43 protein-coding genes and 1 tRNA gene (1 of these 44 running past the window's edge) are annotated in these 49,745 nt (G+C 67.1%); 26 read left to right on the top strand and 18 right to left on the bottom strand.

All coding sequences use genetic code 11. The annotated features are described in order from the left end of the window. Positions 1–273 precede the first annotated feature (273 nt). The gene (locus ABIA71_RS17265) at positions 274–1,605 is read left to right on the top strand and encodes a M1 family metallopeptidase (protein WP_354286805.1); all 1,332 of its coding nucleotides are present in this window, start codon (positions 274–276) and stop codon (positions 1,603–1,605) included. A 29-nt stretch (positions 1,606–1,634) separates the two neighbouring features. Here ABIA71_RS17265 and ABIA71_RS17260 read toward each other — a convergent pair whose 3' ends face one another. After that, complete coding sequence (locus ABIA71_RS17260) at positions 1,635–2,315, bottom strand: hypothetical protein (RefSeq protein ID WP_354286803.1); 681 nt, start codon at positions 2,313–2,315, stop codon at positions 1,635–1,637. A 223-nt stretch (positions 2,316–2,538) separates the two neighbouring features. On the opposite strand from ABIA71_RS17260, the gene ABIA71_RS17255 reads away from it, so the two are divergent. Then, positions 2,539–3,258: a hypothetical protein gene (locus tag ABIA71_RS17255; RefSeq protein WP_354286802.1), complete on the top strand. Its 720-nt coding sequence runs from the start codon at positions 2,539–2,541 to the stop codon at positions 3,256–3,258. A 65-nt stretch (positions 3,259–3,323) separates the two neighbouring features. Here the strand turns inward: ABIA71_RS17255 and ABIA71_RS17250 are convergent, their stop codons facing one another. Together ABIA71_RS17250 and cysK are read right to left on the bottom strand one after the other, a co-directional pair. Next, a complete protein-coding gene (locus tag ABIA71_RS17250; protein WP_354286801.1) occupies positions 3,324–3,920 on the bottom strand; it encodes an O-acetyl-ADP-ribose deacetylase in 597 nt (198 codons plus the stop codon). Between the two features lie 246 nt (positions 3,921–4,166). After that, positions 4,167–5,126: a cysteine synthase A gene (gene cysK / locus ABIA71_RS17245; protein WP_354286800.1), complete on the bottom strand. Its 960-nt coding sequence runs from the start codon at positions 5,124–5,126 to the stop codon at positions 4,167–4,169. 204 nt (positions 5,127–5,330) lie between these two features. On the opposite strand from cysK, the gene ABIA71_RS17240 reads away from it, so the two are divergent. The 9 genes from ABIA71_RS17240 (at position 5,331) to ABIA71_RS17200 (ending at position 19,239) form a co-directional block, all read left to right on the top strand. Then, positions 5,331–6,314 carry a LysR family transcriptional regulator gene (locus ABIA71_RS17240; protein WP_038686579.1) on the top strand — a complete coding sequence of 328 codons (984 nt, stop codon included), beginning with the start codon at positions 5,331–5,333 and terminating at the stop codon, positions 6,312–6,314. Positions 6,315–6,497: 183 nt separating this feature from the next. Continuing rightward, positions 6,498–6,995 (top strand): DUF2946 family protein, encoded by a 498-nt coding sequence (locus ABIA71_RS17235; protein ID WP_354286798.1) that lies wholly within the window; start codon positions 6,498–6,500, stop codon positions 6,993–6,995. 74 nt (positions 6,996–7,069) lie between these two features. Then, positions 7,070–9,130 carry a TonB-dependent copper receptor gene (locus ABIA71_RS17230; protein ID WP_354286797.1) on the top strand — a complete coding sequence of 687 codons (2,061 nt, stop codon included), beginning with the start codon at positions 7,070–7,072 and terminating at the stop codon, positions 9,128–9,130. Between the two features lie 239 nt (positions 9,131–9,369). Beyond that, entirely contained in the window at positions 9,370–10,455 is a 1,086-nt protein-coding gene (locus ABIA71_RS17225; protein WP_354286796.1) for an efflux RND transporter periplasmic adaptor subunit, read from the top strand. Continuing rightward, on the top strand, positions 10,452–13,577 hold the full coding sequence (locus tag ABIA71_RS17220; protein WP_354286795.1) for an efflux RND transporter permease subunit: 3,126 nt from the start codon (positions 10,452–10,454) through the stop codon (positions 13,575–13,577). The genes ABIA71_RS17225 and ABIA71_RS17220 overlap by 4 nt, the downstream gene beginning before the upstream one ends. 289 nt (positions 13,578–13,866) lie before the next feature. Further along, on the top strand, positions 13,867–15,384 hold the full coding sequence (locus tag ABIA71_RS17215; RefSeq protein WP_354286794.1) for an alanine/glycine:cation symporter family protein: 1,518 nt from the start codon (positions 13,867–13,869) through the stop codon (positions 15,382–15,384). Next, positions 15,377–16,216, top strand: coding sequence for a TrmH family RNA methyltransferase (locus tag ABIA71_RS17210; protein WP_502961272.1), 840 nt, complete (start codon positions 15,377–15,379; stop codon positions 16,214–16,216). Before ABIA71_RS17215 ends, ABIA71_RS17210 begins: the two co-directional genes overlap by 8 nt. 577 nt (positions 16,217–16,793) lie before the next feature. Beyond that, positions 16,794–17,729, top strand: coding sequence for a hypothetical protein (locus ABIA71_RS17205; RefSeq protein WP_354286792.1), 936 nt, complete (start codon positions 16,794–16,796; stop codon positions 17,727–17,729). 43 nt (positions 17,730–17,772) lie between these two features. Then, positions 17,773–19,239 carry an alanine/glycine:cation symporter family protein gene (locus ABIA71_RS17200; RefSeq protein WP_354286791.1) on the top strand — a complete coding sequence of 489 codons (1,467 nt, stop codon included), beginning with the start codon at positions 17,773–17,775 and terminating at the stop codon, positions 19,237–19,239. Positions 19,240–19,283: 44 nt separating this feature from the next. On the opposite strand, the gene ABIA71_RS17195 is transcribed toward ABIA71_RS17200, so the two are convergent. The 4 genes from ABIA71_RS17195 to ABIA71_RS17180 form a co-directional block, all read right to left on the bottom strand. Then, the gene (locus ABIA71_RS17195; RefSeq protein ID WP_354286789.1) at positions 19,284–20,705 is read right to left on the bottom strand and encodes a M28 family peptidase; all 1,422 of its coding nucleotides are present in this window, start codon (positions 20,703–20,705) and stop codon (positions 19,284–19,286) included. A 417-nt stretch (positions 20,706–21,122) separates the two neighbouring features. Continuing rightward, a complete protein-coding gene (gene mscL / locus ABIA71_RS17190; protein ID WP_128096399.1) occupies positions 21,123–21,527 on the bottom strand; it encodes a large-conductance mechanosensitive channel protein MscL in 405 nt (134 codons plus the stop codon). 54 nt (positions 21,528–21,581) lie between these two features. After that, positions 21,582–22,289 (bottom strand): fumarylacetoacetate hydrolase family protein, encoded by a 708-nt coding sequence (locus ABIA71_RS17185; protein WP_354286787.1) that lies wholly within the window; start codon positions 22,287–22,289, stop codon positions 21,582–21,584. A gap of 116 nt (positions 22,290–22,405) precedes the next feature. After that, positions 22,406–22,684 (bottom strand): hypothetical protein, encoded by a 279-nt coding sequence (locus ABIA71_RS17180; protein WP_354286785.1) that lies wholly within the window; start codon positions 22,682–22,684, stop codon positions 22,406–22,408. Positions 22,685–22,894: 210 nt separating this feature from the next. Between ABIA71_RS17180 and ABIA71_RS17175 the strand changes: the two genes are divergently transcribed. Then, entirely contained in the window at positions 22,895–23,209 is a 315-nt protein-coding gene (locus ABIA71_RS17175) for a Rieske (2Fe-2S) protein (RefSeq protein WP_502961274.1), read from the top strand. Between the two features lie 28 nt (positions 23,210–23,237). On the opposite strand, the gene ABIA71_RS17170 is transcribed toward ABIA71_RS17175, so the two are convergent. The 4 genes from ABIA71_RS17170 to thiS form a co-directional block, all read right to left on the bottom strand. After that, entirely contained in the window at positions 23,238–25,085 is a 1,848-nt protein-coding gene (locus ABIA71_RS17170; protein WP_128096402.1) for an SLC13 family permease, read from the bottom strand. Between the two features lie 27 nt (positions 25,086–25,112). Further along, positions 25,113–25,847: a tRNA (guanosine(46)-N7)-methyltransferase TrmB gene (gene trmB, locus ABIA71_RS17165; RefSeq protein ID WP_354286781.1), complete on the bottom strand. Its 735-nt coding sequence runs from the start codon at positions 25,845–25,847 to the stop codon at positions 25,113–25,115. Next, on the bottom strand, positions 25,847–26,638 hold the full coding sequence (locus ABIA71_RS17160; RefSeq protein ID WP_128096404.1) for a thiazole synthase: 792 nt from the start codon (positions 26,636–26,638) through the stop codon (positions 25,847–25,849). Before ABIA71_RS17160 ends, trmB begins: the two co-directional genes overlap by 1 nt. Before the next feature lie 63 nt (positions 26,639–26,701). After that, positions 26,702–26,902 (bottom strand): sulfur carrier protein ThiS, encoded by a 201-nt coding sequence (gene thiS / locus ABIA71_RS17155; protein ID WP_128096405.1) that lies wholly within the window; start codon positions 26,900–26,902, stop codon positions 26,702–26,704. A gap of 200 nt (positions 26,903–27,102) precedes the next feature. Here thiS and ABIA71_RS17150 point away from each other — a divergent pair, with 200 nt between their 5' ends. Then, entirely contained in the window at positions 27,103–28,932 is a 1,830-nt protein-coding gene (locus tag ABIA71_RS17150) for an autotransporter outer membrane beta-barrel domain-containing protein (protein ID WP_354286779.1), read from the top strand. A 124-nt stretch (positions 28,933–29,056) separates the two neighbouring features. Next, positions 29,057–29,130 (top strand) — tRNA-Gly (locus tag ABIA71_RS17145). Between the two features lie 186 nt (positions 29,131–29,316). On the opposite strand, the gene ABIA71_RS17140 is transcribed toward ABIA71_RS17145, so the two are convergent. Next, positions 29,317–30,054 (bottom strand): hypothetical protein, encoded by a 738-nt coding sequence (locus ABIA71_RS17140; RefSeq protein WP_354286777.1) that lies wholly within the window; start codon positions 30,052–30,054, stop codon positions 29,317–29,319. A 138-nt stretch (positions 30,055–30,192) separates the two neighbouring features. On the opposite strand from ABIA71_RS17140, the gene ABIA71_RS17135 reads away from it, so the two are divergent. The 6 genes from ABIA71_RS17135 to ABIA71_RS17110 all read left to right on the top strand — a co-directional run bounded on the left by ABIA71_RS17135 (position 30,193) and on the right by ABIA71_RS17110 (position 35,698). Continuing rightward, positions 30,193–30,642: a hypothetical protein gene (locus ABIA71_RS17135; RefSeq protein WP_354286775.1), complete on the top strand. Its 450-nt coding sequence runs from the start codon at positions 30,193–30,195 to the stop codon at positions 30,640–30,642. Further along, on the top strand, positions 30,626–31,825 hold the full coding sequence (locus tag ABIA71_RS17130) for a hypothetical protein (RefSeq protein ID WP_354286773.1): 1,200 nt from the start codon (positions 30,626–30,628) through the stop codon (positions 31,823–31,825). Before ABIA71_RS17135 ends, ABIA71_RS17130 begins: the two co-directional genes overlap by 17 nt. Positions 31,826–31,927: 102 nt before the next feature. Then, the gene (rimK, locus tag ABIA71_RS17125) at positions 31,928–32,821 is read left to right on the top strand and encodes a 30S ribosomal protein S6--L-glutamate ligase (RefSeq protein WP_354286772.1); all 894 of its coding nucleotides are present in this window, start codon (positions 31,928–31,930) and stop codon (positions 32,819–32,821) included. Between the two features lie 253 nt (positions 32,822–33,074). After that, complete coding sequence (locus ABIA71_RS17120) at positions 33,075–33,551, top strand: hypothetical protein (RefSeq protein WP_354286811.1); 477 nt, start codon at positions 33,075–33,077, stop codon at positions 33,549–33,551. A gap of 139 nt (positions 33,552–33,690) precedes the next feature. Next, entirely contained in the window at positions 33,691–34,368 is a 678-nt protein-coding gene (locus tag ABIA71_RS17115; RefSeq protein WP_017356179.1) for a response regulator transcription factor, read from the top strand. Further along, entirely contained in the window at positions 34,331–35,698 is a 1,368-nt protein-coding gene (locus tag ABIA71_RS17110; RefSeq protein ID WP_354286770.1) for a sensor histidine kinase, read from the top strand. Before ABIA71_RS17115 ends, ABIA71_RS17110 begins: the two co-directional genes overlap by 38 nt. A gap of 195 nt (positions 35,699–35,893) precedes the next feature. Here ABIA71_RS17110 and coaE read toward each other — a convergent pair whose 3' ends face one another. The 3 genes from coaE to ABIA71_RS17095 are packed head-to-tail and all read right to left on the bottom strand — an operon-like array spanning position 35,894 to position 38,653. Beyond that, the gene (coaE, locus tag ABIA71_RS17105) at positions 35,894–36,511 is read right to left on the bottom strand and encodes a dephospho-CoA kinase (protein WP_354286768.1); all 618 of its coding nucleotides are present in this window, start codon (positions 36,509–36,511) and stop codon (positions 35,894–35,896) included. Positions 36,512–36,521: 10 nt separating this feature from the next. After that, positions 36,522–37,385, bottom strand: a complete 864-nt coding sequence (locus ABIA71_RS17100; RefSeq protein WP_354286766.1) for a prepilin peptidase — start codon at positions 37,383–37,385, stop codon at positions 36,522–36,524. A gap of 8 nt (positions 37,386–37,393) precedes the next feature. Continuing rightward, positions 37,394–38,653 carry a type II secretion system F family protein gene (locus ABIA71_RS17095; RefSeq protein WP_354286764.1) on the bottom strand — a complete coding sequence of 420 codons (1,260 nt, stop codon included), beginning with the start codon at positions 38,651–38,653 and terminating at the stop codon, positions 37,394–37,396. A 356-nt stretch (positions 38,654–39,009) separates the two neighbouring features. Here ABIA71_RS17095 and ABIA71_RS17090 point away from each other — a divergent pair, with 356 nt between their 5' ends. The 3 genes from ABIA71_RS17090 to pilB all read left to right on the top strand — a co-directional run bounded on the left by ABIA71_RS17090 (position 39,010) and on the right by pilB (position 41,963). Beyond that, positions 39,010–39,441 carry a pilin gene (locus tag ABIA71_RS17090; protein WP_354286763.1) on the top strand — a complete coding sequence of 144 codons (432 nt, stop codon included), beginning with the start codon at positions 39,010–39,012 and terminating at the stop codon, positions 39,439–39,441. A 222-nt stretch (positions 39,442–39,663) separates the two neighbouring features. Continuing rightward, entirely contained in the window at positions 39,664–40,071 is a 408-nt protein-coding gene (locus ABIA71_RS17085; protein ID WP_354286761.1) for a pilin, read from the top strand. A gap of 164 nt (positions 40,072–40,235) precedes the next feature. Continuing rightward, the gene (gene pilB, locus ABIA71_RS17080; RefSeq protein ID WP_354286759.1) at positions 40,236–41,963 is read left to right on the top strand and encodes a type IV-A pilus assembly ATPase PilB; all 1,728 of its coding nucleotides are present in this window, start codon (positions 40,236–40,238) and stop codon (positions 41,961–41,963) included. Positions 41,964–42,038: 75 nt separating this feature from the next. On the opposite strand, the gene ABIA71_RS17075 is transcribed toward pilB, so the two are convergent. Both ABIA71_RS17075 and ABIA71_RS17070 read right to left on the bottom strand, forming a co-directional pair. After that, positions 42,039–43,424, bottom strand: coding sequence for a sigma-54-dependent transcriptional regulator (locus ABIA71_RS17075; RefSeq protein ID WP_354286757.1), 1,386 nt, complete (start codon positions 43,422–43,424; stop codon positions 42,039–42,041). 88 nt (positions 43,425–43,512) lie between these two features. Further along, positions 43,513–45,126 (bottom strand): sensor histidine kinase, encoded by a 1,614-nt coding sequence (locus ABIA71_RS17070; RefSeq protein WP_354286755.1) that lies wholly within the window; start codon positions 45,124–45,126, stop codon positions 43,513–43,515. 351 nt (positions 45,127–45,477) lie between these two features. On the opposite strand from ABIA71_RS17070, the gene sucC reads away from it, so the two are divergent. From sucC to ABIA71_RS17055, 3 genes are all read left to right on the top strand, one after another. Continuing rightward, on the top strand, positions 45,478–46,647 hold the full coding sequence (sucC, locus tag ABIA71_RS17065; protein WP_038686637.1) for an ADP-forming succinate--CoA ligase subunit beta: 1,170 nt from the start codon (positions 45,478–45,480) through the stop codon (positions 46,645–46,647). 21 nt (positions 46,648–46,668) lie between these two features. Beyond that, positions 46,669–47,544, top strand: a complete 876-nt coding sequence (gene sucD / locus ABIA71_RS17060) for a succinate--CoA ligase subunit alpha (protein WP_128097080.1) — start codon at positions 46,669–46,671, stop codon at positions 47,542–47,544. 184 nt (positions 47,545–47,728) lie between these two features. Continuing rightward, positions 47,729–49,363, top strand: coding sequence for an NAD+ synthase (locus ABIA71_RS17055; RefSeq protein ID WP_354286753.1), 1,635 nt, complete (start codon positions 47,729–47,731; stop codon positions 49,361–49,363). A gap of 36 nt (positions 49,364–49,399) precedes the next feature. On the opposite strand, the gene ABIA71_RS17050 is transcribed toward ABIA71_RS17055, so the two are convergent. Further along, a protein-coding gene (locus tag ABIA71_RS17050; protein WP_354286751.1) for a lipase family protein crosses the window boundary here: on the bottom strand, positions 49,400–49,745 show its end. The gene runs 896 nt beyond the window's last position; the window shows 346 of its 1,242 coding nt (coding positions 897–1,242); its start codon lies beyond the right edge, outside the window — the gene reads right to left on this strand; it ends in the stop codon at positions 49,400–49,402.

The raw sequence follows: 49,745 nt of genomic DNA, 5'->3' as shown, positions 1-49,745 counted from the left end.
CCCCCCCCCCCCCCCCCCCCCCCCCCCCCCCCCCCCCCCCCCCCCCCCCCCCCCCCCCCCCCCCCCCCCCCCCCCCCCCCCCCCCCCCCCCACCCCCCCCCCCCCCCCCCCCCCCCCCCCCCCCCCCCCCCCCCCCCCCCCCCCCCCCCCCCCCCCGACTCCATCGAACATCGCCGGGTTGTTTCCAGGTCCACCACCGTTGTGATGGCGTGCCGCACGCATCCATCGTGGCATGGCAGGATGCGCCAGGCCTGGGCGAGAAGGGAGTCGAAGATGGCATGCCGTTCGTTGTTGCACGCGCTTCTGTTGATGCCGTTGTTGTTTGCCGTGCGTGCACATGCGTCTGCACCGCGCGCGTTTGATGTCATCAGCTACGAAGTCGCGCTTGAACCGGACATTCAGCAAAAGCGCCTGCAGGGAAAAGTGAGGGTGTGGTTCGACGCGGTCCAGCGCGTGCAGACATTGACCCTGGATGCCGGCGAGCTGGACATAGCTTCGGTCACCCAGGGCGGGCGTGCGCTGCAGTTCGAGCAGACCAACGGCCGCCTTCGGATCACGCTGGCCGAGCCGATACCTTCAGGCGCCTTCGGCAACGTTCGCATTGCATACTCCGGCGCGCCCCGCTTCGGGCTGGAGTTCGCCCCCGAGCGCGACGAGGTCTACACCGTGTTTTCCACCAGCCAGTGGATGCCCTCGGTGGATGCGCCCGATGAACGTGCCCTGCTGGCGTTGTCGGTGACCCTGCCGCCCGGCCTGCTGGCCACCGGCACCGGGCGCGCATTGCCCACGCGCGTGCTGGCCGACGGCCGCATCGAACACCGCTGGCAGCTGGACACTCCGATGCCCGGCTATGTGTACGGCTTTGCCGCCGGCCGTTACCAGCAGGCGGTGCAGCAGCATGGGCCCATTGCACTGCGTTTCCTGTCGGTGGATCGAACCCCGGCACAACTGCAGACGCTGTTTGCCCGCACCGGCGACATGCTCGACTTCTTCGCTGCGCGCGCCGGGCTGCCCTACCGCGGTGAGAGTTACCAGCAGGCACTGGTGAAACGTACCATCGGCCAGGAAATGGCCGGGCTGTCGCTGATGTCCGAAGACTACGGGCAGGGCGTGCTGGACGATCCGGATGACACCGCGCTGATGGCGCACGAGGCCGCCCACCAGTGGTGGGGCAACCGGGTGACCTGCGCCAGCTGGGCGCATTTCTGGCTCAACGAGGGCATGGCCAACTTCATGACCGCCGCCTACCTGCAGCATGCGCAGGGCGAGGCGGCCTACCAGGCGCAGGTGCAGGGCTGGCGCACGCGGCTGGATGCGCTGCGCGCCAAAGGCGCCGACCATGCGCTGGTCTATGCCAACTGGGATGCGCCGACCGGCGACGACCGCGCGGTGGTCTATCGCAAGGGCGCGTATGTACTGCACCTGCTGCGCGTCGAGTTGGGTGAGGATGCGTTCTGGCGTGGCCTGCGTGATTACACCCGCGCCTACGACGGGCGGTCGGTGACCACCCTTGATTTCCAGCACGCGATGGAAAAGGCCGCCGGGCGCTCGCTGCAGCCGTTCTTCCAGCAGTGGGTATACAGCGCAGACACAACGGCGCGCTGAACACGCCGGTCAAGGCATGCGCCGCCGCCTTACGGCAATGACGGCCCATGGATGCCGTTGATGCTGGCATCGGACGAGAAGATGAAACGGTGCTCGACGCGGCCGTCCTTGCCGGCAACGGTCACATCGATCATCGAATAGGCGGGCGTGTTACCGGCCAGCGACAGCGACTGCCGCCACTGCTCGACCTGCGCTGCGTCAGCGCCGCTGCCCGTGGAGATCGTGCCGGCACACAGGCTCAGTCCGCAGGCAAAATTCTGCATCGACAGCGCCGGATTTTCCTTCAGTGCGGCCTGCAACGTCCGGGAATACGCGTCGGTCAGTTCCGCCGCTTCGGGAACACGCATGGACTGCTGGGCGATCAGCGACAGGTAGTGATCGAAGGCGTCGCCCTTCAACGCGAGCATGGCCTGGTCGAAGGAGAGTTCCGAGCCCTGCAACATCGCAGATTCGAATGTCAGATAGGCAGCCGTGCTGGAGGCGTGGGGCAGCGAAGGCGGCAGGCCCTGCGCGGCGGGTGTCCTGGCGTCCGGTCCGTTGTGCGGCGGTGTCGGTCGGGTAGGTCCTGACGTGATGGATGCAGTCGAGCCCGCCGCAGCGTCGCGCGGGCCGGGCATGCTGGCCAGGGAGCGCGGCTGCAGCAACAACCAGGCGCCGGCCAAGACGGCGACCGCCAGGCTGATCCCCCACAGCATGCTTCCCTTGCTCATCCCATTCTCCGTGGTGGCTGCGGCGTCGGTTGCGATACCGCTGCACCGTAACCGTGTGGTACCGCAGAAACACTATCGGCGCGACGCAGGTGGAAATAGAACACAGTTCACGTTTCGATTCACGCCATGCGCAGTAGTCTGGATTTAGATGCATTGAAGCTATTGCTTCACGCATCTGAACGCGCGGTCCACGATGACCGTGGGGTGTACGGAAGGGCGTGCCATGCGCCCGGTTGCAGTCCGACGTTCCGGCTTCTCCATGTGTCATTCAAAGGGAATGTTCTTTCCAACAGGAGTAGGAGTGATGATGAAGCGTCAACTGTTTCCCGGTGTAGTGGCAGCACTCGTTGTGGGAGGGCTGCTTGCGGGCGCCGCATTCGCGGCCACCCAGACCATCACCGCGAGCACCCGCAACGGTGGCTCCACCTCGGGCAATGCCATTGCCACCTCGGCCTCGCGGATCACCTGCACGCAGGCCTCCGGGGGCAGCCCCGGCACCATCCCACGCTGCAGCGTGCAGGCGCCGGGCTGGAACGGCGTCGTTGAAGTGGGCAAGTCGATTGGTACCACGGGCGCTGGCAATGTCGTGCTCAACTGCAACGGAACGTACCCCGCGACCGGCGGGTTGAGCTGCGCTGCGCAGATCGACGATACGGTGTGCACGGCATCGCAGACCATTTCCGGTGCGGCCAGTGGCGGCAATTCGTATCGCGGCCTGGCAGCGGTCAAGGCCAATGCCACCATCCAGTGCGTTTCTGCCACAGGGGGCACCAACGGCACCACCTGCGGCATCCAGGCGCCGGGTGCCAATGCGTCGATGACGGCGGGCCAGACCATCGCATCCTCGGGACCGGGCACGGTCTCCATTTCCTGTGGCGGTCAGTATCCGGCTGCTGGCGGTGGGCTGAGCTGCACCGCGCAGGTCACCCAGGTCTGTCCGTGATCGGCACCGCATGAAAAAAAACGCCGGCATACGGCCGGCGTTTTTCGTGCATCAGGCGCTTCCGCTCAATGCGAGGCGGCCAGGCCAGCATCGCCCAGCGGCGGCATCACCAGCGGGCGCGGCTCGTCCGCGCTCTGCCCAGCCGCGGCCAGTGCCTGCAGGTAAGCCTTCGCGGTGGCCGTGTTGAAGGCCACCAGTACGATCCGCTTGGGCTGCGCATGGCTGCGTTGCCACGCCAGGGTTTCGGTCACGGCCACCTGTGCCGCCTGGTGGATCGGGTAGCCGAACACCCCGCAACTGATCGCCGGGAACGCAATCGACTGCAGGCCCAGCGTTTCGGCCAGCTGCAGTGACTTCCAGTAGCAATTGGCCAGCAGCGCTGGTTCGTCACGCTGGCCGTCCTGCCAGACCGGGCCCACCGTATGGATCACGTGGCGGGCCGGCAGGTTGTAGGCCGCCGTGGCACGCACCTCGCCGGTCGGGCAGCGCATGCCCGGGCGGATCTCGGGCAGGGCCTGGCATTCGGCCAACAGCGCAGGACCGGCCGCGCGATGGATCGCACCGTCCACGCCACCGCCGCCAAGCAGGGATTCGTTGGCCGCATTGACGATCGCATCCACCGCCAGGGTCGTGATGTCGCCCTGCCACACTTCGATCTTCATGCGTGCCGCTCCTTGATACTGATACCGGGTCCATACAACGGATGACTGCTGCCTCGCACGTTACCGGGCGGGGGATCTAGGCTGCGTCATCATCGTCTCAGGCAGCGCGACCCGATGTGCGCCGTCCTGCAGTTCACACGATGCGGTCCATTGCCTTCACCGAAGATGAAGGCAATATCGATAGCTGAATACGAAGACGCCCACCGGGCGGTGGGCGTCTCGGGGTCCATCAGACCAACGCGGGGCTCAGGGCAGACCGGCCAGCCAGTCGTCGTCGGAGCCCTCGTTGATGTCGGCAAACAGCGGGGTGGAGAAGTAGCGCTCGCCGGTGTCGGGCAGCATTGCCAGGATCACGCTGCCCTTGTCGGCGCGGGCGGCGATGTCCAGCGCGCTGGCCACGGTGGCCCCGGCGGAGATGCCCACGAAGATGCCTTCCTCGGCCGCCAGGCGGCGCGAGGTTTCGATCGCGCGGGCATCGTCGATGCTCAGCAGTTCATCGTACACGCCGCGGTTGAGCACCTCCGGCACGAAGTCCGGGGTCCAGCCCTGGATCTTGTGCGGCTTCCATTCCTCGCCCTTGAGCAGTGCCGCGCCGGTGGGCTCGGTGGCGATGATGCGGGTGTCCGGGCGGGCCACCTTCAGCACCTCGCCCACGCCGGTCAGGGTGCCGCCGGTGCCCCAGCCGGTCACGAAGTAGTCCAGGCGCTTGCCGGCGAAGTCGCGCAGGATCTCCGGCGCGGTGGTGTTGCGGTGGTAGGCCGGATTGGCCGGGTTGGCGAACTGGCTGGCCAGGAACCAGCCGTGCTCGTCGGCCAGCTCCTTGGCCCGGCGCACCATGCCCGAGCCGCGTTCGGCTGCGGGGGTCAGGATCACCTTGGCCCCGTAGGCGCGCATCAGCTTGCGGCGCTCGATGGAGAAGGTCTCCACCATGGTGGCCACGAACTTGTAGCCGCGTGCGGCCGCCACCATCGCCAGCGCCACGCCGGTGTTGCCCGAGGTCGCTTCGACGATGGTGTCGCCGGGCTTGAGCACGCCGCGCGCTTCGGCGTCCAGGATGATGGCCAGCGCCAGCCGGTCCTTCACCGATCCGCCGGGATTGAACGACTCGACCTTGGCGTAGACGGTGACGTGGTCGGGGGCGATGCGGTTCAGGCGGACCACCGGGGTGTTGCCGATGGTGTCCAGGATCGAGTTGTACAGGGCCATGGGAATGCTCCAGGGAAGTCCGTTCACCGCGCCCGGCGCGGCAGGGGGAGGGCAGGGCGGGGATGCTCCGGCAGACCGTAGCCCCGGCATATGCCCCCGGGAAATGACCTGATACCCTTCTTAAACAACATTTGGTTATAAGCTGGTGACGGCAATTGCCCTACAGTCGGATTGCCCTCCCTTCGCCTGCCGTGCCACACGCCCATGACGCTGACCCAACTCCGTTATCTGGTGGCCATCGCCGACGCCGAGCTCAACATCACGCTCGCCGCGTCGCGGGTGCATGCCACCCAGCCTGGCCTGTCCAAGCAGCTCAAGCAGCTGGAAGACGAGCTGGGCTTCCTGTTGTTCGTGCGCAAGGGGCGCAGCCTGGAAGCGGTCACGCCGGCCGGCGTGGAAGTGATCGGCCGCGCACGCGCCGTGCTGGGCGAAGCCAACAACATCCGCACCTATGCGGCCAACCAGCGCCGCGAGAGCCAGGGCCAGCTGGTGCTCACCACCACCCATACCCAGGCGCGCTTCGTGCTGCCGCCGGCGGTGGCGAAGATCAAGCAGGCCTACCCGCAGGTCAGCGTGCACCTGCAGCAGGCCGCCGAAAGCGATGCGCTGGACCTGCTCAGCCAGGGCGATGCGGACATTGCCATCATTTCCACCGCGGGCGCCGAACCCAGCGCCGGTATCGCCATTCCGCTGTACCGCTGGCGGCGGCTGGTGCTGGTACCGCGCGGGCATGTGCTGGACCGTCCCGGTGCGGCGCCGGACCTGCAGGCGCTGTCCACCCAGCCGTTGATCAGCTATGAATCCTCCACCCGCGGCAGCTCCTCGCTGCAACGTGCCTTCGCCAGCGCCGGGCTGACCCCCGACATCGCGTTGACGGCGCTGGACGCGGACCTGATCAAGACCTACGTGCGCACCGGCCTGGGCGTTGGCCTGCTGGCGGAGATGGCGGTCAACGCCAGCGACGAAGACCTGCGCGCGTGGCCGGCCCCGGCACCGATCGACGAGTGCATCGCGTGGGCGGTGCTGCCGCGTGACCGGGTGCTGCGCGACTACGCGCTGGAGCTGGTGCACGTGCTGGCCCCGCAGATCGACACCCGCGACCTGCGCCGGGTCATCGACGGCAACCAGGAGGCCAACTGGCCGCTGCCGCCCACCTGGGAATCGCTGACGCAGACCATCACCGTCTGAGAAGCGACGGGGATGGCCGCGCGTGCGTCCTCTGGCCTGCGCCTTTGGCGCGCCCCCTTCAACTGAAGAGCGCTTTTCTCCAGAGGGGGGAGGAAATCGGCCGGGGATCTGCAAAGGCCGCTGCGACGGTTGGTCGCAGGGCGCCGGGCCGCCCGATCCACGGTCGGGCGCTACCATGACGCGGTGAACCGTCGCCGCCGCCCGTATGCCGTCCTGCTGCAGCTCGCCTTCGTGGCGACGTTGCTGATGGCGCTGGCGCCGCTGGTCAGCCGCTGGCAGCAGGCACACGCCGATGCGCCGCTGATGCTGATGCCTTCGGGCATGGCCCATGCGCTGCCGGTTGCCGACGTTCCCGCCGACCCGCACGCCGGGCACGGCATGCCGGCCGCGCACCACCACCACGCGATGCCGATGCATGACATGCCGATGGACAGCATGGCCACCCAGGCCGCCGCGGCGTCACCGACCATGCACACCCCGCCGCTCGACGCGCACGCCGGCCATGGCGAGGCCTGCGAGTACTGCATGATGGCCTCGCGGCTGATGCCGTGGCTGGCGGTCCTGATCCTGTTGCTGCCGGCGCTGCCGGTGATCGCCCCGACGGTGCTGCGCGCCGTTGCCACGCCGCGCAGCCTGCACTGGCCCGCACATGCCGCCCGCGGCCCGCCGCTGAACGCCTGAAACCGCCGATGTTCTTTCCTGCTGCGTGACGCCGTGATGGCGGCGCGCGCCTGTGCGTTTTCTGGAGTTCCAACATGCATCCCACTTCCCGCAGCGCGGGCGCAATGACGCGCCTGTCTGTTTCCCTGTCGCTCGCCCTGGCCGTGCTGCCGCTGCACGCCGCCGAGCGTGAGCCCGCGCAGACCTTGGACACGCTGGTGGTGACCGCCACCGCCCCGTCCTCGCCGCTGCACTGGGTCACCGACCCCCGCCTGCCACGCCAACCGGTGCCCGCCAGCGATGGCGCCGACTACCTCAAGACCGTGCCGGGCTTTTCGGCGATCCGCAACGGCGGCACCAATGGCGACCCGGTGCTGCGCGGCATGTTCGGGTCACGCCTGAACATCGTCAGCAACGAGGGCAACCTGATCGGCGCGTGTCCCTCGCGCATGGACAACCCGCTGTCCTACATCGCGCCGGAAACCTTCGACCGGCTGACCATCATCAAGGGGCCGCAGAGCGTGCGCTGGGGCGCCGGGGCGTCGGCCGGCACGGTGCGCTTCGAGCGTGACACCCCCCGTTTCGACGCACCGGGCGTGGACATCAACGCCAGCGCGCTGGTGGGCTCGCGCAACCGCAATGACCAGGTGCTCGACCTGACCGCCGGTGCGTCGCAGGGCTACGTACGGGTCAACGGCAACCGCTCCGAAGCGGACGATTACAAGGATGGCAACGGCGACGTCGTGCCGTCGAAGTGGCGCAAGTGGAACAGCGACGTGGCGGTCGGCTGGACCCCCGATGCCGACACGGTGCTGGAGCTGTCGGCCGGCACCGGTGACGCCATCGCGCGCTACGCCGGGCGCGGCATGGATGGCGCCGCGTTCAAGCGCACCAGCTATGCCGCCCGTTTCGAGAAGGACAACCTGCCCGGTGCCTGGGACAAGCTGCTGGCCAACGTGTACTACAACGATGCCGACCACGTGATGGACAACTACACGCTGCGCACGCCCAACCCGGACAGCAGCATGCCGATGCCGATGGCGGCCAACGTGGACCGTCGCACCACCGGCGGCCGCATCGCTTCGGAATGGCGTTGGCAGGACGTGGCGATCGTGGCCGGCGTGGATGCACAGGACAGCCGCCATCGCAGCCGCAGCGGCATGGGCCGCAACACCTATCAGCAGCAGCCGTGGACCACCGACGCGCGCTTCGAGACCCTGGGCGCCTTCAGCGAACTCACCCTCGGCGAAGGCACCGCGCAGCGCTGGGTGGGCGGCCTGCGCATCGACCGTGCCCAGGTCACCGACGAACGCCGCACCGCGGGCATGATGGCCATGCCCAATCCCACGGCCGGCCAGCAGCGCCGCGAACATCTCGGCAGCGGCTTCCTGCGCATCGAACGCGATCTGGCCCCGTCGCTGACCTGGTACGCCGGGGTGGGCCACAGCGAACGCATGCCCGACTACTGGGAGCTGTTCTCGCCCGACATGGGGCCGATGGGCGCGGTCAACGCGTTCGCCGCCCTCCAGCCGGAGAAAACCACGCAGCTCGACCTCGGCCTGCAGTACCGCAGCGAGCGCCTCAACGCGTGGGTGTCGGCGTATGCCGGCCGTCTGCAGGACTACATCCTGTTCACCTATTTCGACGGCGGCATGATGGGCAGCATGACCCAGGCCACCAACGTGGACGCCCGCATCGCCGGTGCCGAGACCGGCGCCGACATCGCGCTGGGTGCGCACTGGAAACTGAGCGGAAGCCTGGCCTATGCCTGGGGCGAAAACCGCAGCGATGGCACGCCGCTGCCGCAGATGCCGCCGCTGGAAGCGCGCGTGAGCGCCACCTGGGAAGCCGACCGCTGGAGCGTGGGCGCGCTGGCCCGTGCGGTGGCCCATCAGCATCGCGTCGCCGACGGCCAGGGCAACGTGGTCGCCCGTGACCTGGGCCCGAGTGCGGGCTTTGCCACGCTGGCGCTCAATGCCAGCTACCGCATCAACGATGCACTGCTGCTCAGTGCCGGCATCGACAACGTGTTCGACCGCGCCTACAGCGAGCACCTGAACCTGGCCGGCAGCGCCGATTTCGGCTTCCCGGCCGACCCGGTGCGGATCAACGAGCCGGGCAGGACGGCCTGGATGAAGGTGAACTACCGATACTGAGGACGGGGCGCCGGGCCCGGAACTGCAGCCACGTAGAGCCGGGCTCTGCCCGGCTGGAGGCGATGCGCCCGGCCTTTGACGTCATCCGACACGCGCCGATACACGCCGTTACACACGCGCACAGGCCAGCACGAAAGGCATTTCGGCTGCCACCGGGCGCCGGTAAACGCTTGGCACATATGCCCGGCCAGCCCCGACCCGTACACTCGGCGGTCGTGGGTTTAACGGGATTTTTCCAAATGTTGGGACGCATCACCGCGCGCATCGCCGCTGGCCTCACCCTGGCCCTGCTGGCCGGGTGCAGCAGCAAGGACGACACCGCGCGCCGGCCGGCAGACGCCGTACCGGTCACCACCCAGGTGGTGCAGACCTCCGCATGGAACGACACCCTGCAGGCCCTGGGCACCGCCAAGGCCCGCGAGTCGGTGACCATCACCGCCAAGGTCAGCGAGATCATCGAGACCGTCCACTTCGACAGCGGGCAGCAGGTCAGCGCCGGCACCCCGTTGGTCACCCTGCGCGGGCAGGCCCAGGAAGCAGCCCTGCTGCAGGCCCAGGCCACCTTTGCCGAGGCCGACCAGCTCTACAAGCGGCAGCGCGAACTGGCGGCCCAGCAGCTGGTGGCCAGCGCCACCCTGGACACCCAGCGCGCCATCCGCGATGCCGCCGAGGCGCGCGTGCGCGAAATGCAGTCGGACATCGGCGACCGCCGCGTGCGCGCGCCGTTCGCTGGTGTGCTCGGCATCCGCCAGGTCAGTGCCGGCTCGCTGGTCACCCCCAGCACCAGCATTGCCACCCTGGACGACATCGAGCGCATGCACGTCGATTTCCAGGTGCCCGAAGCCGAACTGGCCAGCCTGGGCAACGGCGACAAGGTCACCGCCACCAGCGTCGCTTATCCCGGCCGCAGCTTCGAGGGCGTGGTGGCCACCATCGACACCCGCGTCGACCCGGGCACCCGCGCGGTTACCGTGCGCGCCGACTTCATCAATGCCGACCACGCCCTGCGCCCGGGCATGCTGCTGGACATCCGCATGTTCCGTCCGGAGCGCCAGGCCCTGGTCATTCCGGAAATCGCCGTGGTCCAGGTGGGCCGCGATTCGTTCGTGTACCGGGTCAAGGCCGACCACAGCGTTGAACGCATCGACATCACCAGCGGCGCGCGTCGTGCCGGCGTGGTGGAAATCCGCAGCGGCCTGAAGGCCGGCGACCGCATCGTGGTCGACGGCACCGGCAAGCTGCGCCCGGGCCTGAAGGTCGATGACCGCCCGGCGCCGGCGGCTGCCGCCGCGCCCGCCGCCAAGGCTGCGGACCCGGCCGGATGAAACTCTCCAACGTTTCCATCCAGCGCCCGGTCTTCGCCGTGGTGATGAGCCTGCTGCTGGTCGTGCTGGGCGTCATGTCGTTCACCCGCCTGACCCTGCGCGAGCTGCCCGCGATCGACCCGCCGATTGTCTCGGTGTCGGTGGATTACACCGGCGCCTCGGCCGCAGTGATCGAGAGCCGCATCACCCAGGTGCTTGAAGACGCCCTGGCCGGCATCGAAGGCATCGACACCATCAACGCGCGCAGCTCCAACGGCCGCGCCCAGGTCAGCATCGAATTCACCTCCAACCGCGATATCGAAGCAGCGGCCAACGACGTGCGCGATGCGGTCAGCCGTGTTGCCGATCGCATGCCCGAAGAGGCGCGGCCGCCGGAAATCGCCAAGGTCGAGAGCGACGCCGACCCGATCATCTGGTTCAACATGACCTCCTCCAGCATGGACACGCTGGAGCTGAGCGACTACGCCGACCGCTACGTGGTCGACCGCTTCTCCAGCCTGGACGGCGTGGCCCAGGTCCGCATCGGCGGGCGCCAGCGCTATGCCATGCGCATCTGGCTCGACCGCGACCAGCTGGCCGCGCGTGGCCTGACCGTGGGCGATGTGGAAACCGCGCTGCGCAATGAAAACGTCGAACTGCCGGCCGGCCGCATCGAATCGGCTGACCGCGACTTCACCCTGCGCGTGGAGCGCAACTACGTGAAGCCGGAAGACTTTGCCACCATTCCGCTCGGCAAGGGCGCCGACGGCTACGTGGTGCGCATGGGCGACGTGGCCAAAATCGAGCTGGCCTCGTCCGAGCGACGCGCGTATTACCGCAGCAATGGCGAACCGGGCATCGGCCTGGGCATCGTCAAGACCTCCACCGCCAACTCGCTGGACGTGGCCCGCACCGCACGCGCCGAAGCCGAGCGGGTCGGGCAGACGCTGCCCGAAGGCACCCACATCTTCGTCGCCTTCGACAACACCACCTTCATCGAAGCCGCCGTGGACCGCGTCTACGCCACGCTGGTGGAAGCCATGCTGCTGGTGCTGGCGGTGATCTGGCTGTTCCTCGGCAGTTTCCGCGCCGCGCTGATTCCCGCCGTCACCGTGCCGGTGTGCCTGGTGGCGGCGTTCATCGCGCTGTACGCGTTTGGGTTCTCCATCAACCTGCTGACCCTGCTGGCGCTGGTGCTGTGTATCGGCCTGGTGGTCGATGACGCCATCGTGGTGGTGGAAAACGTGCAGCGCCGCATCGACCTGGGCGAGCCGCCGCTGGTGGCCTCCAAGCGCGGCACCGCGCAGGTGGCCTTCGCGGTGATCGCCACCACCGCCGTGCTGGTGGCGGTGTTCCTGCCGGTGGGTTTCCTGGAAGGTAATACCGGCCGCCTGTTCCGCGAGCTGGCCGTCGCGCTGGCCGCCGCCGTGGCGCTGTCGGCGTTTGTGTCGCTCACGCTGACCCCGATGATGGCCTCCAAGCTGCTCAAGCCGCACAGCGGCCAGCCGCCCAAGGGCCTGCACGGGGTGATCAACCGCAACCTGGACCGCGTCTCGGCGGGCTATGGGCGGGTGCTCGACGCGCACGTCGGGCGCACCTGGATCTACGTGGTGGTGATGCTGCTGTCGCTGTTGGCCAGCGCGCTGCTGCTCAAGGTGCTGCCGTCCGAACTGGCGCCGGCCGAAGACCGCGGTTCGTTCCAGATCATGATCGATGGCCCGGAAGGCGCCGGCTACGACTACACCGTGGGCCAGGTGCAGGAAGTGGAAAAGGTGGTGGCCGGGTTCGTCGGCGACGACAAGCCGATCGTGCGCGCCAACCCGCGCGTGCCCGGCGGCTTCGGTGCCAGCGAAGAAATGCATACCGGCCGCATCAGCGTGTTCCTGCAGCCGTGGCGCGAGCGCCAGGCCGCCACGCCGGACGTGGCCGCCGACCTGCAGAAGCACCTGGACGGCATCCGCGGCGTGCGGGTGCGCACCCAGGTCGGGGGCGGCCTGGTGCGCAGCCAGGGCCAGCCGTTCCAGATCGTGCTGGGCGGGCCGGAGTACGCGGAAATCGCGCAGTGGCGTGATCGCATGCTGGCGCGCATGGCCGACAACCCGGGCCTGGTCGGCCCGGATTCGGACTACAAGGAAACCCGGCCGCAGATGCGGGTCAACATCGACCGCCAGCGCGCCGCCGACCTGGGCGTGTCGGTCACCGCGATCGGCAGCGCGCTGGAAACCATGATGGGCTCGCGCCGGGTCACCACCTTCGTCGACAACGGCGAGGAATACGACGTGCTGGTCCAGGCCGGCCGCGACGGTCGCGCCACCCCGGCCGACCTGGCCGCCATCCGCGTGCGCGCCAGCAGCGGCGAACTGGTGCCCTTGTCCAACCTGGTCACGCTCAGCGAAGTGGCCGAAGCGGGCAACCTCAACCGCTTCAACCGGCTGCGCTCGATCACCATCACCGCCGGGCTGGCCCCGGGCTACCCGCTGGGCGAGGCGATCGCGTGGGCCCAGCAGACCGCCCGCGAGGAACTGCCGCAGCACGCGCAGCTGGATTGGAAGGGCGAATCGCGTGAGTACCAGAACGCCGGCAGCGCCGTGCTGCTGACCTTCGCCATGGCCTTGCTGGTGGTGTACCTGGTGCTGGCCGCGCAGTTCGAGAGCTTCATCCACCCGCTGGTGATCATGCTGACCGTGCCGCTGGGCGTGCTCGGCGCGCTGCTGGGCCTGTACGTCAGTGGCGGCAGCATCAACCTGTTCAGCCAGATCGGCATCGTGATGCTGGTGGGGCTGGCGGCCAAGAACGGCATCCTGATCGTGGAGTTTGCCAACCAGCTGCGCGATGAAGGCCGCGACGTGCACCGGGCCATCGTCGAATCGTCGATGGTGCGGCTGCGCCCGATCCTGATGACCTCCATCGCCACGGTGGTCGGCGCCATCCCGCTGGTCGTGGCCGGCGGCCCGGGGTCGGCCAGCCGCGGCACCATCGGCATCGTGGTGATCTTCGGCGTCACCGTGTCCACCTTCCTGTCCCTGTTCGTGGTGCCGGCGTTCTACTCGCTGCTGGCCCCGTATACGCGTTCGCCCGAAGCGGTGGCCCGTGAGCTGGAGAAGCAGGAGGCGGAAACGCCCTCGGTGGGCGGGCACGCCTGACCCGGAGCCCGTGGGGGCGGGTCGATGCTGAATGCGTTGCCCGGCGCCCGGGCAACACCGTAGCGCCGGGCTCTGCCGCGCCCCTGCAGCAGTGCGGCGCGGGATCGATGAACGCGTCGCCACGCGCCCGGGCAATAAAAGGCCAGCGCCGTAGCGCCGGGCTCTGCCCGGCGGCTCTGCCGCGCCGCGCCCACCCGGCGCTACCCGTGGCGGCCGTGATGGTGGAGAATCGACCCGGTCCCCTCCAGCCGACGGGACGTCCTTTTTTTCCGCCGACTGGAGAGAGCGCGTGGAAGCAGCCGTACATGTTGTCAACAGCATCATCTGGAGCAAGGCGCTGATCGCCGTGTGCCTGGGCGCCGGGCTTTTCTTCAGCGTCCGTACCCGGTTCATGCAGATCCGCGGGTTCTTCGAGATGTGCCGCCTCACCGTGCAGGGCGAGAAGTCCGATGCCGGCGTGTCCTCCTTCCAGGCCCTGGCCATGTCGATGGCCGGCCGCATGGGCATCGGCAATATCGCCGGCGTGGCCACCGCCATCGCCTTCGGCGGCCCCGGTGCGATCTTCTGGATGTGGGTCATGGGCTTCCTCGGCGCCTCCACCTCGTATGTGGAATGCACCCTGGCGCAGATCTACAAGACCAAGGACGCCGAAGGCCGCTACCGCGGTGGCCCGGCGTACTACATCGAAAAAGCGATGGGCATGAAGTGGTACGCCCTGGCGTTCGCCGTGGCCACCATCATCGCCGCCGGCTTCCTGATGCCCGGCGTGCAGGCCAATGCCATCGCCGACAGCATCATCAACGCCTGCCGTGGCGGCGCCCTGTGCGGCCCGCTGGATGGCCAGGTGATGGGCATGGAATCGGTGCAGGCGCTGAAGCTGGGCATCGGCATCGTGGTGGCGCTGCTGCTGGGCGTGGTCATCTTCGGCGGGGTCAAGCGCATCGCCAACTTCGCCGAAGTGGTGGTGCCGTTCATGGCCGCCGCGTTCATCCTGATGGCCATCGTCATCATGATCATCAACTACGACCGCGTGCCGGAAATGTTCGGCATCATCTTCGACAGCGCCTTCGGCACGCATGCCGCGTTCGGCGCGATGATGGGCCTGGCGGTGGAGTGGGGCATCAAGCGCGGCATCTATGCCAATGAAGCCGGCCAGGGCTCGGGCCCGCACGCCGCGGCGGCCTCTGAGGTCTCGCACCCGGCCAAGCAGGGCTACGTGCAGGCCTTCGCGATCTACTTCGACACCATGATGGTGTGCACCGCCACCGCCTTCCTGATCCTGGCCAGCGGCACTTACAACGTGTATTCGCCGGTGGCAGGCGCCGAGCCGATCTTCCAGGGCCTGGCCGGTATTCCGGAGGGTGCCGGGTACGCGCAGGCCGGTGTGGAAGCGGTGTTGCCGGGGTGGGGCGCCTCGTTCGTGTCGCTGGCGATCTTCTTCTTCGCCTTCACCACGATCATGGCCTATTACTACATGGCCGAAACCAACCTCAGCTATATCAACCACAACCGCAAGCGCCCGCTCACCGTGCTGGTGCTGCGCCTGGGCATCATCGGCATGGTGGTGTTCGGTGCGTTCCACAACGCCACCCTGGCGTGGGCGCTGGGCGACATCGGCGTGGGCCTGATGGCCTGGTTGAACATCATCGCCATCCTGATCGTGCAGAAGCCGGCGATGCTGGCGCTGCGCGATTACGAACGACAGAAGAAGCTCGGCCTGGATCCGACCTTCGACCCCGATGCATTGGGCATCAAGAACGCCGATTTCTGGCGTCAACGCAAGCTGGAGTTGTCCCGTAGTGAATGATCCCTGGAAAAATGCCCGCCGCCCGTCTTCGCGGCCGCCGCGGGCCACCCCGCTGCCTCCGCGCGAGGGCGGCACGCCGCCACCGCCCGGGCGGGGCAACGATGAGCTGCGCCTGTATGGCTGGAATGCCGTGCAGGCCCTGTTCGACAAACGCCCGCAGGCGCTGCGCAAGCTGTACCTGGCCGAATCGCTGATTCCGCGCCTGCAGCCGATGCTGAAGTGGTGCGTGTCCAACCGCGTGGGGTACCGCGTGGTGGAAGAAGGCGACCTCAACAAGCTGGCTGCCACTACCCACCACGAAGGCGTGGTGGCCGACGTCCTGCGCGCGCCGATGCTGGAGCTGGGCGAGTGGCTGGGCACGCTGCCCGCCGGGACGCCGGCGCTGGCGCTGTGGCTGGACGGCGTGGGCAACCCGCACAATTTCGGCGCAATCCTGCGCTCGGCGGCGCATTTCGGCGTGGCCGGCCTGCTGCTGCCACCGGGGTCGACGCTGGCGTTGTCCGGCGCGGCCGCGCGCGTGGCTGAAGGCGGCGCCGAATCGGTACCGCTGGTGCGCCTGCCGGCAGTGCCGCAGGCCATGCAGCAGCTGCGCGAGGCCGGTTTCGGCCTGGCCGCGACACTGGTGGACGGCGGCGACAACCTGTTCGCCAGCGACGTGCCGGCACGCCTGGTGTACGTGATGGGTGCCGAAGGCGAAGGCATGGACCGTGAGCTGGCGCAGGACTGCGACGCGCAGGTGTCCATTCCGGGGACCGGCGCAGTGGAAAGCCTCAACGTGGCATCGGCGACAGCGGTGCTGTTGGCGCACTGGTACGGACGCCAGGCCCGCTGAGCTGGCGGTGTTTTTCGGGTAGCGCGCCTGCGCGCTTGCCAAACGCGGTGTGATCGGTGTCACTGATGGCGTTGTGACTACAACCGATTCGGATTTTTCGCATGGTGCGCTGGCCTTGAGCTGCGTCACAGTGCTCGGCGGTGATGTGTTGGGTAGGTGAGGAGAGACACCCACCCAGCGCGGCGCCGTTGTCCGGATCGCAGCAAGTCTGTGACGCTCACCGCGTGGGGTGTGACGAGTCCCGGTAGCCCGGTCGTTTTTCGACCGGGCTTTTTTATGCGTCACCGCCTGCACACGGTCCCGTCATTGCTCCACGCAATGAACACCACCGTTGCGATCACCGGCCAAGAACGCAGAACAACACCATCGCACGTGATGCGAAATGGCGTGCGTGCGGCCCCGCACAGATCGGAAAAAACAGGGGTTTCGCACGTTGTTGCCGCCCGACGCGCTGTGCAGATTGGCACGGCGGTGTGCTTGAGCACCGTCTTCTTTCCAGTCCCACGGGAGCCTTGGCATGACCTTGTCCGCGTTGTCGTTTCATCGTGTCGCCGCACTAGCGCTGGCGGCTGTTTCCATGGGGCTCGCCGCCCCGCATGCCGCTGCGCAGGCGCGCAGCCTTGACGGCGTGAACTTCACCGGCCCACTGGTCACCCCCAACCCGGCCGGGGTGCCGCGCGGCCACTGGTACATCGAGCCTTATCTGGTCCGCGTCGACAGCGATGCCGGTTACGACGCCAACGGCCGCCGCCAGCGCAGCAGCGACAGCGGCGCCTGGCTCACCGTCGTGCCCATCGCCTATGGCCTGGGCGAGCGCGTGACCGCGCAGGTCAATCTCAGCGCGGCACGTGCCGACGCGGCGGGCGCGCGCAGCGGTGCGGTGCGTGCCGGTGACACCACCGCGCGGCTGCAGTACCTGCTGCAGGCCCCCAGCGCCGACGGCACGCGCCCGGCCATTTCGGTGGCGCTGCTGCAGCGCTTCGCCACCGGCAGCTACGACCGCATCGGCGGCAATCCACTCAACGCCCAGGGCGATGGCGTGCAGCGCACCACCTTCGCGCTCGGCGTGCAGCAGGTGCTGTGGATGCCCAACGACCGCCCGTTGCGCTGGCGTGGCCAGCTCAGCGCCAGCCCGGCACCGGCACGCGTGGCGCTGCACGACAGCAGCGTGTACGGCACCGATCCCGGCTTCCGCGGCAGCATCGCGCGCGGCTCGTTGCTGGGTCTGTCGCTGGGGGCCGAATACAGCGTCAACGCGCGCTGGGTGGCCGCACTGGACATCACCGCCAGCCGCGAAAGCGACCAGCACATCACCGGCTATGCCCCGGGCAGCGAGGGCCTGCGCAGCATCAACCAGCGCCGGCCCTCGAGCAGCAGCATCAGCGTGGCGCCGGCCATCGAGTACCACTTCAGCCCCTCGCTGGGCCTGATCGCCGGCGTCGAGTTCAGCGTGGGCGGCCGCAACAGCGGTGCGTTCGTCAGCCCGCAGATCGCGCTCGGGATGTTCTTCTGATGCGCGCGTCCTCGACCCGCCGTCCTGTCACCGGGAGCCGTCCATGACTGTCGAATCCATCGTTGCCCGCCTGCTCGACCTGGTCTGGAGCCCGGCGCTGGTGGGGCTGTGCCTGTTGGCTGGCCTGTACTTCAGCGTGCGCACCCGTTTCATCCAGCTGCGTGCGTTGCCCGACATGCTGCGCCTGTTGTTCAGTTCCAACAGTTCGACCTCCGGGGTGTCCTCGTTCCAGGCACTGAGCCTGTCGCTGTCCAGCCGCGTCGGCGTCGGCAACATCGCCGGCGTCGCGATGGCCATCGCCTACGGCGGCCCGGGCGCGATCTTCTGGATGTGGTGCGTGGCCTTCCTGGGGGCCAGCAGCGCCTTCATCGAATCGACCCTGGCGCAGATCTACAAGGAGCGCGATGCCAACGGGCAGTACCGCGGTGGCCCGGCGTACTACATCGAACGTGCCCTGGGCCAGCGCTGGTATGCCGTGGCGTTCGCGATCAGCACGGTGATTGGCTGCGGGCTGTTCCTGCCGGGCACCCAGTCCAATGCGATCGCCAGCGCGCTCGATGGGGCCTGGGGCATTCCCGCCAGTGCATCGGCGGTCGGCATGGTGATCGTGGTGGGATTGGTGATCTTCGGCGGCGTGCGGCGCATCGCCAACGTGGCACAGGTGGTGGTGCCGGTGATGGCGGTCGGCTACCTGCTGGTGGCCGCGGTGGTGATGGCGCTCAACGTGGACGCGCTGCCGGGCATGGCGCGGCTGATCGTCGATAGCGCATTCGGTACCGATGCGGCGTTTGGCGCGATGATCGGCACCGCCATCCAGTGGGGCGTGCGCCGCGGGGTGATGTCCAACGAGGCGGGCATGGGCAGCGGCGCGCATCCGGCGGCGGCTGCCGAGGTCTCGCACCCGGTCAAGCAGGGGTTGGTGCAGGCGTTCTCGGTCTATATCGACACCATGGTGGTATGCAGCGCCACCGCGTTCCTGGTGTTGTCCACCGGCGCGTACAACGTCTACGACCCGGCCGCGGCAAGCCACGCCGGCATGCTGGTGGCGAACGTGCCCGGGCTGGCCGCGGGCCCGCACTTCGTGCAGCACGCGGTGGAATCGGCGTTGCCGGGGTTCGGCACGGCCTTCATCGCCTTGGCGATCCTGCCCTTTGCCTTCAGCACCATCCTGGCGCTGTATTACAACGCGGAAACCAACGTGGTGTACCTGTGCCGCAACCAGCACCGCCCGTGGGTGCTGCGTCTGTTCCAGCTGGCATTCCTCGGCGCGGCGACGTGGTCGGCGGTCAATACCGCAACGGTGGCGTGGTCGCTGGGCGACATCGGCGTCGGCTTGATGAGCTGGTTGAACATCACCGCGCTGCTGTTGTTGCAGAAGCCGGCACTGGCCGCATTGCGCGACTACGAGAAGAGCCGGCGTGCCGGCATCGATCCGGTGTTCAACCCGCAGGCGGCCGGCGTTGCCCGGGCGGAGCTGTGGAACGAGATCGCCGCGCGCGGCGGCAAGTGAGCAGGGCAGGGACCGTGGCCAGGCGCCACGGTCCCTGCGGGCTGTCATTCGTTCGGCGGCGTGGTCGGCTTGGCTTCGCTGCCGAAGCTGCCGTCAGCCTCGGCGGCCAGGTAGGCAAACACCGTGTAGGCGGCCACGTTCTGTGCCAGCGCGGCCGGGTCAATCTTGTCCAGGGTGTCGTCGGCGGTGTGGTGCAGGTGGAAGTAGTCGCTGCCATCCTGCGCCAACCACGCCCAGGCTCCGCCCTTTGCGGCCAGCGGGCCCACGTCCGGGCCCGGGCCGCCCTTGTCGGCGGCGTACTCGATACCCAGCGGCTTGAGCACCTCGGCGATCTGGCGGGTGGCATCGCGCGAGCCCTGCGGGTTCGGCGAGCCGGTGTTGAAGGCATAGATGCGGCCGGCGCCGAAGTCGCTCTCGGCGGCCAACTGGTGCAGCACCACGTCCTTGGCATGCGCCTCGGCATACGCCTTGCCGCCGTACAGACCCTGTTCCTCGTTGGCGAACGCCACCACGCGGATGGTGCGCTTGGGCGCCTGCTTGAGCTGGCCGATCAGGTGGCCCGCGGCCATGGTGATGCCCACGCCGGCGCCATCATCCACCGCGCCGGTGCCCAGGTCCCAGGAATCAAGGTGACCACCGATCACCACGACTTCCTTGGGCAGGCTGCGCCCGGTGATTTCGCCGATGACGTTGTACGAGGTGGCCTTGCCATCCCACCCGCAATCCAGGCTGAGCTTCAGCGTGGTGCTGCCGAGCGCGACCAGGCGGGCGAGCTGGTTGGCATCGGGTACTGACAGTGCGGCGGCCGGTACCGGCGTCAGGCCGTCATCGAAACGGGTGATGCCGGTGTGCGGCACGCGGTGCGAATCGGTACCGGCCGAGCGCATCACAAAGCCCACCGCGCCCTTGCGGATCGCCTCGGACGGCCCCTTGCTGCGCACCGCGCCCCCGTTGCCGTAGTCACGGCCGTCGCGGTAAGCGGTCATCTGGTAATCGACGAAGGCGATCTTGCCCTTCAGGGAGCCTTCCGGCGCGGCCTGCAGCGCGGCCAGGTCGGCAAAGCGCACCACCTCGGCCTCGACCGTGCCGCCCGGGCTGCCACCCAGCGCGGTGATGGTCAGCGGCTGGGCGTGCTTGCCGATCACCTGTGCGTGTTCACTGCGGCGCTCCCACTTGGGGAAGGTCACCGGCTCGGTCCAGACCTTGTCAAAGCCCAGTGCCTTGAACTTGGCCACGGCCCAGGCCACGGCACGAGCATCGGCTTCGCCACCGGCGATGCGCGGACCGATCTCGGTGGTGAGCGACTCGACCACCTTCCAGCCGGTGTCGTCCTTGAGGGCCTGCTCGCGCAGTTCGGCGGCGGTGGCCAGCGATTTGGGCGCCAGCGTGGTGGGGCCGGTCGCCGCGAACGCCGGGGCGGCCAACAGTGCGAGGGAGGATGCGATGGCAAGGACGCGGCGACGCATGGACAGCTCCGGAAAGCAGGACAGAAGCGTCCGAGCTTAGCAGCCTGCCCGCGCCCCGCATGGGCGGTAGGTCATGGTTGTGCGGACGCTGTTTTCCATACGCGAAAGCCCCGCCGGGGCGGGGCTTTCGCATGCGCATCGGCAACCGCCAGAACCACCGGTAGTGCCGGCCGCTGGCCGGCTCCGCATGAACCGGACATCGCACAGACCGGTAGTGCCGGCCGCTGGCCGGCTCCGCATGAACCCATCATCGCGCGAAGCGGTAGTGCCGGCCGCTGGCCGGCTCCCCATGAACCCATCATCGCGCGAAGCGGTAGTGCCGGCCGCTGGCCGGCTCTGCAGACATCCAGCATCGCCTGGAGCCGGCCAGCGGCCGGCACTACCGGTGCGCCGTCCCGATTGGCTGCGGACCGTGTCTCAGCGCTTCAGGTTGTCGCGGATTTCGCGCAGCAGCAGCACTTCTTCGGCCGGTGCGGCCGGTGCGGCTTCCTTCTTGCGCGCCAGGCGGTTGATTACCTTGACCACCAGGAAGATCGCGAACGCCACGATCAGAAACTGCACCAGCGTGTTGAGGAAGTCACCGTAGCCAATCACCACGGCCGGAATTTCCTTGCCGTCCGGTGCCAGCCGCGCCGGTGCAAGGGTCCAGGCAAGCTGCGAAAAATCCACCCGCCCGATCAGCCAGCCCAGCGGCGGCATGATGATCTTGTCCACCAGTGCGGTGACGATCTTGCCGAACGCCGCACCGATCACGACACCGACCGCCAGGTCGATGACGTTGCCACGCATGGCAAATTCCTTGAACTCGGTAAACATTCCCATCGGGCTCTCCTGTGGCGGGTGATCAAATGACGGCGCAGCGTAACGCAGCAGGTGTCATCCGGCGATGATGCCGTGGCGCTCGGCCACATTCTCCAGGCGCGCGCTGAAACGGTCGCCGGGCTTCAGTGCCGCCACGCCGGCCGGGGTGCCCATGAAGACCAGGTCGCCGGCCTTCAACGCCCACAGTTTGGACAGCTCGTGCAGGATCTCCGGCACGTTCCAGATCATCTGGTCCAGCAGCGATTGCTGGCGCACTTCGCCGTTGATCTCCAGCGACAGGTTGAGCGCGGCCAGGTCGCCCACTTCACCGGCCGGCACCAGTTCGCTGATCGGCGCGGAATGATCGAAGCCCTTGGCCGGGTCCCACGGATGGCCCTTGGCTTTGGCCGCTGCCTGCAGGTCGCGGCGGGTCAGGTCCAGCCCGACACCGTAGCCGAACACCAGCGCCTCGGCCTGGTCCACCGGCAGCTCGCCGGCCGGCGCGTCGCGACCGATCGCCACCACCAGCTCCACTTCGTGGTGCAGGTCGGCGGTGGCCGGCGGGTAGGGGATCACATCGTCATGCCCGACCACGATCGCATCGGCCGGCTTGCTGAAGAACATCGGGCGGCCACGATCATCGGCCGCGGGAACGGCGGCGCCCATCTCGCGCGCGTGGTCGGCAAAATTGCGCCCAACGCAGTAGATGCGGCGCACCGGGAACGTGCCGCCACCGGCCACCGGAATACGCGGTTGCTCGGGCGTGGGAATTACATCGGTCATGCTCGCGTCCTGTCACGTTGGGTCACAGGCAGTCTAGAACGAGCGCGCGCGCGGTGCCACGCCGAACGTGGCCGAATGTGGGACGGACGGGGGCCGCGCGACGGCGCGGCAAACACTCAACGCGACAGCGGAAGGACCTGCTTGCGAACCACGCGGTACTCGGCGTCAACCACCTGCGGGTCGCTCGGGCGCGCGCCCTGCTTGCGCTGGGCAAGCAGCTTCCACGCAACGCCTGCGATGATCATCGCCGCGCCCACGAATACCCCCACGAACACCAGCGCGGCCAGGATGGCCAAGCCCAGCAGACCCACCGCAACGCGCACCAACGGATGGCGCGGCTTGCGCGGCGCGAACAGGGTGCGGAACGTGTTGAACTGGAAGTAGCGCTTGTACATGGCGTTTCTTTTGGCTGAAGTCAGCGAGCCATCAGTATCCGGGGTGGCCTCTGCCAATGAGTGAAAAACTCGTTAAACGTACCGCGCGTTCATTTCAAATCAATGACTTGTGTTCATCGCCGGGCCAGCCACGTGACGGCGTGAGAGAATGCGGCCCCGTTGAATCCGCGTGCCGACATGTCCGTTTCCGATACTGCCGCTGTTCCCCTCATGGCCCTGGACGCCATTGCCGACGCGGGCTTTGCCGAGGTCGAGGTCACCCTGGACGGCGACAGTGAGTCGCTGGTCATGTACCGCGAAGGTGACGACGTCCGCGGGTGGCTGAATATCTGCCCGCATGCCGGGCGACGGCTGGACTGGGCGCCCGGGCAGTTCCTGAAAAGCCGTGAGGGCCACCTGGTGTGCGCCGCGCACGGCGCGTCGTTCTCGCTCGATGACGGCAGCTGCGTGGCCGGCCCGTGCAAGGGCGACCGCCTGCGCGCAGTGCCGCTGCAGGTGCGCGACGGCCAGGTGTGGCTGCGGTAGGGAGCGACCGTCGGTCGCCACGCCTTCCTCAGAACATCAGGTTGATCATCGCCACCACTACGATGGTGTAGATCAACGACAGCGGCGCGCCCACGCGCCATAGCTCGCGCGGGGTGTAGTTGGCTGGCCCGGTGATCATCGAGATCACCGGATTGGACGCGGTCATCAGGTTGTTGGACGCCGACAACGCCACGATCAACGCGAACGCGGTGGGGTTGCCACCCGCCGCCAGCGCCAGATTGACCGCGATGGGCACCATCACGATGGTCGCGCCGACGTGGCTGATGGTCAGCGAAAACACCGTGGTCAACAGCGCCAGCGCGATCTCCAGTACCCACACCGGAATGCCGGTGGGCAGGCGGTCGATGGTGTGCCCGGCCACCCACGCCGCCGCGCCGCTGCTGTCCATCGCCCAGCCCAGCGGAATCAGGCCGGCCATCATGAAGATGGTCTTCCAGTTGATCGAGGCATACGCCTCGTCCATGCGCAGCACGCCGGTAAGCAGCATGCCGGCCACGCCGGTCATCAGGGTCAGTGCCACCGGCAGCTTGGAGGTCAGCGCGATCAGGATGGTGATGGCGAAGATGCTCATCGCGATCTTGAACTTGTGCGGGCGCTGCTCGCCCTTGGGGTAGTCGGTCACCACCACGAAGTCACGGCTCTTGGCCGCCTGGGCCAGGTCGGTCCAGATGCTGTGGAAGACCAGCATGTCGCCGGCGCGCAGGGCCACGTTGCGCACGTCCTCGCGGATCACCTGCTTGTCGCGGTTGATCGCCAGCAGGCTGATCCCGCGCTGCTTGCGCAACCGCAGTTCCGAGGCGGTCTTGCCGATCACGTCGGAGGTGGGCGGCACCACGGCCTCGGAAATACCGGCGCGGCTCGGGTTGAACAGGTCGCCCAGGTGCTTCAGCCGCGAAGACATGCGCAGGAACTGGTTCTGCGCGAAGTCGTTGACCTGCGCGCGGGCGCCCATCACCCCCAGCACGCTACCGACCCAGATGCGCATCTCCGCCGGCGGTGCCAGCCGGGTGTCATTGCCGGTCTTGAGCGCCAGCAGCAGCGGCGCGTCATGCACGTTCTCCGCTTCGCCCAGGGTCATGCCCACCAGCGGGCTCTCGGCGCTGACCACCAGCTCGAACACGTCGCCTTCGATGCCGTAGGTCTTGGCGAAGTAGCTCTCGGTGCGCGCCGGGGTGACCCCGTCGTTGGCCAGGGTTTCCTCTTCAACCAGCTTGCGGTCGCCGAAGTAGCGGAAATACAGCAGCGAGGCGACCAGCAACGCCACGCCGATCGGCAGCGGCGCGAACATGCGCAGCGGTTCGATGGTGGCCAGGCCCGAGGGCAGGTTGTTGTTGGCCGACGCCAGCAGATCGTTGAGCAGGATCAGCGGCGAGTTGCCCACCATGGTCAGCGCACCGCCCATCACGATCGCCGCGGCAATCGGCAGCAGCAGGCGCTGCAGGGTCAGCCCGGTGCGTGCGGCCAGTCGCGAGGCCACCGGCAGGTACAGCGCCATCACCGACGGGTTCTGCATGAACGAGGAGTTCAAGCCGGCAATGGCGGTGGTCATCATCAGCAGACGGGTTTCCACCCCGTGCCCGCGTCGCAGCAGCCATGCCGCCAGCCGGTTCAATGCCCCGGTGCGGTCCAGGCCCGCGCCGAGGATGGTGGTGGCGATGATGCTCATCACCGCGTTACCGGAGAAGCCGCCGAAGATTTCCTCCGGCGCGATCAGGCCGGTGACGCCCAGTACCACCAGCACCACCAGCGCCACCACGTCGGCGCGGATGCGCTCGAACAGGAACATCGCCATCGTGAAGCCGACCAGCCCGAGCACGAGCTTCATATCGGTGGTCAGCGTCAGCGCAGTATCCATGGGGTGGCGCGGTTCCTTGGGCGGGGATCAGGTGCGGTCGTACAACAAGTCCCACACCCCATGGCCCAGCTTCTGGCCACGGGTTTCGAAATGGGTCTGCGGGCGCCACTCGGGGCGCGCCACCTGGCCGCGCGGACCGGCGCGGTTGGTCAGCCCGTCCGTGGCGTCCAGCACGTCCCACATCTGCTCGGCGTAGTCTTCCCAGTCAGTGGCGCAGTGCAGGCGGCCGCCGCTGCGCAGCTTGCGCACCAGCAGCGCGGCGAAGGCCGGCTGGATCAGGCGCCGCTTGTTGTGGCGCTTCTTGTGCCACGGGTCCGGGAAATAGATGCGGACTTCATCAAGCACGCCATCGGCGATCTCTTTTTCCAGCACCTCCACCGCGTCGTGGTGGTACAGGCGCACGTGGTCGGCGTTGTCGTCGGCCAGCGCATTGAGCAGGCGGCCCACGCCGGGGGCGTGCACTTCCAGGCCGATGTAGTCGCGGCTGGGGTCCTGCTGGGCGGCGAAGCGCAGCGCGGCACCGTTGCCGAAGCCGATTTCCAGCACCTTGCGCGCGTCACGGCCGAAGGTGGCGTCCAAGTCGCGCGGCTCGCCGGTGAAGTCCAGGCCGAAACGCGGCCAGCGATCGTCGAACGCGCGCTGCTGGGCGGGGGTGAAGCGGCCCTGGCGCAGCACGAAGCTGCGTACCTCGCGGCGGCCTTCGGTGATGGTGAACGGCTTGGCCGGGGCCTTGGCGCCGGCGCTGTCGAAGGGATTGGTCATCAGATCAGCCCGTCCACCGGCGACGAAGCACTGGCGTAGCGCTTGCGCGGAATGCGCCCGGCCAGGAACGCCTCGCGCCCGGCCTCGACCGCCTTGCGCATCGCGCTGGCCATCAGCACCGGATTGCGGGCGCCGGCAATGGCGGTGTTCATCAGCACGCCGTCGCAGCCCAGTTCCATCGCGATCGCCGCATCCGAGGCGGTGCCGACGCCGGCATCGACGATGATCGGCACCTTGGCGTCTTCGATGATCTGCAGCAGGTTGTACTTGTTCTGGATGCCCAGGCCCGAGCCGATCGGCGCGGCCAGCGGCATTACCGCGGCGCAGCCGATCTCTTCCAGGCGCTTGGCCAGGATCGGGTCGTCGGAGGTGTAGACCATGACCGCGAAGCCATCCTTGACCAGCTGCTCGGCGGCCTTGAGGGTCTGTACCACGTCCGGGTACAGGGTCTTCTGGTCGCCCAGCACTTCCAGCTTGGTCAGGTTGTGGCCGTCCAGCAGCTCGCGGGCCAGGCGGCAGGTGCGCACGGCATCTTCGGCGGTGTAGCAGCCGGCGGTGTTGGGCAGGATGGTGTAGCGGTCCGGCGGCAGCACGTCGAGCAGGTTCGGCTCGCCCGGGTTCTGCCCGATGTTGGTGCGGCGGATCGCCACGGTCACGATCTGGGCACCGGCGGCATCGGTGGCGATGCGGGTTTCTTCCAGGTCCTTGAACTTGCCGGTGCCGGTCAACAGCCGGGAACCGTAAGTCTTGCCGGCGATCACCAGCGCGTCGTTGGGGGCGTGTGGATTCATGGCGCGAATTATCGCCTATCGCGCGTCACGATGCTGCGCCGGCCCACGTGCGGCCCGACATCCTCAGCCGCCGCCCAGTGCGTGCACGATCTCGACCACGTCGCCGTCCTGCAGGGTGTGGCTGGCATGACGGCTGCGGGTGACGATCTCGCCGTTGACCTCCACCGCCACCCGGCGCTCAAGCAGTTGCTCGGTGTGCAGCAGGTCGTGGACGGTGGCGCTTTGCGGAAGCTGGCGGGTGTCGCCATTGAGGACGATGTTCATGACGCCATTGTCCCTAATTGTGGCCGGGGTGCGTACCCTTGCCGACCGCCCGCCAGGGCGGCGGCCGCCGCTGCGCTGGGTTTTCAGGCGGCCGGGCGATTTCATGCGGCGACGCAGCGTGAATTGCCCGGGGCGCAGTGAAACCATTGCCACCGTGCGCCGGCGTACGTCGGTTGTTCCCCCACTTCAAGGAGCTTTACATGCTGCTCAGCAAGCGCCCCCTGCGTTCCCTGATGGCCGTGGCCATCGCCATGGCCGCCCTGCCGGCCATGGCCCAGTCGCCGTATACCAAGACCGTGGTATTTGGCGACAGCCTGAGCGACGCCGGCTACTTCCGCCCGCTGCTGCCGGCCAGCGCGAACCCGATCATCGGCCAGTTCACCACCAACCCCGGTTGGATCTGGGCCGAGTACGTGGCCGACTATTACGGCACCAACGGCGCCGCGCACGGCAACGGCCAGAACGGTGACAACTACGCCATCGGCGGCGCCCGCGTCGGCGTGGATACCAGCCAGGTGCTGGTACCGGGTACCCCGGCCGTGCCGGTGTACTCGCTCAAGACCCAGATGAACCAGTACCTGGCGGCCAATGGCGGCAAGGCCGACCCGAACGCGCTGTACACCGTATGGGGCGGCGCCAATGACCTGTTCGCCATCCAGCGCGGCGCACCGCTGGCCGCCACCCTGGGTGCGGCGGTGACCGATCAGGTCGGCATCGTCGGTACGCTGAAGGCGGCCGGTGCCCAGTACGTGGTGGTGCCCACCATTCCCGACATCGGTCTGACCCCGGACGCGCGCGCCGCCGGCCCGGCGGGCATGGCGGCCGGGACCGCGCTGGCCAAGGCCTACAACGACGCACTGTTCGGTGGCCTGAAAGCGGCCGGCCTGCAGGTGATCCCGGTGGATACCTTCCACATCCTGCAGGAAATCGTCGCCAGCCCGTCCACCTACGGCTTCGTCAATGCCACCGGCAAGGCCTGCCTCACCGCAACCTCGCTGACCTGCAGCCCGGCCGCCTATGCGGCACCGGACGCCTACAAGAGTTATGTGTTCGCCGATGGCGTGCACCCGTCCAACGCGACCCACGAGATGCTGGGCCAGTACACTCTGTCGATCCTGGAAGCCCCGCGCAACCAGCAGATCCTGACCCACTCGGCCCAGACGGTCGGTCGTTCGCGCGCCGACCAGGTCAGCTGGCACCTGGACGGCCGCCCGGCCGACGGCCTGAGCTGGTGGGGCAACCTGCGTGGCGACATGCAGCGCTACGCGCATGCCGACCTGTACGACGGCATGGCCCCGGCCGGCCTGTTCGGCGTGGATTGGGCGCGTGATGGCATGGTGGTCGGCGCCTTCGCCGGCTATGGCCGCGTGGACGCCGACTTCGGCAACAGCAAGGGCGACTTCACCCAGTCCGATACCTCGCTGGGCCTGTTCGCCGGCTGGTATGGCGAGCGCGTCTGGGTCAACGGCCAGGTCAGCTACAGCTGGCTGGACTACGACGTCACCCGCAAGGTCCAGCTGGGCCCGGCGACCCGTATCCACGAAGGCTCGCCGGAAGGCAGCAACCTGACCGCCGCGTTGAACGCCGGGTATGAGTTCGGCACCGAGGGCGGCTTCCGCCATGGTCCGGTGGCCGCGGTGATCTGGCAGAAGGTCAAGCTGGACGGTTACACCGAAAGCAACCCGAGCGCCACCGCGCTGGGCTATGGCGACCAGGATGTCGACTCCACCGTAGGCCGCATCGGCTGGCAGGCCCGTTTCGACGGCGGCAGCGTCAAGCCGTACGTGCAGGTCACCTACGACCACGAGTTCGAAGACGACAAGCAGGCCAGCGCGTGGCTGCAGTCGATGCCGGAGGTGGGCATGTACAAGGTGCCGGGGCTGGAGTTCGACAAGAACTACGCCACCGCCGTGCTGGGTGCGCGCCTGAACCTGTGGGGCCTGAACAGCAATGTGGGCATGAGCACCACCACGCTGCAGAAGCGTGCCCGCGACGTGTCGCTGTTCGCCAGCTTCAGCGGCAGCTTCTGATCCACCGCGCGCAACGCCCCGCACGGGGCGTTGCCGGCGGCTGTCGAAAGCCAGCCACAACGGGCGGCCCCCTGCCGCCCGTTGCGTTTTTACCGCCCCGCCGCATAAACTTGCCCGGCGCGATGCGGGTGTAGCTCAATGGTAGAGCTGTAGCTTCCCAAGCTACTGACGAGGGTTCGATTCCCTTCACCCGCTCCATCAACGGCTTCCGCTGCAACCTGCGGCGCTCTGCAAGCCTTTGAACGAAGCGTAATCCCTCTTTCTGCATGCGTACCGCCATCGCGTCTTTCGCGCGCGGCAATCTGCACAGCGCGCCAGATCCGCGCATTTCCCGCGGCATCGCTTGGGAACCACCGGCGCACGTTGGCCGTTGCCATCCCCCCCTTACTCGCGCATGGCCTCAAACACGAAGGGATTGTCGTGGTCAGGGAAGCGCAGCCGGTAGCGTGCGATGCGCGTGATGCCGTCAGACAGCAGGTAGTCCACCTGCAGGCCTTCCGGGTCGGTTTCCATCCCGGCGCCCAAATAGGAGTTGCTCGGATAGCTGAACCCGTGGTGCGGCGCTTCGCGAACCGCAGCACAGGTGCCGAACAGCGGGGGCAGTACGTAGAGCCGCTTCTCATGCAGCAGCACTACCTTGGTGTAGCGGTCGCCCTTGCCGCTGCTGACCTGGCGGATGTCCAGGCACACCGAGCTGCCGCGGTGCCACAGCGTCATGACTGCCACGTTTTCGGCAGCGATCGGCGCGTTGTCATTCCACGGTGCGGGCGCGAGGTTGATCGCGCGGCTCAGGGGCCAGCGCTGCGTACCCACCACCAACGCCTCGCCGTCGAACGCCACCTCGGGTACGCCGGCAGGGGGTGTCATGGCCAGGTCGCCCGGCCCGCTCCACAGGGGCTGGTCGAAACGTCGTAGCGCCTGGCCCATCGAGGTCACCCAGACGCAGTTGCGGGGCGCGTCCGTGCAGGGCATCGCCATGTCCGTGCCCGCTTCCGGGAACAGTGCGCCGCCCAACGAGCGGTAGAAATCCCTGTAATCGGTGAAGGAAACGGGTACAGCCTGTGTCGTCGCCGACAGGAGAAGGCTCAGCAGTGCAATGCCGGGGGGAAGGATCCATTTCATGGGAACTCCATTGGAGAGTGCAGGCCTGCGCGGCGTCGACACAATTCACCGCGCATCGGCGGGGGCGGAGGGCGACATGAGGGTGGCACGGGGTCGCCGTCATACTATCCGCTTGCCCGATCTGAAAAAGGAATGTTCATGATCCGTCGCAGCGTCGACCGCACAGCATTTCGACTGCGATATCTGCTGGTCCCCGTCTTCACCGCCATGGTCGCGCCCGCGTGGGCGGTGCTGCCGCCGTTGGAGCAGTTTCCGGCCGAGCCCGGCGTACAGGCGACGGTGTCGACGCGCACCACCTTGCCCGACGGCACGCGTCGCGTGGAAGGGCGGGTACCGGGCTACAAAACGTACCGGATCGAGGCCGGTTGCACCCGGGGCACCGTCGCGATGTACCGGTTGGAGGACGGGCAGTGGGACCTGCGTTATGCCGCACGACGGCAAGGCGAAGGCTGGGAGCGCAGCACCATCGACGGGCCGGTAGCGCGCATTCCGGCAGGATCCAACCTCGACTGGCTGGCTACCGCGCAGTACGACAGTGTCTGTACCCCAAAGGTGCGGATGGATGCGCCGCGTGCGGCGCAGGAATAACGCCCACGTGTCGTCCTCGCCGGGGCCCGCCGACCGTACCGCGCTGCGTCGCTACACCCGCTGGCTGCCCAGCGGGGTGCTGGTGGCGGTGTGCATCGCCTGGTGGTCGCCACTGGGCGTGATTGCTGCATTGGCCGCCACGGTTGCAGTACAACGCCTGCTGGAGCGCTTCGACCTGGCGGGCGACGTGCTGCCGGTCGGCGGGGCGACACTGCACTCGACGCCGTTGTCACCCTTCGCCCGCCGGCCCCCCACCGGCGATGTGACCCTGGGCTGGGGCGAGCTGGGCATGGGCGGTCCGGCGTACTGCACGCAGATGCTGCGCGATGGTGCGATCGTGGACGACATCGCCTGCGACGGCGGCACTGCGCAGACCGGCACGTGGACCGACCTGGCGGGAACGTCGCTGCGCCTCGCGTCGGGCTACGTTGACCGCAGCGATGGGGTGCTGGGGTATGACGAGCAGCGCAAGGTCCTGCTTCACTTCAACGCGGTCCCCCACGTGTTCTGGCAGAGGCTCGGCGAACGGCGCCAGACTGACGGGGATGCCGGCGCGGCGGCGTGGGTGGTGCGCCAGCCGCATGTGGCCACCGCGCTGCGTGCGTACCACGGCCTTTGGCTGGCGCCCGATGATCCGGCCTTGGCCAGCCCGATGCAGACGCAGCTGCGCCACCGCCTGCGCGACGGTCGCGAGCTCAGCGCACGCCTGCTGTTGCCCGACGACCTGCGGCTGACCGCCCATCCTGATCTTTTCACGCACACGCAGCCGTACGCGCTGGCCCTGGACGGCGTAGACAGCGGACGCCATGTTTGCGATCTGGACACCGTCATTGCCAGTCCCGGTGGCCATTGCATCGTGGTGGCCGGCGTCTGCCTGGATGCCACCCATCGGCCCGTGGAAGGCGTGTGGCTGGTGTACTGGCATGGCCGCTGGCAGGCAGTGCGGCGCCATGTGTTTGCAGGGCAGGGCAAGCAACGTCGCAGCGCCTGGCTGGAGGTGCTCGCTGCAGGCGACGACGGCCGTCTGGAATTGCAGGCGTACCAGGAATGGGGGGATGCCGATGGCTGGCATCGGGAGCCGCTGGTGGAGGTTCCCCTGGACGTGGTGGTGGAGTGGCGGCAGGCCGCGGTGTCGGTGGGCGGCAGCGGCCAACGCGCGCGGCTGGCGCTGCCCAAGGACTGACAGGGCATTCATCCGGGGCGCATGCCTGCGCAGGCGCACACCGTCATCTGGCCACGCTGGCCCCGCGCTATGCTGCGCGCTTTCCCGCCCCTTCGCATCGCGATGAAACTCGCCATCCTGTCCCGCAACAGCAAGCTGTACTCCACGCGCCGCCTGGTCGAAGCCGCGCGCACCCGCGGCCACACCGTGCGGGTGCTCGATCCGTTGCGCTGCTACATGCGGATCGCCGCCGACGGCTTCACCATGCATTACAAGGGTCGGCCGATCACCGGGGTGGATGCGGTGATCCCGCGCATCGGGGCCTCGGTCACCCGCTATGGCACTGCGGTGTTGCGCCAGTTCGAGATGATGGGCGCGCGCACGCCCAACCCCTCCGACGCCATCCTGCGGGCCCGCGACAAGCTGCGTGCGCACCAGATCCTGGCCTCCAAGGGCATCGACATGCCGGTGACCGTCTTCGGCGACAACCCCGACGACACCGTTGACCTCTTGTCGATGCTCGGCCCACCGCCGCACGTGGTAAAGCTCAACGAGGGCACCCAGGGCAGGGGGGTGATCCTGACCGAGAAGGCCAGCGCGTCGCGCGGCATCGTCGAGGCGCTGCGCGGGCTGTATGCCAACTTCCTGATGCAGGAGTTCATCGGCGAGGCCCAGGGGGCCGACCTGCGCTGCCTGGTGGTGGGCGACCAGGTGGTGGGCGCCATGCAGCGCCAGGCCCCGGACGGGGATTTCCGCTCCAACCTGCATGCCGGCGGCAGCGCCCGCGCCGCCAAGGCCAGCCGCGCCGAACAGCAGGTGGCGGTGCGCTCGGCCAAAGCACTGGGCTTGAGCGTGGCCGGGGTCGACCTGATCCGCTCCAGCCGAGGCCCGCTGGTGCTGGAGGTGAACTCCACGCCGGGGCTGGAAGGCATCGAGGCGATCTGCCAGGCCGACCTGGCGGGCCGCATCATCGATCACGTCGCGGCCATGAAAAAACCTTCAAATTCAAGGGCTTGATTGGTTTTGCGAAACCTTTCGGAGCGCTTAACACCGGTTTAATCGACCCCGGCGTAGGCTTCGACGAACCGCAGCTCTGCCCTCCTCAGCAGGATCGGTAATCGGGAACACACTTCAGGCCCAGGCGGTTTACCGTCTGGGCCTTTTTCCAGCCGGCCGGGGAACCTTCTCCCCCTGCCATCAGTCCCTTGTTACGGCCCGTTTGGACTCGTAAAGTCAGCGCTTCGTTCATGGAAGGATGGGAGTTGTGAATATGCGTCGATACACCGTATTGGTTCTGGCCCTGCTTGCCGTTGGCGGTGCCTGGGCAAAGTCCACTGATGAGTCTGTGCGACTCAGCCCCGATGAACCGGCGGCCGCTCAGCTTGATCGCCTGGAAGCTGCCCTTCGCAGTGAGAATTACAGTGAGATGACCATCGAGGACAAGAACACCGTCCAGCAGGCCATCGGTCGTATCCGGCTGAAGATGGAAGGCCATAGCCGCTTCGATGAGCTCAATCCGCAGGCGCGTACGGCGATATTCAACGACCAGGAAGTGGTCAATACGGTGATGACCCGCGCCAAGGAAGACAGCCGGATGGTCTGCCGCCGCGAGCGCGTCACCGGCAGCAACATGCAGCAGAGCACCTGCCGCACGGTTGCCCAGCGCCGGCGCGACACCGAGGACAGCCGCAGGCTGCTCGACAACCAGCAGCGCGGCAACCAGACGATCAAAATCGATACGAAATGACGCGGGCATCGCATCGCTCGGTGTCTACTATTAAGAATCAAGCCTGTATCGTTCAGCAGGCAGCGCAAGGAAATCGATGCTGCGGCCCCGTGCCGCAGCATCGCGGTCCAGGCCAATCCCTCATGAAACAGAGGTCACAGTGCGAATTCTTGTAATTGAAGACAACAGCGACATTGCCGCCAACCTGGGCGATTATCTTGAAGACCGCGGGCACACCGTGGACTTCGCCGCCGATGGCGTGACCGGCCTGCACCTGGCCGTGGTCCATGAGTTCGACGCGATCGTGCTGGATCTCAATCTGCCGGGAATGGACGGGATCGAGGTGTGCCGCAAGCTTCGCAATGAAGCGCGCAAGCAGACCCCGGTGCTCATGCTGACCGCACGGGATTCGCTGGACAACAAGCTGGCCGGGTTCGACTCCGGCGCCGACGACTACCTGATCAAGCCATTCGCGCTGCAGGAAGTCGAAGTCCGTCTGAACGCCCTGTCGCGTCGCGGCAAGGGCGTGCAGACCCGCGTACTGGAAACCGGCGACCTGGAATACAACCTGGACACGCTGGAAGTGCGCCGCCAGGGCAAGCTGCTGCAGCTCAACCCGACCGCACTGAAGATCCTGCAGGCGCTGATGGAAGCGGCCCCGGCCGTGGTGACCCGCCAGGAGCTGGAAACCCGCGTGTGGGGCGAAGAACTGCCGGATTCGGACTCGCTGCGCGTGCACATCCACGGCCTGCGCGCGGTGGTGGACAAGCCCTTCGAGGTGCCGTTGATCCAGACCCGTCATGGCATCGGATACCGCATCGCCGCCCCGGAAGCCTGATCCGGTGACGGCGAAGGGGGAGCGCCGCCGGGCACCGTACCGGCGTCGGCTGCGCAGTCGCATCATCGTATCGTTCGCGCTGTTGGGCTTGTGCCTGACGGCGCTGTTTGCGTTTGCCACCAACTGGACCCGCGCGCGCGTGGAAAACCAGCTGGTGGAAGATGTGTTGAACCGCAACATCGACGAGTTTGCGATGCGGTATCAACTCGATCCGGGCCGCAGCCCGGAAGTGCCTTTCCAGCAGGTGCGCGCGTTCGCCTACCCCAAGGACAAGTTCGACCGGGTGCGTGAGGAGCGCCCCGAATGGGCTGCCTACGCCACGGGCAACTACAACGTGGCCGGGGTGGACGAAGAGAATCGGCCGTTTTCCTACAAGCTGGCCGTCCGCAAGACGCCCGATGCCTGGTTCTTCCTCGCTTACGACATGACCGAGAGCATCCGCGGCGAAGCCCAGCTCAACCGCGCACTGTTCTTCTCCGTCCTGGTGTTCAGCGTGCTGTCGCTGGTCCTGGGCTGGTGGTCGGCGTCCAAGGTGATGAAGCCGGTGTCCGACCTGGCCGCGCGCCTGCGCGCCTATCGCGGCGGCACCAGCGAGCCGGAGCCGCTGGCCCCGCGCTTTCCCGATGACGAAGTGGGCCAGTTGGCCCAGGCGCTGGATGATTACTCGTCCCGGCTTACCGAGGTGGTGCAGCGCGATCGCGAGTTCAACGCCGACGTCAGCCACGAGCTGCGCACGCCGCTGGCCGTGATCCGCGGCGCCACCGAGCTGCTGCTGGCGCGCCCGGGCCTCGATGAAAAAGTGGTGCAGCGCCTGCAGCGCATCCAGCGGGCCGAACAGCAATGCACCGACCTGATCGGCTCGCTGCTGCTGCTGTCGCGCAACGAGCGCGGGCAGGGCAGCAGCAATGTCGCCCGCGTGACCGAGCAGCTGCTGGATGCCCATCGTGCGCAACTGGGCGGCAAGCCGCTGGAGCTGGTGCTGGAGGGTGACCGTGATCTGGTCATCGACGCGCCCGAATCGGCCTTGTCGGTGGCGCTGGGCAACCTGATCGGCAACGCCGTGAAGTATTCGCAGGAGGGCTCGGTACGCGTACGGGTCAGTGGCAACCGCGTGGACGTCATCGACAGCGGCCCCGGCCTGAGCGCCGAAGACGCAGCCAAGCTGTTCCAGCGCGGCTACCGCGGCACCCATGCCGGCCATTCGCAGGGCGGCGGCATCGGCCTGTCGATCGTCAGCCGCCTGTGCGACCTGTACGGTTGGCAGGTAAGTGTGCGCCCGGGCGCAGAGCGGGGCGTGGTGGCCACGCTGACGTTCGCGCCAGCGCTGTAAGGCGGCATCCGCGAATCCCCCGCAGGTAGAGCCACGCCATGCGTGGCTGCTCCTCGCGGCATGCGGTTATTGCGCAGCCACCCATGGGGCGGCGCTACCGCTGAACGGTTCGCGTGCCCCACGCGGGTAGAGCCACGCCATGCGTGGCTGCTCCTTGCGGCATGCGGTTATTGCGCAGCCACCCATGGGGTGGCTCTACCGGGGGGTGGCGGCCAATTCGCGGTACAGGCGGTCCAGCTGCTCCACCTTCGCCTGCAGATGCTCGGGCTGGCCATCGTTGACCACCACGTCATCGGCCAGTGCCAGGCGCTGTTCCCGGCTGGCCTGGGCGGCAATCATTCGATCGGCCAGTTCGGCGGTAATCCCATCGCGCTGCAGCAGGCGGGCGTGCTGCACCGCTACCGGTACATCCACCACCAGCACCCGGTCCAGCCAGGGGTACTGCTGGCGGCCACCGGCCTCGGTCAGGAGCGGAATGGCGGCCATCGCATAGGGGCCGGTGGCCTGCTCGCAGGTGGCGCGCAGCCGCTGCCGGATGGCCGGATGGGTGATGGCTTCCAGGGCTTGGCGCTCCTGTGCGGAGGCGAAGATGCGCTCGCGCAGCGCCGCACGATCCAGCTGGCCATCGGCCAGTAGGATGCCGGGTCCAAAGTGTGCCGTGATCCGGGCCAGGCCTTCGCTGCCGGGCGCGACCACCTCGCGGGCGGCAACGTCGGCGTCGGCGACGGTGACGCCCAGGGCCTCGAAGCGGCGGCTGAGCTCGCTCTTGCCGGCGGCGATGCCGCCGGTCAGGCCGATGATGTAGCTGCTCATCGGCTGCCCCTCAGCGCAGGCCGGCGTAGCCCATGTAGGCGTTGATGATCTGCTCGCCCCACATGAAGACGATCCAGCCGGCGATGGCCAGGTACGGCCCGAACGGGATGGGGGTGGCACGATCGCGACCGCGCGAGTAGATCCAGATCGAGCCGATGATGGCGCCGACGATCGAGGACAGCATGATGATCGGCAGGATGCCCTTCAGGCCACACCAGGCGCCCAGCGCGGCCAGTAGCTTGAAATCGCCGTGGCCCATGCCTTCCTTGCCGGTGATCTGTTTGAACAGCCACCACACCGACCACAGCGACAGGTAGCCGGCCAGGGCGCCGAGCAGGGCCGGTTTGGCCGGCATGTAGAGATTGTCGCTGGCTGCAATCAAGCCCAGCCACATCAGGGGCAGGGTCAACTGGTCCGGCAGCAGCTGGGTACGCAGGTCGATCCCGGACAGGGCCACCAGGAAGCAGCTCAGCACGATCGCGCCGAAGCCCTGCCAGCCAAAGCCGAACTGCCACACGCTGGCCAGGACCAGCAGCGCGGTCACCAGCTCTACCAGCGGGTACTGGATCGAGATGGGCGCGTGGCAGTGGCGGCATTTGCCGCGCAGGGCCAGCCAGCTGAACAGCGGGATGTTCTCGTACCAGGACAGTTTGTGCTTGCAGTGCGGGCAGTGCGAGGGCTCCACCACGATGCCCGGCGGCGGCGGCTCGTAGATGTCCGGCTCTTCCAGTACTTCGCGGGCGTCGCGCTTCCACTGCCACTCCAACCGCTTGGGCAGGCGCAGGATGACTACGTTGAGGAAGCTGCCCAGCAGCAGCCCCAGTCCGGCCGCGGCGGGATAGCCGAGGCCGGGATGCTGGTCGAGAAATGCCATTGTTACCTTTAGCCGACGACGGCGCCGAGTTTGAAGATGGGCAGGTACATGCCGATCACCATGCCACCGACGATGGTACCAATGAACACCATGATCATCGGTTCCAGCAGGCTGCTGAGTGCGTCAACGGCATTGTTGACCTCCTGCTCATAGTACTCGGCCACCTTGAACAGCATGGTATCCAGAGCGCCGGCCTCTTCGCCGATGGCGGTCATCTGGATGACCATGTGCGGGAACAGGTTGGTCTGCTTCATCGCCATGTTGACCGGGTAACCGACCGACACGTCATCGCGCATGCGCAGTACCGCCTCTTCGTAGACCTTGTTGCCGGTTGCGCCTGCGACGATGCTGAGCGCTTCGACCAGCGGAACACCGGCTTTGAACGTCACGGCGGTGGTGCGCGCGAAGCGGGCAATCGCGCTGTTGTGCATGATCAACCCGATCACCGGGAACTTGAGGATCAGGCGATCCATGGTGTGCTGCATCTTCGGGGAGCGCTTGTAGGCGAAAATAAAGCCGGCCACCGCGCCACCCAGTACGATCAGGAACAGCCACCACCAGGACACCATGAACCGCGACAGATTGACGATCATCTGCGTAAAGGCGGGGAGCTCAGCGCCAAAGCCCTTGAACACATCTTCGAACTGCGGGACCACGAAAATCAACATGATCGAGCTGACCAGCATGGCGACCACAACCACCATCACCGGGTAGAACATGGCCTTCTTGATCTTGCCCTTCAGTCCTTCGATGTTCTCTTTGTAAGTTGCTACCGTGTCGAGCACGGTTTCAAGGACGCCGGCGCCTTCGCCCGCGCGCACCAAATTGCGGTACAGCTCGTCGAACTGCACGGGATGCCGGCTGATTGCTTCATGCAGCGACGACCCGCCCTCGATGTCGGCGCGGATGGTATCCACCAACTTTCTCATCCGCGGGTTCTTGTGCCCGCTGCCGATGATCTCCAATGAGCTGACGATCGGCACACCTGATTTCATCATGGTGGCCATCTGGCGGCTGAAGAAGGCGATGTCCTTGGCGCTGACGGCTTTGCCGGCCGCACCGAACATCGGTTTGGGCTTGGGTTTGACAATGTTCGGTGTGATGCCCTGGCGACGCAGCTCTGCGCGCAGCAGGTTGGCGTTCTTGGCGGGCTGCTCGCCCTTCATCTTCACGCCCCGCTTGTCGGTCCCCTCCCAGACAAACGGTTGCAGCTCCATGGTGCTTCGCGCCACGGGCTCTTTCTTGATTGCACTACGGCTAACGGACATACAGGGCTCCCCAGCCACACCATCCCCAGGCGGGCTATCTCGGCGCATGGTAGCCGGTTCCGGGCGCCCGTGGCATCCCCGGCTCCAACGAAACCGTGACTTTCGTCCAAGACCCTCAGGGTCACAAGGTGACGCAACACGTCACTCTGCCGGTTCGGTCGCAAATTGCTGTGAGGGGGGTTCCAATCCTGAAGATTGGTGCGATCATTGCGCCGGGGAATGCTGGGGAGCATTGCTGAGAAGTTGGCACGCAACCTGCTTTGATCCACCCGCACGGACGGTCGCCTTGCTCATCCGATCACTCGGACAGGCCCCGGGCCAGTGTTTACTCTTACCTACCTCTAGGGGATGTACTCATGAAGAAGCAGCAGGGCTTTACCCTGATCGAACTGATGATCGTTGTTGCGATCATCGCCATCCTGGCCGCCATCGCGCTGCCGGCTTACCAGGACTACGTGTCCAAGTCGAAGGTGACCGCTGCACTGGCCGACCTGGCGTCGCACAAGACGCAGTTCGAGATGGAAGTCAGCGAAGGCCGTACCCCGACGCTGGCCACCGCTGGTTTCCAGGCCAACAACACCGGCAGCTGTTCCACGATCGCCGTCGCGGCGACCGGCATGACCTGCACCATTCGTGATCCGGGCCGCATCGGCACCGGTTCCACCATTGCTCTGGATTATGCCGAAGCGACTGTGGATGCCACCAGCGGTGCAATCACCAAGGCCGGCGGTTTTGCTTGCACCACCACGGCAGTTGCCACCAAGTACAAGCCGAACGGCTGCAGCTGATTCAGTGAGTTGATGGGGTCTGGAAATTAGGTTCTTTATTTCCGATTCCCAGCGTTCAAGACAAGGCCCGCAATTGCGGGCCTTGTGCTGAGGGCATCAGTGGAATCAAGCGGCGCCGTGTTTCCAGTGACCGTGGCCACGGCCCTTGGTATCCGCCAATGGCTGGAAGACGCAGTAGTGGTGACGGACGGCAATGGGGATTGCTGTCAAACAGGGGGAGTCATGAACACGCAGAAGGGGTTCACACTCATCGAAGTGATGATCGTGGTCGCGATCATTTCCATCCTTGCTGCCGTTGCGGTAGCAGTGTTCCCGCTATACATAGCAAAGACGCAGGTGACGGCAGCTCTTGCCGACATGCATCCTGGAAAGACCCTGGTGGAGGCGGTCATAGTCGAGAGCCAGAGTGCCACTGCGGTCACCCCGGAGTACCTCGGGCTGTCCCGCAGCGTGCATTGTTCATCGGTGGCCGCTGAACTTGCCGATTCAGGCGTCGGTTCCATCACCTGCACGGTCAAAGGCAACAGCACGGTTGACGGAAAGGATCTTGTGCTGCGCAGGAGTGCCGAAGGCATCTGGTCCTGCGACGGCAGTGCCTTTGAAGCGCGTGTGCGCCCCACCGGATGCTGAGGGGGCGAGCCGGTATCCGAGGGATGTTGGCCATCGTTGGACAGGACTATCATGAGCCTGCACGATAGGATGCAGCTGCTGATCGCCTTCAACCGGTGGCAGAGCGGTCCATTTGCCTTGGGGCTATGTCGTGCCCGATGCCGCCATCGAACCAAAGGATCCACATGAACGCCGTAACCACTGCCAATCTCGTCGGCATCACCGGCATTGCCCGCCGCCTGGTCCAGGATGGCGTGCTGGACGAGGCCGTGGCCCGCGACGCAATGGCCAAGGCCGGCGCCGCCAAGCAGCCCCTGCCGCAGTGGTTCGCTGAAAAGAAGCTGGTCACCAGTGCCCAGCTGGCGGCGGCCAATGCAGTTGAGTTCGGCATGCCGCTGCTCGACGTCTCCATTTTTGACGGTGCCCAGAACGCCATCAGCCTGGTCAGCGAGGAACTCCTCCGCAAGCACCGGGTCCTGCCGCTGTTCAAGCGCGGCGGCAAGCTGTTCGTGGGTACCAGCGACCCCACCCATTCGCTGGACGAAATCAAATTCCACACCAACCTGGTGGTCGAGCCGATCCTGGTTGACGAGGAGCAGATCAAGCGCACCCTGGAGCAGTGGCAGTCCAAGCACGACACGTTGGGCTCGGCGCTGGGCGGCGACGACGACGGCATGGGCGACCTTGACGTCGCCGGCGGTGACGAAGACGGCGGCTCCACCGACTCCGGCGTGGACGCCAAGGGCGACGACACCCCGGTGGTGAAGTTCGTCAACAAGGTGCTGATCGATGCGATCCGCAAGGGCGCCTCGGACATTCATTTCGAGCCGTACGAAGACGATTACCGAGTGCGTTTCCGGATCGACGGCCTGCTCAAGAACGTGGCCAAGGCCCCGGTCAAGCTCAACCAGCGCATCGCGGCGCGCCTGAAGGTGATGTCGCAGCTGGATATCGCGGAAAAGCGCGTGCCGCAGGATGGGCGCATCAAGCTCAACCTGTCCAAGACCCGCCAGATCGACTTCCGCGTGAGCACGCTGCCCACGCTGTTCGGCGAGAAGATCGTGCTGCGTATCCTGGATGGCAGTGCAGCCAAGCTGGGCATCGACAAGCTGGGCTACGAGCCGGCGCAGCAGCAGCTGTTCCTGGAGGCCATCCACAAGCCCTACGGCATGGTGCTGGTGACCGGCCCGACCGGCTCGGGCAAGACGGTGTCGCTGTATACCGCGCTGGGCATCCTCAACGACGAAACGCGCAACATCTCCACCGCCGAAGATCCGGTGGAAATCCGCCTGCCCGGCGTCAACCAGGTGCAGCAGAACAACAAGCGCGGCATGACCTTCGCCGCGGCGTTGCGTTCGTTCCTGCGCCAGGATCCGGACATCATCATGGTCGGCGAAATCCGCGACCTGGAAACCGCCGAGATCGCGATCAAGGCCGCCCAGACCGGCCACATGGTGCTGTCCACGCTGCATACCAACGATGCGCCGCAGACTATCGCCCGCCTGATGAACATGGGCATTGCGCCGTTCAACATCACCAGTTCGGTCACGCTGGTGATCGCCCAGCGCCTTGCCCGGCGGCTGTGCAGCAACTGCAAGCGGCCGATCGAGCTGCCGGCGCATGCGTTGCTGGCCGAAGGCTTCACCCAGGCGCAGATCGATGCGGGCATCCGCTTGTTCGAGCCGGTGGGCTGCGAGGAGTGCACCGAGGGCTACAAGGGCCGTACCGGTATCTACCAGGTGATGCCGATGAGCGAGGAAATCTCGGTGATCGTGCTGGCCGGTGGCAATGCCATCCAGATTGCCGAGGCCGCGCAGCGCGCCGGGGTGAATGACCTGCGGCAGTCGGCGCTGGTCAAGGCGGCGGCGGGTACGACCAGCCTGGCCGAGATCAACCGCGTTACCAAGGATTGATCAGCGGGTGCGGTTGAACGGAAAAGGCCCGCGGATGCGGGCCTTTTCATGTGCGGGAAACCCGGGCCGCTGGCCTCAATCCATGCCCAGCTTTTTCAGCTTGTAGCGCAGCGCGCGGAAGGTAATGCCCAGCTGCGCGGCGGTGCGGGTCTTGTTCCAGCGGTTCTCTTCCAGCGCCTTCTGGATGGCGGTGCGCTCCATCTGCTCGATGTAGGAGGGCAGGGCACCGCTACCGGCCGGCAGGTCGACCACGGCTTCTTCGTGCACCGGTGCCGGGCCGGCGCCGTGGCGCGGCGTGGCGTGCTGCGGCAGGCGCAGGTCACTGGCGCCGATGCTGTCCGACTCGGCCAGCGCCAGGGCGCGTTCCAGGATGTTCTCCAGCTCGCGCACATTGCCTGGGAAGTGGTACTGCGCCAGCGCGTCGATGGCCGACGGGGCCAGCAGCGGGGTGGGGCGCTCGTGGGTACGGGCCAGCCGCGCCAGGATCGAGGCGGCCAGCTGCGGCAGGTCGCTGCGGCGTTCGCGCAGCGGCGGCACGCGCAGCTCGATCACGTTGATGCGGTAATACAGATCGTGGCGGAAGCGGCCGTCCTCGACCAGTTCACCCAGGTCCTTGTGGGTGGCCGACAGGATGCGCACGTCCACCGGCACTTCGGTGGCGGCACCGACCGGGCGGATCGATTTTTCCTGGATGGCGCGCAGCAGCTTGACCTGCATCTGCAGCGGAAGCTCGGCAACTTCGTCCAGGAACAGGGTGCCGCCATGCGCGGCCTGGAACAGGCCGGGTTTGTCGGCGTGGGCACCGCTGAAGCTGCCCTTCTTGTGCCCGAAGAATTCGCTTTCCATCAGCTCCGATGGAATCGCGCCGCAGTTGACCGGTACGAACGTACCGGCCGAACGCGCGCTCTGTGCGTGGATGGTGCGGGCCACCAGTTCCTTGCCCACCCCGGATTCGCCCAGGATGTAGACCGGGGCCTGGCTGCGCGCGACCTTGGTGATGGTGGTGCGCAGCACGTCCATCGCCGGGGAATCCCCCAGCAGGCGGGCGGCCTGTTCCGACGGCGGCGCGGCAGGTGTGGCGCGCTCGGTGTTGTTGAGTTCCAGCGCGTGCTTGACCAGCCCGCGCAGCACCGCGATGTCCACCGGCTTGCTGACGAAGTCGAAGGCGCCGGCCTTCAACGCCTCCACGGCCAGGTCCATGCTGCCGAACGCGGTGATCATCGCCACCGGCGTACGCGGGTAGTGCTGGGCGATCTCGGTGACCAGCTCGATGCCGTTGCCGTCGGGCAGGCGCATGTCGGTGATGCACAGGTCGTACGGGTTGCTGGCAAGCAACTCGCGAGCTTCGGCGAGGTTGGCCGCGGTGCTGATGCGCAGGCCCATGCGGCCCAGGGTCAGTACCAGCAGTTCGCGGATGTCACGTTCGTCGTCGACGACGAGGGCGCTGCGGGTGTCGTTCATATGGGGGAAAGATAGCCGAGGGCGGTTGTATCCGACAAATGTTTGACGCAGGTGGCAACCCACAGGGACGGCCGCCGCGGTGAACGGTTCATTGCGGCAGCATCGTGTGTGGGCCGGCCAGGACCAGCCGGAAGCACGCGCCACCGGCCGGCACCGACACGTATTCCAGGTGGGCCTGGTTGGCCTTGCACAGCTCGCGGGCGATATACAGGCCCAGCCCGGTGCCGTGCTCGGAGGTGGTGAAGAACGGGCGGAACAGCTGGCTGGCCACCGTTTCGGGGATGCCCGGGCCGCGGTCCATCACGTCGATGACGGCAGCGCGCTCCTGCCGGGCCACGCGCAGTCGCACCCGTGCCGGTTCCTGGCCGATGCGGCCGTACTTGAGCGCGTTGTGGACCAGCACGGTGAGGATCTGGTGCAGGTGACGCGGGTCGATCAGGGCATGCACCGAGGTTTCGGTGATGATCGGCTCGATGCTGTCCGTCTCGAGGGTGATGCCCTGTTTGTACTCCAGCACGAAGCGGCGCACGAACGCGGCCAGGTCCAGGTTTTCCGGGTTGGCGCGTTCGCGCCGGGCCAGGCCGAGCACGCTTTCGACGATGCCGTTGGTGCGCTGGCACTGCTGGTGGATGATCTGCAGCAGGCGGCGGTCGGTGTCGCCGATGGCGGTGGATTCTTCCAGCAGCTGGGCGGCGTAGTTGATCGCCGCCAGCGGGTTGCGGATCTCGTGCGCCAGGCTCGCCGAGAAGCGCCCCATCGCCGACAAGGTCAGCGATTCGGCGCGCCGCGAGACCACGGTGGAGTCGTCCAGGAACACCAGGGTGAGGTCGCTGCCGGCCAGCAGCCGGGCGAAACGCGGCTGCACTTCGGGCTGGTCCGGGGACAGCTGCAACGGCGTTTCTTCGTTGGTCCAGCCGTTGCGCCAGCGCAGCAGGCGGCGGCTCAGGTCCGGTGCGGCGCTGCCCAGTTCAAGCCGGCCGCTGCCGCCATTGCCGTCGGCGTCACCGATCAGGGTGGAGGCCGCTTCGTTGGCCAGGGTGATGCGGTTGGCGCCATCCACTACCAGCACGCCGGTGCGCATGCGGCGGATGATCAGTTCGTTGATCTCGAACAGGTTGGCCACTTCGTCGCCGCGCTGGTTGGCCAGTTGCTGGTTGCGGCGCGCGCGGTTGCCCACCTGGTAGCTGACGAAGGCCAGGGCCAGGTAGCTGGTGATGAACATGGCCAGTTCGGCCAGGGTACGGGTCGGGTCGCCGCCTTCCAGCAGCTTCCAGACGTACTCCCCGGCGGTGGCGGCGCTGGCGGCCACCGCCAGGCCCATGCCCAGGCTGAGCGGCAGCAGGGTGGCGGCCGCGGCGATGTTGAACAGCAGCGTCATCGAGATGCCGGCACTGGCACCGGGCAGCGCGTGGGCGAGCAGGGTGGCGGCAATGATGTCCACCCCGACACCGGCCACGACGATGCGGTGCAGCCAGCGCTCGCTCCTGCCCACCAGCAGGATCAGCAGCGCCAGCCCCAGATAGATGCCGCTGACCCAGACCGCCAGGCCCGGATGGTCGGCCTCGCCAATCAGGGTCTTGAGCGGGCTGAACAGCAGCGCGGCGATCACGGCGGTGATCAGCAGGCGATACAGCGCGAAAAAGTACAGCTCCCGCTTCGGTATCGATTCGATGCGGTCGATCAATGAAGCACTGGGTGACACGCCGGAACTCCCCTTCTGGCTGCCCTGGTAACGCCGAGCCAGGCTCGACGGCGTTTCAACGGCCTGGGCCGGCCCGTAGAGCGATCAGTATAGGCACGCCACCCCTCGAAGGGGCCTGCCAATCGCCCGATGCCGCGCAATCGGGCGGCCGCCGGCCCGGCCGCGCGCCGGCAGGGGTGCCGCAACTGCCTGAATGAAGGTGGAAAACTGCCCGGGCCCCGGCGCCGGCTCGCGTGTCTTTGCGCCTGCGCGCCGGCTCGTCCACAATAGTGGGCCCGCCGCGGTCCGTGCCGGTGCCCCGTGAGGGAGCCTTGGAGATGCGTGCGGTCGTTCCTATTCCCACGGTGACGCATGAATTTCCACGAATACCAGTCAAAACAACTGCTTGCCGAGTACGGCATCCCGGTCCCGGCCGGCAAGGTCGCCGCTACCCCGGACGAAGCAGTCGAAGCTGCCCAGTCGCTGGGCCAGGGCCCCTGGATGGTCAAGGCGCAGATCCATGCTGGCGGTCGCGGCAAGGCAGGCGGCGTCAAGTTCTGCAAGACCACCGACGACGTGAAGGCCGCTGCGGCCAAGATGCTCGGCACCAAGATGGCCACCTACCAGACCGCTGGCGTTGAACTGCCGGTCAACCTGGTGCTGGTGACGACCGCCGGCGAGATCGTCAAGGAACTGTACCTGTCGGTGCTGGTTGACCGTGGCACCAAGACCATCACCTACATCGCTTCTTCGGAAGGCGGCGTGGAGATCGAGCAGGTTGCCGCTGAAACCCCCGAGCTAATCCACTCGCTCAACGTCGACTTCGTTGAAGGCGTGCAGGGTTACCACGGCCGTGATTTCGGCTTCAAGCTGGGCCTGACCGCCAAGCAGGCCGGCCAGTTCGCCAGCATCATGGTGAACCTGTACCGCCTGTTCAATGAAAAGGACCTGGCGCTGGTTGAAATCAACCCGCTGGCCATCCTGGACGACGGCAACCTGTACGCGCTGGACGGCAAGTTCGACAGCGACGACAACGCCGCGTTCCGTCAGAAGGCCCTGGTCGCCATGCGCGACAAGACCCAGGAAGACGAAACCGAAGTGACTGCTTCGGAGCTGGACATCAACTACGTCACCATGGACGGCAACATCGGCTGCATGGTCAACGGCGCAGGCCTGGCCATGGCCACCATGGACGTCATCAAGCTCAACGGCGGCGAGCCGGCGAACTTCCTGGACGTGGGCGGCGGTGCCAACAAGCAGCGCGTCATCGAAGCGTTCAAGCTGATCCTGTCCTCGGACAAGGTCGAAGGCATCTTCGTCAACATCTTCGGCGGCATCGTCCGTTGCGACATGATTGCCGAAGGCATCATCGCCGCCGTGAAGGAAGTGGGCGTCAAGGTGCCGGTCGTGGTGCGCCTGGAAGGCACCAACGTGGAAGAAGGCAAGCAGCTGCTGCGTGACAGCGGCATGGCCATCATCCCGGCCGACAACATCAACGACGGTGCCAAGAAGGTCGTCGCTGCTGTCAAAGCCGCCGCCTGATCCGACACCGAAGGAAATCCAATGTCAGTTTTGATCAACAAGAACACCAAGGTGATCGTGCAGGGCTTCACCGGCCAGCAGGGTACCTTCCACGCCACTCAGATGATCGAGTACGGCACCCAGGTAGTTGGCGGCGTGACCCCCGGCAAGGGCGGCACCACCCACATCGACCTGCCGGTCTTCAACACCGTTGCCGACGCCGTGTCGGCCACCGGCGCTGACGCGTCGGTCATCTACGTGCCGCCGCCGTACGCGGCCGATGCGATCCTGGAAGCTGCGGCTGCCGGCATCAAGGTCATCGTGTGCATCACCGAAGGCATCCCGGTGCTGGACATGCTGCGCGTCAAGAACGTGCTGACCCGTGCCCATCCGGACACCGTGCTGGTCGGTCCGAACTGCCCCGGCGTCATCACCCCGGGCGAGTGCAAGATCGGCATCATGCCGGGCCACATCCACATGCCGGGCAAGATCGGCATCGTGTCGCGCTCGGGCACCCTGACCTATGAAGCGGTCAAGCAGACCACCGAAGTCGGCCTGGGCCAGTCCACCTGCATCGGCATCGGCGGTGACCCGATCAACGGCCTGAACTTCGTCGACTGCCTGAAGCTGTTCAACGAAGATCCGCAGACCCTGGGCATCATCATGGTCGGCGAAATCGGCGGCGACGCTGAAGAAGCCGGTGCCGAGTACATCAAGAACCACGTGAAGAAGCCGGTCGTCGGTTTCATCGCCGGTGCGTCGGCTCCGGCCGGCAAGCGCATGGGCCACGCCGGTGCGATCGCATCGGGCGGCAAGGGCACTGCCGAAGGCAAGTTCGCCGCCATGGAAGCGGCCGGTGTCGTCACCGTCCGTTCGCCGGGCGACCTGGGCGCTGCCATCGCCAAGCTGGTGAAGTAAAACGCCGGCCGCCCCGCGGCCGACGTGTCGGTAGAGCTGACCGTTGGTCAGCTACCAGAAAGGCCGCCTCCGGGCGGCCTTTCTGCGTTCTGGCGGTCGCCTGATCCTGCGATCAGCGAATGCGTGGTTGCCGGGCAGAGCCCGGCACTACAATGAGCGCATTGCAACCACAGGCTGGACCTTCATGGCTTCGATCCGCATCGCGATGGCGCAGTTTGATTTCCCGGTAGGCGCCGTAGCGCAGAACACCGACACCATCATTGCCATGATTGCCGAGGCGCGCGATGAGTACGACGCCGAACTGGTGGTGTTCCCGGAGCTGGCGATCAGCGGCTATCCGCCGGAAGACCTGCTGCTGCGCCCGGGCTTCCTGTACGACTGCGAGCAGGCGCTCAAGCGCATTGCCGCGGCCACGACCGGCATTGCCGCCGTGGTCGGCTGGCCGCAGGCCACCGGCTCGGTGGTGTACAACGCGGCCAGCGTGCTGCGCGATGGCAAGGTCGAGCACACCTACCGCAAGCGCGAGCTGCCCAATTACGCCGTGTTCGACGAACGCCGTTACTTCGACGTGGACCCGGACGGCGGCAGCTGCGTGTTCGAGCTGAACGGCGTGCCGGTGGGCGTGCTGGTCTGCGAAGACCTGTGGTTCGCCGAGCCGCTGGCCGACACCGTACGCGAAGGCGCGCAGCTGGTGGTGGTGCCCAACGCCTCGCCGTACGAACGCGGCAAGCACGCCCAGCGCGATGCGCTGCTGGCCGAGCGTACCCGCGAGAGCGGCGCGGCGATCGCCTACCTCAATGTGGTTGGCGGCCAGGACGCGCTGGTCTTCGACGGCGCTTCGGTCGTGGCCGATGGCGACGGCACGGTGCACCCGGCTGCCGCCGCGTTCACCGACCAGTGGCTGGTGGTGGACTACGACGCCGACACCCGCCGCTTCCTGCCGCGCGAGTGGATCGACGACGGCGATGAGAGCATGGACGCGCTGGCCTGGCGCGCGGTGACCCGCGGTATCCAGGACTATTGCCGCAAGAACGGGTTCAAGAAGGTGTGGCTGGGTCTGTCCGGCGGCATCGATTCGGCGCTGGTGTTGGCGATGGCCGTGGATGCGCTGGGCGCGGACAACGTCACCGCGGTGCGGCTGCCGTCGCGCTATACCGCCGACATGTCCAACGACCTGGCGGCCGAGCAGTGCCGCGCGCTGGGCGTGAAGCTGGACGCCGTTTCGATCGAGCCGGTGTTCGAAGGCCTGATGACCGCGCTGGGGCCGATGTTCGAGGGCCAGGCCGCCGATGTGACCGAAGAGAATCTGCAGTCGCGCGCCCGCGGGGTGATCCTGATGGCGCTATCGAACAAGTTCGGCGGGCTGCTGCTGACCACCGGCAACAAGAGCGAGTATGCGGTCGGCTACGCCACCATCTACGGGGACATGTGCGGTGGCTATGCCCCGCTGAAGGACCTGTACAAGACCGAGGTGTTCGGGCTGTCCAAGTGGCGCAATACGGTGGGCGGTGCACCGGTGATCCCGCCGGCGGTGATCAGCCGCCCGCCCTCGGCCGAACTGCGCGCCAACCAGACCGACCAGGACTCGCTGCCGGCCTACGACGTGCTGGACGGCATCCTGTACCGCTACGTGGACCAGGAGCAGTCGCGCGAGGAGATCGTGGCCGCCGGGTACGCCGCCGAGGTGGTGGACCGCGTGCTGCGCCTGGTGCGCACCAGCGAATGGAAGCGCCATCAGGCAGCGCCGGGCCCGAAGGTGTCGCGGCGCGCGTTCGGGCGGGAGCGGCGGTACCCGATCAGCAACGGGTACAAGGGCTGACGGGGGCGGCGCCGACCAGACGCCACCCCGATCCGGTCAGCGCAGCGCGTCTTGCGGTAGCGTGTCGATGCCGTCGGAGGCGCGGGCGATATCGGCCGCGCTGACGTTCCAGCCCGGCAGCGCCGCCCCCGGTATGGTGCCCAGGCGCGCGTCGACGAAGGCCAGCACGTCCGCACTGGCCGCATGCAGGCTTTCGGAATGGGTGGCCGGGTAGCTGCGGAAGCGCAGCGGCTGCTGGTTGATGGCCAGCACCAGCCCGTACAGCAGCGCGCCCAGATAGGCCACATCCGTGTCTGCCCTGCCATGGGCGAGCAGCAAGGGCTGGTCGAAGCCGCGCAGCGGCATGGCCAGGTAGCTGTCCAGGGTCGTGGTGATGCCCGGG

Origin of the sequence: Stenotrophomonas sp. 2619, from assembly GCF_040548725.1 — a bacterium.
Taxonomy (GTDB): domain Bacteria; phylum Pseudomonadota; class Gammaproteobacteria; order Xanthomonadales; family Xanthomonadaceae; genus Stenotrophomonas; species Stenotrophomonas maltophilia_AP.
The sequence above is the reverse complement of the archived record's forward strand: the minus strand, read 5'-3'. Positions and strand labels throughout refer to the sequence as shown.

Bases quoted from the DNA above. Each gene is read 5' to 3' on its own strand.
- ABIA71_RS17170 (WP_128096402.1), bottom strand. From the start codon at position 25,085: ATGGATACTGCGCTGACGCTGACCACCGATATGAAGCTCGTGCTCGGG.
- ABIA71_RS17265 (WP_354286805.1), top strand. From the start codon at position 274: ATGGCATGCCGTTCGTTGTTGCACGCGCTTCTGTTGATGCCGTTGTTG.
- ABIA71_RS17150 (WP_354286779.1), top strand. From the start codon at position 27,103: ATGCTGCTCAGCAAGCGCCCCCTGCGTTCCCTGATGGCCGTGGCCATC.
- ABIA71_RS17225 (WP_354286796.1), top strand. From the start codon at position 9,370: ATGTTGGGACGCATCACCGCGCGCATCGCCGCTGGCCTCACCCTGGCC.
- ABIA71_RS17095 (WP_354286764.1), bottom strand. From the start codon at position 38,653: ATGTCCGTTAGCCGTAGTGCAATCAAGAAAGAGCCCGTGGCGCGAAGC.
- ABIA71_RS17135 (WP_354286775.1), top strand. From the start codon at position 30,193: ATGATCCGTCGCAGCGTCGACCGCACAGCATTTCGACTGCGATATCTG.
- ABIA71_RS17100 (WP_354286766.1), bottom strand. From the start codon at position 37,385: ATGGCATTTCTCGACCAGCATCCCGGCCTCGGCTATCCCGCCGCGGCC.
- ABIA71_RS17240 (WP_038686579.1), top strand. From the start codon at position 5,331: ATGACGCTGACCCAACTCCGTTATCTGGTGGCCATCGCCGACGCCGAG.
- ABIA71_RS17205 (WP_354286792.1), top strand. From the start codon at position 16,794: ATGGGGCTCGCCGCCCCGCATGCCGCTGCGCAGGCGCGCAGCCTTGAC.
- ABIA71_RS17260 (WP_354286803.1), bottom strand. From the start codon at position 2,315: ATGAGCAAGGGAAGCATGCTGTGGGGGATCAGCCTGGCGGTCGCCGTC.
- rimK (WP_354286772.1), top strand. From the start codon at position 31,928: ATGAAACTCGCCATCCTGTCCCGCAACAGCAAGCTGTACTCCACGCGC.
- trmB (WP_354286781.1), bottom strand. From the start codon at position 25,847: ATGACCAATCCCTTCGACAGCGCCGGCGCCAAGGCCCCGGCCAAGCCG.
- ABIA71_RS17090 (WP_354286763.1), top strand. From the start codon at position 39,010: ATGAAGAAGCAGCAGGGCTTTACCCTGATCGAACTGATGATCGTTGTT.
- ABIA71_RS17195 (WP_354286789.1), bottom strand. From the start codon at position 20,705: ATGCGTCGCCGCGTCCTTGCCATCGCATCCTCCCTCGCACTGTTGGCC.
- ABIA71_RS17200 (WP_354286791.1), top strand. From the start codon at position 17,773: ATGACTGTCGAATCCATCGTTGCCCGCCTGCTCGACCTGGTCTGGAGC.
- ABIA71_RS17230 (WP_354286797.1), top strand. From the start codon at position 7,070: ATGCATCCCACTTCCCGCAGCGCGGGCGCAATGACGCGCCTGTCTGTT.
- ABIA71_RS17085 (WP_354286761.1), top strand. From the start codon at position 39,664: ATGAACACGCAGAAGGGGTTCACACTCATCGAAGTGATGATCGTGGTC.
- thiS (WP_128096405.1), bottom strand. From the start codon at position 26,902: ATGAACATCGTCCTCAATGGCGACACCCGCCAGCTTCCGCAAAGCGCC.
- cysK (WP_354286800.1), bottom strand. From the start codon at position 5,126: ATGGCCCTGTACAACTCGATCCTGGACACCATCGGCAACACCCCGGTG.
- coaE (WP_354286768.1), bottom strand. From the start codon at position 36,511: ATGAGCAGCTACATCATCGGCCTGACCGGCGGCATCGCCGCCGGCAAG.
- ABIA71_RS17120 (WP_354286811.1), top strand. From the start codon at position 33,075: ATGCGTCGATACACCGTATTGGTTCTGGCCCTGCTTGCCGTTGGCGGT.
- ABIA71_RS17255 (WP_354286802.1), top strand. From the start codon at position 2,539: ATGCGCCCGGTTGCAGTCCGACGTTCCGGCTTCTCCATGTGTCATTCA.
- ABIA71_RS17075 (WP_354286757.1), bottom strand. From the start codon at position 43,424: ATGAACGACACCCGCAGCGCCCTCGTCGTCGACGACGAACGTGACATC.
- sucD (WP_128097080.1), top strand. From the start codon at position 46,669: ATGTCAGTTTTGATCAACAAGAACACCAAGGTGATCGTGCAGGGCTTC.
- pilB (WP_354286759.1), top strand. From the start codon at position 40,236: ATGAACGCCGTAACCACTGCCAATCTCGTCGGCATCACCGGCATTGCC.
- sucC (WP_038686637.1), top strand. From the start codon at position 45,478: ATGAATTTCCACGAATACCAGTCAAAACAACTGCTTGCCGAGTACGGC.
- ABIA71_RS17110 (WP_354286770.1), top strand. From the start codon at position 34,331: ATGGCATCGGATACCGCATCGCCGCCCCGGAAGCCTGATCCGGTGACG.
- ABIA71_RS17160 (WP_128096404.1), bottom strand. From the start codon at position 26,638: ATGAATCCACACGCCCCCAACGACGCGCTGGTGATCGCCGGCAAGACT.
- ABIA71_RS17180 (WP_354286785.1), bottom strand. From the start codon at position 22,684: ATGTACAAGCGCTACTTCCAGTTCAACACGTTCCGCACCCTGTTCGCG.
- ABIA71_RS17185 (WP_354286787.1), bottom strand. From the start codon at position 22,289: ATGACCGATGTAATTCCCACGCCCGAGCAACCGCGTATTCCGGTGGCC.
- ABIA71_RS17140 (WP_354286777.1), bottom strand. From the start codon at position 30,054: ATGAAATGGATCCTTCCCCCCGGCATTGCACTGCTGAGCCTTCTCCTG.
- ABIA71_RS17055 (WP_354286753.1), top strand. From the start codon at position 47,729: ATGGCTTCGATCCGCATCGCGATGGCGCAGTTTGATTTCCCGGTAGGC.
- ABIA71_RS17220 (WP_354286795.1), top strand. From the start codon at position 10,452: ATGAAACTCTCCAACGTTTCCATCCAGCGCCCGGTCTTCGCCGTGGTG.
- mscL (WP_128096399.1), bottom strand. From the start codon at position 21,527: ATGGGAATGTTTACCGAGTTCAAGGAATTTGCCATGCGTGGCAACGTC.
- ABIA71_RS17250 (WP_354286801.1), bottom strand. From the start codon at position 3,920: ATGAAGATCGAAGTGTGGCAGGGCGACATCACGACCCTGGCGGTGGAT.
- ABIA71_RS17175 (WP_502961274.1), top strand. From the start codon at position 22,895: ATGGCCCTGGACGCCATTGCCGACGCGGGCTTTGCCGAGGTCGAGGTC.